A 57671-nucleotide genomic window follows, 5' to 3' on the forward strand; every position below is an offset into this window, starting at 1 on the left:
TGTCCATAGGCTTCATCCTTTATATTGGATTTGGACAGGGACCACCTGTACCATCCATTATAAAGGATTTTTTATGGACTTTTTTCAATTCGGAATTTTCGAATTAAATTAATGCAACGCTAGTGATACATTATTTATTATAAAGAAATAAATGGTATAATTTCCATATCATTTTAAAAACTTAGTTTGCATTTTGTTTTTATACTTTACTTATTTGTTCATTCATCATATACGGCCAATTTAGAAAGGAGTATATGTGAAAGTAGAGAGTTTTAGGAGCTTGCTCCATTTTCAAACAAGCAATAAATAGGTTGAAAATTGAGTCTATATATTATGTAATACCCAATTTTCCACATTGTTTTTTACAAAAACAACAAATATCGATGAGGAATTTTCTATAATTTTACTATACTTATTGAAGTAGGATTAAAAAGTCTATTAAAATGGAGGTACATTCTAGTAAATAGTAGGTGAATTGAATGCAAAAAGCAAAGATGGGGATTAGATGGTTAACAGTGTTGTTGGTAATTTTGGGATTTAGTGTTATGTTGTTGCCGGGACAAACAAAAGCAGCATCTGTTCAATCAAGCGTAGAAAAGCTAGAGCGTGACGTAAAGCAGTTGGAGAAAACAATCCATGCCACTACACTAGACAAACCTTACAATCTCTACAATCAGACAAAAAAGAGCTATAGTCAAGCGCAAAAAGAAGTTGCTCAATTGAAGGATGGATCGGTAAAGCGACATTACATTCAACGAATTGATTCTGCTTATCGTACGATTCAGAAAGCTGCATATTATATTAGTGCAATTGAAGGTGGAGAAAGGTTAATAGTGCTGAAATTGCGCATTGACCATGCGCTTTCTTCCGGAGATGTGTATACAGTTTATAGCTCTTATCCTCCTTTTATGAATCAGTTGAAAAAGACAGAAACTCTCGTTCAAAAAGTTAGTGATCCAACAGTTCAAAAAAAAATGATGGAAACGTTCCTGCGGTCTGCTGAAATAACCAAACAGCGAGTTTTTTTTCCAATCAATATTATGTTTGCTTTTGATCGCATCATTGAAGCATATGACCAAGACGACATTGAAAAGGCGGAACGTCTACTGGCTTTATGTGAGAAATGGCTGTCGAATGTAAAGGATGTTAATGTAAAAAAGGAATTGAGTTATTATTTGGAAGATCTTAAAGCACCTAAAGTTCTTGATGTGCAATAAAAACCTTGTGGAAGAAGGGGAACGATAATGCGAAAAAGCGTGAGGAATTTTTTAATTCTTTTTATTTTTTTATTTCCTTTAGCTATATCAGCATGGAATGTCTCAGCCAATACCAATTCTGCTCTCGATCAGGTTCGCCAATATATTCGGGAATATTATGTAGATCAAGTGAGCGAAGAAATTTTGAAGGAACCGACTCCGCAAGAAATTGTGCAGCATTTGGATCAATATTCAGCCTACATGACAGCAGAAGAATATCAGCAATTTCTTGATTCGGTTAATATGGAGTTTGTTGGGATAGGAATTGAGATAGGAGAGGATCCAGGAGGAATCAAGGTTCTCTCTGTTTTGAAAGATGGACCAGCAGCCAAGGCGGGTCTACTTGCGGGAGATGTGATAACAGAAGTGGACGGTCAGTCAGTATCGGGGCACGTGCAAGAACAAGCGACCATATTACTTACTGGACAAGAGGGAACAACGGTGCAGCTCAAGGTGTTTCGTCTGTCAACGAATGAAGAACTGACTTTAAATGTGACACGTGAAAAAATTGATTGGCCAAACGTGGAGTTTGCTAAATTAGCGGGAAATATTGGGTATATCCGTCTTTATAGTTTTGATAATGAATCAGTAAAAGATATGGAACAAGCCATTCGTTGCCTTTCTGGAGTAAAGGGCTGGATTTTTGATTTACGTGACAATCCAGGAGGATATGTCGATGCTGCCCAGCAAATTCTTGGTTTTTTCCCGAATGTAAGTAAAGCGTTTCAACTACGTGACCGTTCGAATCAGCCAAAATTGTATGCATCGATTCCGCAGTCTATTAAAATGAAAGGGCCTATTAGTGTGTTGGTAAATTCTTTAAGTGCCAGTGCTTCAGAAATGCTGGCAGCGGCAGTTAAAGACCAGAGGGCAGCTACATTATATGGTCAGCAAACATTTGGAAAAGGGTCGATGCAGCAAATTTTTGAATTATCGGATGGAAGTGTATTGAAATTAACGGTTGCCCGTTTTTTCTCACCGAGCGGAACAAGAATTCATGATGTTGGGGTCAAGCCGAATGTGGTGACCGCTGTCAATAAGGAGCTGGCTGCAGCACATCATGATTTGATTGTTAAACAGTTAGATGCATATCAATCATTGGGTAAATTACGGAATGTTCCGATTAATAAAATGTTTACTATTAAATTTTCACGTCATCTGTCAATCAGTGATATTAGTAAGCTTGGAATCAAATTGTATGAGCTTGGAGGACAAGAAATCCCTGTGACAGTAAAAGTAAACAAGGGAACGGAGCTTATGATTAAGCCCAATCGTTTGCTAACAAAAGGAAGTTCTTATATATTGGTTGTGCCACCAACCGTTAAAAGTAAAGAAGGAATTGCGATGAAGAAAGGTCTTTTTTTAGAATTTAGTGTGGCTAAATAGAACAACAGATGATGAAAGAAGCTGGTCAGCTTGTTCGTTTATTCAAAACGAAATGAAACAAAGGAATTTCTCCAAGAGAGACGTTCCTTTGTTTCGAACTGTTATTAAGAATGATAAGGGTATATTCTCCACTTGCTTAAATCCATATCTTCTTTCAGCAAACGACTGGATGGAAAAATAAAAGTCCAAGGCTTACTTGTATTTGCTTTTATTTCAAAATGCTCAAAATAAAAAGATCCTTTACATATGATCTCTCCAGAGGCATCTTCAACAGCAAGAGGAATTTGCGCAAGTTGAATGTTATGGTCACTACCGTTACGGATTAGTAATGTGACGACTAAATCCCGCTGTTCACTAATTTTAGCTTCTAATCCTGTGAAATTAATTTCTCTAGAAGAAAGAGGGGGCATAGTTTCGAGAATTTTTTGCAAATGTTCCCGTTGCTGCTTCGACAGCGCTTGTTCCCAGCTTTCTGCTAAATCAAGTCGATGTTCTTGTGGTTTTGATCTTTGCTTGAGCTCAAAAGCGATCTTCCATCCTTTTTCTGGAATATTATCAACTAACTTGTCTTCCGATGAAAAAAGAAATCGCCATGGTCTAGCTGCCATTGGTGGTAATTCTCCAAAATGTTCCATTTCAAATGTTCGCTTGGCAATGGCTTGATTATCTTTATCTAAAAGTAACAACGTAATCTGTTCAAAGCGAACAGGATTTGGTAGCGTGCTTCGCAAAAAAGCGACAACCACAAATCCCTCGTTGTAGTTTATCAATTTCATCCCTGAAATGGAAATTTGATTAGGTTTTAGAACTGGAAGCTGTTGGTGATGAAACAGATATACATATTTTTCTTGTGGTGATAAATCCCAATCTGGATGAAAGGACAAAGTTGTTCTCATTTCATTTGATATGTGCTCTTCATTTTTTTTGGGTAGCGATGAAGAATGAAGAGATATAGAATGCTCACCGATTGTTTTTTTTCTAAAAATCATCTGAACATCTCCTCCTTAATTAATGACCATCTAATTCAAACTGGTTTTTGATAGAATTCATAGAGTGAATCGCAATATGTGCTTGAATATCTTGCTGGAGGCGAACAAATTCATGAAATGCTTCGATTTCGAACAGTCGGTAAGGATCTTCCTGACCGTATCCGCGCAAATGAATACCGTCTTTAATATTTGTGATTGTATCGAGATGGCGAATCCAATTTGAATCAATCCCTTGAATCATAAGCTGACGCAATTGTGAAAGGAACTCAGTATCTTCTTTGAGTGCCATTAAGTTCGTTTGTAATCTCTCATATTCTTCTAGCACTATGTTTTTAATCTGTTCTTTTTCTAAATCCTTAAAGTCATCTATCGTTTTATTGAAGTGTAAAAAGACAAGCGATAGCTCGTTATAAAGGCCTTTAATGTTCCATTCTTCATAAAAGACATCAGGCAAACAATATTTTTCAATCGTTTGGATTAAATAATTCTTAATATAATGAAACAATTCGCTCATGATTTCTTCCTGTTCACAAGCTAAAATGCGATCGCGCATTTGATAAATAATTTTACTTTGCCGATCAATCACCGTATCAAGTTTTAACAAGTGGGCTCGTGCTGAATGATGAGCGTGCTCCACTGTTTCTTGAACTTTTCTGACAAATTTAATCGGATCAGGTGAGATGATAAGTCCCTCCTCATTTGTTTTTATTTTGCTCATCCACTTTTCCAATTCCTCTTTATCATATGATTTAAACAGTTCATCTTCTAATGAAATGATGAATTGGGAAGAACCTGGATCGCCTTGGCGCCCTGCACGGCCACGAAGCTGCATATCGATGCGGTTGCTTTCATGTCGTTCGGTTCCGATAATATGTAATCCGCCAATTTCGGCTACTCCTTCTCCCAATAAAATATCAGTTCCCCGTCCAGCCATATTGGTCGCGAGCATCACTTGTCCTTTTTGGCCGGCAAGAGCAATAATACGTGCTTCATCCTCTTCTGTTTTCGCGTTTAAAATTTGATGATTCACTCCGTGTCTCGTTAAATATTGTGATAAGCGTTCAGATTGGGCGATTGATGTTGTGCCAATTAAGACCGGTCGGCCCATATCATGCATTTTTTTAACTTCTCTAACAATTTTGTTGGCCTTAGCTTCATATGTGCGATAAACAAGATCTTCCATATCGACACGACGACGAGGCCTATTTGTTGGAATGGAAATGACATGAAGACGATAGGTGTCCCAAAATTCGTCTTTAGAAGGAGTTGCACTTCCTGTCATACCGCAAAGTGTTTCGTACATCCGAAAATAATTTTGAACCGTAATCGTTGCTTGAACATCGTTTTCTTCAGTGATTTCGACGCCTTCTTTTGCTTCGATGGCTTGATGCAATCCATCGCTAAATGTGCGCCCTTCCATAATTCGTCCAGTAAACTGGTCGACAAGAAGTACTTTTCCGTCTTTAACTATATAGTCAACATCACGTTTCATGATGGCAAAAGCGCGTAATGACTGCATGATATTATGCAAAAGCGCTTGATGCTCAGCATCGTATAAATTTCCAATGCCAAAGGCTTGTTCAATTTTCAGAGCGCCTGTCTCTGTCAAGAAAATTTGCTTTACTTCTGGATATAATTCATAATCTTCTTCGACTTTGAAATGTTTAATAATTTGGGCTGTAATTTTAAATAATTCGGCTCCAGTGCTTGATTTGTTCGCAATAATGAGAGGCGTTCGTGCTTCGTCAATTAAAATGCTATCAATTTCATCTACAATCGCATAATAAAGCTGGCGCTGTACTTTGTTACGACTATCATATACCATATTGTCACGAAGATAATCGAAGCCAAATTCTGTTCCAGTTCCATATGTGATATCCGCCTTATACGCCTCTTTTTTTTGCTGTGTGGACATCTCTGAAATGTTTAATCCTACTGTTAGTCCCAGAAAGTTAAAGACTTTTCCCATTTGTTCGTAGTCTCGACGCGCTAAGTATTCATTGGCGGTGATAATATGCGCTCCTTTTCCCTCAAGAGAACGCAAATAGCTCGGTAGTGTGGCAACTAGTGTTTTTCCTTCTCCTGTTTGCATTTCGGCAATGTTTCCTTCGTACAAAACAAAGCCGCCCATCAACTGCACATCATAATGACGCAAGCCTAGTACGCGTTTGGAAGCTTCCCGTACCACTGCGAACGCTTCAATTTTTAAATCATCAAGCGTTTTTCCTTGATTGAGTCGCTGCTTAAAATCGTCCGTTTTTGCTCTTAATTGCTCGTCAGTTAAAGAAGAGATTGTTGGTTCTAGCTCATTTACTTGCTGAACGAGCTTTTGAAGCTTTTTTATATCACGAGCGCTTTCGTTAAATAATTCTTTCACTTTTATGAACATGTTTCTCTCTCCTACCTAAATTCATTCCTAAGACGCATTATAACATACTATGACAAAAATCAGCTGCTTCAGATGATATAAGGAAAAAAATACAAAATTCTATGATCTCATCCAAACTTACCTAATGTTTTGTTAAAAAAAAGATTGATTTACGTGACTGATGTGGTAACATAAAAATGATGTGTAACTATTAATCCTGTGCTAAAGGTGATTCATTTATGAATATGCAAGCAGTTCTGGCGTTTTTTGCCTCGTTTTTAACCGTTATTGCAGTAACGCCTCTTGTGATAAAATTTGCGATTAAAATCGGTGCTATTGATAAGCCAAATGAGCGAAAAGTTCATAAGCGGGTAATGCCTCGTCTCGGGGGATTAGCGATTTTTATTGGCGTCATTGTTGGCTATTTTGTTGGTGGAATTTATAATGAACAAGTAACAGGCATCACAGTAGGTGCTATTCTTATTGTGCTTATTGGCATGTTAGATGATTTGTATGAACTGTCCCCAAAAATGAAACTTTTGGGTCAGCTTGTTGTAGCAGGATTAGTTGTCGCTTCAGGATTGAAAGTGGAGTTGTTGAATATCCCATTTATAGGAAAATTTGATGTTGGGCTCTGGAGTTATCCTATTACTGTTTTTTGGATTGTCGGGATTACAAACGCAATTAATTTAATTGATGGTTTGGACGGTTTGTCTGCGGGTATTTCTGCAATTGGAATAGCTACTATTGCGGTGTTGGCAGGCATGGCGGACAAGGTGCTTATTTTGACGCTATCCCTTATTATATTAGGCAGTATTATCGGATTTTTATTCTATAATTTCCATCCGGCGAAAATTTTTATGGGAGATACGGGTGCCTTGTTTTTAGGATATGCTATTTCAGTGTTGTCGCTTCTGGGACTATATAAGAGTGTCACTTTATTTAGTTTTGTGGTACCTGTGATTATTCTTGGTGTACCGATTTTTGATACTACATTTGCTATTATTCGCCGGATTGTCAACAAAAAGCCTATCTCTGCTCCAGATAAATCACACTTGCACCACCGCTTATTAGCGCTTGGATTTTCTCATCGCAATACGGTGTTATTAATTTATTGTTTTGGTATTATGTTTGGGGGAAGTGCGATTTTATTTTCGTCCTCAACCCTATGGCAGTCAATTTTAATTTTGTTTGGGCTGCTTATTTTGGGTGAGGTTTTGGCAGAGCTAATTGGGCTTGTTAATGAGCAATATAAGCCTTTCATGACATTGATCCGCAAATTAATTCGCAGCGGCAGAAAAGTATATAGCGATCATCAGTAGATGTGTGAAGTGGGGAAGTTGGCCGTTTGTGTCTGTTGAAGGTGCAAACGGTTTTTTCAGGTCATGTGAATAAAGAGATATACGAATTTTGTCAAAAAAGATCACAATATAAACGGAAAAATGTGATAAACTAAAACGTGTTATATGATTGCACACCAAACATTTTAGTGGAGGAATTTCATATGAAAGTACCAATGTTGGATTTAAGCGAGCAATATCAGCGTTTAAAACCAGAAATGTTAAAAGTATTAGATGAAGTCATGAGCTCGTCGCGTTTTATTTTGGGAGATCATGTAAAAAAATTAGAAAGTGATATCGCTGCTTATAGCAATGTCAAACACGGAATTGGTTGTGGAAACGGTAGCGATGCCATACATATAGCGTTACAAGCAGCAGGTGTCGGGCCTGGGGATGAAGTGATTACAACAGCATTTACTTTTTTTGCAACAGGAGGAGCCATTGTTCGTGCAGGAGCAACACCAGTATTTATCGATATTGATCCTGTAACGTTCAACCTTGACCCATCTAAAATTGAAGAAGCAATTACTGAAAAAACGAAGGCGATCCTTCCTGTTCATTTATATGGTCAAATGGTAGATATGGATCCGATTGTTGAGATCGCGAAAGAACATGGACTGGTAATTATTGAAGATGCCGCACAGGCAATTGGAGCGAAATATAAAGATAAAAATGTCGGTGAATTGGGGACGGCAGCAACATATAGTTTTTTCCCTACAAAGAATTTAGGAGCATATGGAGACGGAGGAATGATTGTCACCAATGATGATGATATCGCTGAAAGATGCCGTGTCATTCGTGTTCATGGCAGTAAGCCGAAATATTATCACCATATATTAGGATACAATAGTCGTCTTGATGAGATGCAAGCGGCGATTTTAAACGTCAAATTTCCTCATTTAAGTGAGTGGTCTAAATTAAGACGAGAAAGGGCAGCTATATATACACATTTATTGCAAGAAATGCTTGGTGATATCGTAATTACACCAGTCGAAGCTGAAGGACGATATCATGTGTTTCATCAATATACGATTCGAGTACCGGAGCGTAATGAGTTACAGGCATTTCTACAAGAGAATGGAGTGGCAACGATGGTGTACTATCCACTTCCATTGCATTTACAGCCTGTATTTAAAGAGCTTGGATATAAAGAAGGCGACCTTCCTGAAGCGGAAAAAGCAGTAAAAGAAGCCGTATCACTACCGATGTTCCCAGAACTGAAAATGGAGCAGCAGGAGTATGTGGTGAGCAAAATCGCTGAGTTTTATAAGAAACGATGAGTGTATGTTAGCCAATTTTATTTAAAAATCTATAATCATATGGTAAGCACAAGCTTTGTATAGCATACCCTGTCGTCGGCATTTAAATGCAGGGAGATTGCAGGAAACGAGCCGATAATAGAACTGTATGAACGGATTTTTAAATTGGTTAACCAGTATGCCTGATAAGAAATAGTAAAAATAGAAAACGTCGCCGCTTTTGTGCAGGGGGCGTTTTCTTACTGAATGTATATGATTTGGTAATTAGGCGTGATTAGATTATGATAAGGATGGTGGGCTTTTTGACAAACGACAAACAAAGATTTGTTTTGTATGAGTACTTGTTATACTTTTGGAACAAGAAACTATTTTTCTGTATTATTCCACCGATTATAGCGTTGACAGCACTTTTAAGTGTGCATTTGATCTTAAATGATGCAAAATATACGGGTAAAGCCTTGGTGTTTACAGGGAGAGTGAATTTGAAAGATTTAACAAATCCGGATAATATTATAGCAAAATTCCCTAATATAAAGAGTAATGTCGATATTGATGTAACAGAGGAGAAATATGTGAAAATTACAGTCAAAGGTAATGATAAAACAAAGGTACAAAACGATCTTCATTATATCGTTGCACATTATAACCAACAGCTGCAAGATCATTCTCAAAATCGGTTAGATGTGACAATGGAACAGATGAAAGAATACAACGACCTTATTAAAAAGATTCGATCAGTAATCGAAGATACCGATGAAAAGATCGGAACAACAGTTACTGACACAAATGTAATAAACAGCCAGAGTGAGCTGCTTGTTACATTAACAGATTTGACAAAAAAAGTAAATAATATGAAAAGTGATTTAATTTTCTATGAAAAGCCTTCTGTTTTGTCGGAAACGGTTGCTCTATCTAAGAGTTATGTAAAAGAAGCAGTCGCGAGTGGGCTTGTACTCGGAATATTTCTGACTTTTATGCTGCTTACTTTAATGAAGTATGTGTCTGATGCTAGGAGGTACTATCAATGATTAAATTTGCGATTGTTGGTATGGGACACATCGCCAAAAAGCATATTGAAGCGATTGAAAATGCCGAAGGAGCTGTGTTGGCTGCTGTGTGTGATACAAATCCAGAACGTCTAACCGGATTTCCAGGCACAGTGAAAACATATACGGATTTAGCAACTATGCTAAGGGAGAATGAAGACATTGAGGTGGTCAATATATGCGTGCCTTCAGGTTTACATGCAGTGTTGACGCAAGTAGTTGCAGAGCATAAGCGGCATATTATCGTCGAAAAGCCGATGGCATTAAAAGTAGAGGATGCTGAAAAAATGATCAGAACAGCTAAGGAGAATGGCGTAAAGCTAGCTGTTGTTCATCCCAACCGCTTTCGTCCGGCAATTCAAAAATTAAAAGAAAAAATGGAGCAAGGTGCTTTTGGAAAGCTGAGTCATGCCAATGCGACTGTGCGCTGGAATCGTAATCAAGCCTATTATGATCAAGCTGCTTGGCGCGGCACTAAAGAATTTGATGGCGGTGTATTGATGAATCAAGCGATCCATGATTTAGATTTAATGCTTTGGTTTATGGGGCCGGTAGAGGCTGTGCAAGCGATGGCAGCTACAAGATTAAGAAAGATTGAAACAGAGGATGTCGCAGTCGCGGTAGTTCAATTTAAAAATGGGGCGCTTGGTGTGATTGAGGCAGCGACGACCATTTATCCAAAAAATCTAGAAGAATCGATTGCGATTTTTGGAGAAAAGGCATCGGTGAAAATCAGTGGCCGAACGGCTAACTTTATTGAGACATGGGACATGGAAGGAGTAACTGAAGAAGAAAAAGAAAAATTGATTGAAGAAATCAAGCATGATCCATTCGGAAAACCAGGTCATCAATGCATTATCGAAGACATGGTGCAGGCGATTCAGGAAGATCGGGAACCGATTGTGACAGGAGAAGATGGACTTGCGCCAGTGAAGCTTATTTCAGCTATTTTAGAATCAGCTGAAACAGGAAAAAGAATTACACTATCGTAACGAAAGGAAAGATTCGTGATGAATTATTATGAACAGTTGTTAAGAAAAATTGAAAATAAAGAAGCAGTTATTGGTGTAGTGGGATTAGGATACGTCGGCTTACCTCTTGCAGTTGAAAAAGCAAAAGCTGGTTTTAAAGTGATCGGATTTGATATTCAACAAAGTCGGGTTGATCAAGTGAATAATGGAATCAACTATATTGGTGATGTGGTAGATGAGGACTTACATGATATGATCAAACTCGGATATTTACAAGCAACGACTGACTATGCGCGCATTGCTGAAGTGGACGCTGTAGCTATTGCTGTTCCGACACCGCTTGATGAGCATCATCAGCCAGATACGTCCTATGTAGAAAGTTCAGCTAATGAAATTGCTAAATATGCCCATGAAGGGATGTTGGTTGTTCTTGAATCGACAACATACCCTGGTACAACAGAAGAAATTGTGAAACCAGCGCTTGAGGAAAAAGGATTAGTGGTCGGAGAAACTGTATTTGTTGCTTATTCTCCTGAACGGGTAGATCCAGGGAATAAAGTGTTTAAAACAAAAAATACACCAAAAGTAGTTGGTGGAGTGACTCAAAAATGCACGAAAGTTGCCGCGTCTCTTTATCGTTCGGTGCTTGAAGGAGATGTGTACGAGGTATCCAGTCCAGCTGTTGCGGAAATGGAGAAAATTTTTGAAAATACGTTCCGTCATATTAATATTGCTCTTGTTAATGAAATGGCGATTTTGTGTGAACGTATGGGAATTGATGTGTGGGAAGTGATTGAAGCGGCTAAGACGAAGCCATATGGTTTTATGGCGTTTTATCCAGGTCCGGGCTTGGGCGGACATTGCATCCCTATTGATCCATTCTATTTAACATGGAAAGCTCGTGAATATAATTATCATACCCGTTTAATTGAGCTTGCTGGAGAGATTAATAATGCGATGCCAGAGTATGTCATTCATCGTACAATGCACATTTTAAATGAGGAAGGCAAAGCGTTACGTGGTTCAAAAGTGGCGGTATTGGGAGTGGCTTATAAAAAAGATATTGATGATGTGCGAGAATCCCCAGTGCTAAAAATTGTGGAACTGCTTGAGCAAAATGGAGCAGAGTTTAAAGTGGTGGATCCTTATGTACCATCTTTTCGCTCTTGCAATCGTGTGATAGAAACGGTAGCATTAACACCAGAGCTGCTTCAGGAATCAGATATTGTGTTAATTACAACTGACCATTCAAATTTTGATTATGAAATGATTGCACAAAATAGTTCGGTTATTTTTGATACACGTAACGCACTTAAAAATGTTGACAAGCCAAATAAATATGTGAAATTATAATCCAATTATTTTATGAAGAGGGGGACCAAAATGAATATGATCCATCCTTCCGTTGTACTGGATAAAACGGTAGAAGTCGGTTATTTTACGGTAATTGAAAAGGATGTAAAGATTGGTAAAAATGTAAAAATTGGAAATAGAGTAACGATTCACGAAGGCACAGTTATCGGCGAAGGAACGACAATTGATGATGGAGCGGTGCTTGGGAAACCACCAAAACCTGGAAAAACGAGTACAGTGAAACTAACAAGTGAGCTTCCAGCGCTTACAATTGGCGAAAATTGTACGATTGGGGCCAACGCGGTAATTTACCGCGGAGCGACGATTGGAGCGAATACGTTAATAGCAGACCTTGCAAGCGTACGGGAAAATGTGAAAATCGGCGAGTATGTCATTGTTGGACGCGGAGTGTGCGTTGAGAATTACGTAGAAATCGGAGATCGTACGAAAATTCAATCCAACTCTTATATCACTGCATATTCGACGCTAGAGGATCATGTTTTCATTGCTCCTTGTGTCACAACGACCAACGACAATTATATGGGCCGAACTGAAGAACGTTTTTCAAAAATTAAAGGGGCCATAATTAAGCGAGGTGCCCGTGTTGGTGGAGCATCGATCATTTTGCCTGGCATTACTGTTGCAGAAGAAACATTCGTTGCAGCAGGTGCACTTGTTACAAAAGACACGGAGCCGAAAACAGTTGTTAAAGGTCTTCCGGCAAAATTCAGCAAAATGGTTGATGAGCGGGAGTTGTTATAGTTGTTATCACAAATTAAGCGTTTAGGAGCGGATTCGCTCCTTTACGCATTCATGAACGTAGGGACAAAACTGATTGCTTTTGTGATGTTGCCGGTATATACGGACTTTTTATCGAGGACACAATACGGAATTGTCGATATTTTAGATCGGTGGACATCAATGCTGACGTTTCTTGTGATTTTTGGGACAGATTCGGCACTATCGTTTTATTATTACGAGACAAAGGATGAAAAAAAGCGGCTGTCGTATGTACAAAACGTCATGTATTTTCGGTTGTTTGTTGTCGCTGTTTTATTTTTGTTTGTAGTAGTAGCGGGGCCTTGGATTTCTGAGAGATTATTACGAAGCCCACATTATGTGGATTTATTGTATGTGAATTTGTTTACATTGCTCCTTGACACGATTTTTGTCGTTGCAACGACGGTGATGCGATTTGAATTTCAAACGAAAAAAGTCGTGTTGTTCACCGTTTTTAAAATGTTGCTTGTGGCAGTGCTTTCGTATGTTGGTTTAAAGTTTTTCTCACAAACTCCGGCTGGGATGTTTATGGGAAGGTTGATTAGCAGCGTTGTTATCTTCGTGCTCATGCTTCGCCTGACATGGAAATATTTAAAGTTTCGTATTGAATGGCCGGTTTTAAAAGAGCTGCTAGCATATGCGGCACCTTTAGCGCCTACATCGATCGCGTTTTGGGTTATCGCTAATTCAAGCACATTTTTTATTCAACATTTCGCCTCGCTTGCGGCTGTCGGGGTATTTGGAGTAGCGCTCCGTCTAGCGATGATGATTACCCTTGTCACAAGTGGCGTGCAAATGGCGTGGCGGCCGTATTCGATGTCTGTGAAAGATAAAAAGGATAGCCCATATATATTTGCGAAAATTTATATGGCGCTATTGCTTTTAGGTCTCGTCGGCGTTATGGTAATAGCGACAATTAGCCCATGGGTAATGAAGACGTTTTTTAAACCTGAGTATTATGAAGCGTACCAATATATTGCCTTTTTGTCGTGTGTCACATTTTTAAACTTCTATTATTTAATTATTTCCGTCGGTCTGTTCTTTAAAAAAGAAACCGGCTATATTACCCGTATATTTGCGATTGCAGCGCTTCTAAACATCGGCCTAAACTTGGTTCTTGTACCGTGCTTAGCTAGCTGGGGGGCGGTTATCGCGAATATGGTAACATACGTATTTGCTGTAATATTCATTTTCCAAAAGAGCCAACAAGTATACTATGTGCCAGTGTCATTTGCGAAAATGGCCTTTTTATTTGTTAGCATGGTAATTAGCACATCCGCTATTATCTATGTTCAAGAAAAGCAAATGAGCGTCTTATTTATTTTGTTAAGCTGGGCCTATTTTATTATTATGGCGCTTGTAAGCCGTGTCGATCGCGAGTTTCGCCGTCAGACGGCCTTGGGGGATTTGTGAAAGAATGGAAATGTTAAAGGTATAGTGATGTTAAAGGAGGATTCAAAATGAAAATTGTGACCGTTTTGGGAGCAAGACCGCAGTTTATTAAAGCCGCACCAGTGTCGCGCGTATTGCGAGAAAAACATACGGAAATTATTATTCATACAGGACAACATTATGATGCGAATATGTCAGATATCTTTTTTGAAGAATTAAATATTCCCAAACCGGATTATTATCTTGGAGTTGGCTCTGGCAGTCACGGAAAGCAAACAGGGGAAATGATGATTAAAATTGAAGAAATTGTATTGAAGGAACAACCAGACTATGTACTTGTATATGGCGATACGAATTCTACGCTGGCTGGAGCACTTGTAGCTGCCAAACTGCATATTCCGGTCATCCATGTGGAAGCAGGGTTGCGTAGTTTTAATAAAAAAATGCCAGAAGAAATTAATCGTATTATGACAGATCATGTATCGGAATTTTTGTTATGTCCAACGGATACCGCAGTAAAAAACTTGAAAAACGAGAACATTACACATAATGTCATTAACATTGGTGATGTGATGTATGATGCGGTTTTATATAATCAAGAACTAGCAACACAAAAATCAACCATTTTATCTGAACTTGGTCTAGTGGAGAAAACATATCATTTGATTACAATACATCGTGCGGAAAACACGGATGATATTCAAAAGATGCAAAATATTTTAGCGGCTTTTTCACAAATTGAGGATATGAAAATATGGCCGATTCATCCGCGTACGAAACATAAGCTTGAAACGTATGGGCTAGACATCAATGCTATTCCTAATTTGAAGGTAGTGGATCCTGTAGGCTATCTTGACATGCTGATGCTGGAAAGTCATGCGAAAAAGATTATTACAGATTCAGGCGGTGTGCAAAAAGAGGCGTATTTTATGAAAGTGCCATGTGTGACTGTGCGAGAGCAGACAGAGTGGGTAGAAACACTTGAGACAGAAGCAAATATTCTAGTTGGGACGGATGTAGAAAAAATCGTTACGGCAGTTAAGAAAGAGGTTTGTCCTGTATACGAAGACGTATTTGGAGACGGAAAAGCAGCTGAAAAAATCGTTGAGGCGATTGAGCGAACATAAAAGGGTGCATTCTTATGCTATATATATCTATTTGGCTGGTTATATTATTTTTGTCAACAGCATTGTTTCGTTATGTATCGGGGAGTTTGTCAATCGTAAAGCCGAATCTAGTATCTATCATCTACTATTATTCGTTGCTTGTTTCAAGCTTTGTCGGTTCGCTACTCATTGCGTTAGGAGTCGATCATTATTACATGACAGCTAAGCTGTTTAGGCCAGACGAGTATCGGGTCATTGGCTTTGTTGTTGTTTGTTTTGTGATGGTATTTTTGCCATTATCAATGCTTTTAGTGTCAAAATTATGTGGTTTTGAGGCACGAACAGAATTTTCTCGGTATTTGGAGAGGCCTGTTCAGCCTGTCACGAGCCGGTCAAATGAATTTTTTTATTGTTTTTCCGCTTTATCAGGATTCAGCATATTAGCGATTTTATATACAATTTGGAAAACTCCGCATGTTCCTATTTTCGCCCTGATAACAGGGCATGAGGAGATGAGTTTAGCGGAACTAAGGATTCAAGCTTCTCTGCATTTTAAAGGAAATATATTATTCCGTAATATTTTTGCGCTTTCGCTAACTCCTCTTCTGTCGTTAATGGCGTACATTTTTTCGGTGCTAACAAATGAGTTTAGGTGGAAAATATTGTTTTTTTTGTTGTTTATAGGAGCCTTGTTTGTCAATTTATATGATCTAGCTAAATCACCAATCTTTTTTTATCTGATTATGTTTTTGCTTGTGCGTATTTATATTGGAGAAACAAAACTCTCTGCTTTTAAAGTGATGGTCTATGGATTGGTTGGCGGTATTGTTCTTGTGGGCATGTATATTGTTATTCAAGGAGTGAATGATGTCGAATCATTTTTGGCTTATAACAAAGGACCAATTGGTCGCATCATTTTCGCACAAATTGCTCCAACATTTTTACACTTGAATTTATTTGGTGAAGTGCTGCCATTTTTATATGGAAGAAGTTTGCCATCTATTTTGACTGGTTTATTCGATATAGATAATGTTCGTTCGGCACGAATGGTAATGGCCCATGTATTTCCGGAACGAATTGAAGATGGAACAGGTGGCGTGCTCAATACGCTCTTTGTCGCTGAAGCATATGCGAATTTTGGATATTTAGGAATTATCATCGGCACACTTTATGTTGGGATTGTGATTCAACTGCTGTATATTTGCTTTCTTCGGTTGCCAAAAAATCCTATCTTTATAAGCCTGCTTGTGTATTTTTCAGTGAATATACCGCGCACGATTGTTGGGGGATTTACGGATTTTCTATTTAATCCAATCTGGATCTTGCTTGCAGTGCTATTTGGTGGAATGGTATTATTTTTGCGAGTGAAGGCGGATATATGGGTATTTTTAAAAGGCAGCCTATTAAAAAAATTCAATATTCGATGAGGGATCAAGATGAAAAAGGTGCTTGTTTATTACCCGTTTCCTTTAGCGGAGCAGGCGAATAGCGGTTCCAAGTTAAGGCCTCATGAAATGTATAAAGCATTTTGTAAATGGGGAGTAGAACAAGAGATTGAGGTAATTCTGATTGCTGGTACCTCAGTGGAGCGAGCTAAGCAATTCCAGCGACTAGTTAGCAACGGGACATTGAACGATATTTGGTTCTGCTATATGGAAAATCAAACAATTCCGTTATGGCTAACTGATCCGGGACATCGACCAAAAAAACCGTTCATTGATCGCACAATATTGCGTTATTTACAGAAGCGCAATATTCCTATTGGGGTGTTTTATCGCGATGTTTATTGGAAGTTCGATGAGCTATACCCGTTAAAAGGGTGGAGAAAGAAGCTGATGCAGATGATTTACCGCTGGGAGGAACGTTTTTATGAAACATATTGTGATGTTATTTTTTTACCAAGTATTGAGATGGAAAAATACGTGGAGATTGATCGTCCAATGATTGATCTTCCTCCTGGTGGGAAACAAAGGGTGATCCACAGAGAAGAAAATAAAGAATTGCCAGTCAAAGGATTGTATGTTGGTGGTATTAATAATGAAGATTATGGATTGTTTTTGCTTCTCGATGCATTGGAGATTGTCAATCAAAATGACTCCTTTATCCAGTTGACAGTCGTGTGCAGAAAAAATGAATTTGACGCGCTTTCTCATGAAAAAAAGGAGAGAATCAACCGTTTAGGCGTCGAAGTACGGCATATAAGTGGTGAAGAGTTAGACCGTTTATATGAGAAGATGGATTTTGCATTTATTCCAAGACTGCGCAGTGAATATAATGATTTTTCTGTACCTGTAAAGCTTGTGGAGTATTTGTCGAATATGCTTCCTGTGGTAGCTACTGATTGTTTAGCCCAGAAACGTTTTGTTGAAGAGGGAGGATACGGAGTGATTTGCGAGGATCACCCACAATCAGTGGCGGAGGCGATTCGTATAATGATTGATCAAAAAGAGCGATATCGCCAACAAATTACAGAAACATTTATGAAAAAACATTCTTGGGTTTCCAGAGTAGAAAAAGTGCAAAGAACATTAACGAGGGATGTAAAATGAAGGTTGCGTTATTAGCCCCGAGTAAGTCAATTCATACGCATAAATGGGCAAGTTTTTATCAACAAAGAGGAATCGATGTCAAAGTTATCACATTTAAAGATCATTATTCGATGGAGCATGCGAAGGAAGTCGAAACATGGGTATTACCAAAGTGGTTTCCCGGGAAATTGTCCTATATTTCGAGTGTATTCGCTTTAAAAAGATTGCTTTTAGAATTTCAACCTGATATTTTGCATGCTCATTATGTGTCGAGTTATGGACTTGTTGGTGCGCTGACAAATACTCATCCATTTTATGTTTCTGTATGGGGGAGAGATATTTATCAGTTCCCGGTACAAAATCGCTTGAATCGAGGGATAGTAGAATTTACGTTACAAAAGGCAGATGTCATTTGTTCAACAAGCCATGTCATGGCGGCAGAGACGAAAAAATATACAGATAAACATGTGGAAGTAACACCGTTTGGCGTTGATCTTACGATTTTTAAACCATTGGAGAAACAAAAAAAGGAAACTATTACGATTGGAACAGTTAAATCACTTTCCGATAAATATGGAATCGCGGATTTAATTAAGGCATTTGCCATTGTTTATAAAGAGTATCCACATACAAATTTGTTGATTGTTGGTGATGGCCCACAACGTCAAGAGTATGAACAATTGGCAGAAACGCTTGGCATTCGACATGTAACAACATTTACGGGGCGTATCCCTAATACAGAGGTTCCTGCATATATTAACGACATGGATATTTTCGCAGTTCCTTCTACAGAAGATAGCGAAAGTTTTGGTGTAGCAGCTGTGGAAGCGATGGCTTGTGGTGTACCAGTTATTGTATCAAATGTCGGAGGACTTCCAGAAGTGGTAAAAAGAGATGTGACAGGCTTGATTGTACCTAAAGAAAATCCAAGTGCTTTGGCTGAAGCGTTCCGATATCTTCTTCAAGATACGGCTTTGCGCAGCAAAATGGGTAAAAATGGAGTAAATCATGTTAAACAGCATTATGATTGGGTTGATAATGCTAATAATATGTTAAACCTATATAAAAAAACATTGAAAGGGGTGTAAGTGATGATAAAAAAAGCTGTTATCCCCGCAGCGGGACTAGGCACCCGTTTTTTGCCGGCAACAAAAGCGCAACCAAAAGAAATGTTACCAATCGTAGATAAGCCGACGATTCAGTATATTATTGAAGAAGCAGTGCATTCTGGCATTGAAGATATTATTATTGTAACAGGAAGAAATAAGCGTGCTATTGAGGATCATTTTGATAAATCAGTAGAACTTGAGATGTTGTTGGAACGGACTGGGAAACATGATATGTTACAAATTGTAGAGTCAATTTCTAACTTAGTGGATATTCATTACGTCCGTCAGAAAGAGCCTTTGGGACTTGGACATGCAGTTTTATGTGCGAAAAAATTTATCGGAAATGAGCCATTTGCTGTGTTGCTAGGGGATGATATTATTGATAGCCCTGTTCCTGCTCTCCAACAAATGATTGAGCAATATAAACAAGTTCATTCAAGTGTGCTTGGGGTAAAAGATGTACCTCGTTCCGATGTAAATAAGTATGGAATTGTAGATTATGAAGGACAAGACAATGAGCTGTATATGGTTAAGGGATTAGTAGAGAAGCCAGAGATTGATAATGCACCATCCACACAGGCAATTATTGGTAGATATATTTTGACTCCAGCGATTTTTGAAATGCTTGAACAGGTGCATCCAGATAAAAAAGGAGAAATTCAATTAACTGATGCTATTGATCGATTACTGAAGAAAGAGCGCATTTACTCTTATGTGATTAAAGGAGAGCGCTATGATGTGGGAGACAAATTTGGATTCTTGAAAGCTTCTATTGATTTTGCTTTAAAGCGCCCAGATTTAAATTATAAATTAGAATCCTATTTACGGGAAAAACTGCAACAATGATGAGAATTATCTATTTGTGCCAACACTTTCCACCTGAAACGGGTGCGCCGCAAATTCGCGTGTATGAAGTAAGTAAGGAATTGCTCAAACGCGGTCATCAAGTGGAAGTATTAACAGCATTCCCACATCATCCCAAAGGCGTGATCCCTGAGGAATATCGCGGTATGTTCTATATGTTTGAGTATTGGGATGACATTCCTGTTCATAGAACATGGATTTATCCTTCGCCTAAAGGGAGTTTTTGGAAGAGGGTGGCTTCGTATTTTTCCTTTACGTTCAGCGCTTTTTATTCTTTATGGAAATCAAAGCCGACTGATGTTATTATTTGTAATTCACCACCTTTGTTTTTGGGAATTACTGGGTATTTGGGTGCAAAGCTGAAAGGAGCGAAATTTGTCTTTAATGTTGCAGATATTTGGCCAGAATCGGCAGTGGAGCTAGGAATTTTAAAAAATAAGACATTTATCAGAATGGCTACATGGTTAGAACACTTTTTATATAGAAAATCATGGAAAATTGCAGCGGCAACAGAAGGAATTAGAGATTATATGATTCAACATGGGAAGAAGGCGAAAGATGTATTTTTATTGCCAAATGGTGTGAACACTGATGTATTTCAGCCTCTTCCTAAAAATGAGGCATTAATAAAAGAGATTGGCATAGAAGGAAAAACAGTATTTACCTATGCTGGAACAATGGGATATGCTCAAGGATTAGATTCCATTTTGCAGGCTGCTGCTCTTTTAAAGGATAAATATCCCCACGTCCATTTTCTATTTGTAGGGGATGGACAAGAACGCGAAAAATTAATAAAAATGAAGGCAGAGCTACAACTTCAGAATGTCACATTTTATGGTTCGGTGCCAGTGTCAAAGATGCCGGAGATTTTTTCTATCTCTGATTATAGTATTGTTTCGTTACGTAATATTGATTTGTTTAAAGGCGCACGTCCATCAAAAATTTTTCCAGCAATTGCGACAGGAACGCCAGTGTTGTATTGTGGTAATGGAGAAAGCGCTGAGATTTTATTAACGCACAATTGCGGGAGGATTGCCCCGCCAGAGAATCCAGAGGGGATTGCAGAAGAAATTAGAAAATTACTTTCTATTTCTCAAGAAGAATATCAAATAATGTCTAAAAATGGAAGGAGACTAGCGGTAGAAGAGTATTCTTGGAAGCGTATTGTTGATGATTTGCTAGACCATCTTTCAAAATAAGACAGAGTCTGGACACTTGCTCCAGACTCTGTTTTATTATTATTTAGAGACAGTCGTCCCTTTGAAGTAATGCTGCAAAATTTGTGTTGCAGTCCAGCCACGCTCAGCCAATGACTTTGCTCCGTATTGGCTCATTCCAATTCGGTGTCCCCATCCTTTTCCATTAACAACAATCGAAGAAACACCTCCAGTACCTGTCGGAGGAAGAGAAGTAATACCAGTTGATGTTTGGACACGAATATTTTCAGGATTAGAAATGATTAGACTTCCAGAGTTTGTTTGAACACGCTGACCATTTATTTGGGCGATAGCCGTTTTGTTGCTAGTGGTTTGTACATATAGTCCCCCACTATTCTTATTGACTGTAATGGCAAACCAGTTGGAAAGTAACTTATTATAATAACGGGAGTCGTTTAATGGGAACAAACTGCGAATAGTGCTCTCATTTCCGCTTATCGTTTTTGTTCCTGATGAGGTAACGATAGTAACTCCCCCTACTTCCCCATTAGCTCCCTTCTTTTGAATGGATATGTCATAAAGTATTGTGGAACTGTCAGTAAATCCGAAAGATTTTAAAATTGTATTTGGCGAAAAGGTAAAGGACCATGTACTATATGGCGATGATTCATATGGATCATCTACAGTAGAAAGATAAGGGTACAGACTTTGATTTGAATTCCAAACATCACCAACATTGGCCGTTTTCCCGCCGCTTGTGGAATGGAAAAAGGCTTGAATGACTTTTCCATTATACTTTACATACAAACCTTGAGTTTCGGTCACTGCTGCGTTCGTGCGGGCATCTTCACTGCTATATCCGCTGTATACTTGGCTGTTAGGATTGGTAGTGAGCGTACTTTTTGTTGCCTCCGCATAGCTTCTTGCAGCGATAGCCTGAGCTTTCAGTGCTTCTTTTGGCCAAGATGCAGGCATTTCATTTGGGACTACGCCCTTTAAATAATCCTCCATATCTACAATATTGATGACTTGAAGGCTATTATTTTTGATAGTAATGTCTGCGCTGCCCCGATACAGAGTATTATTGATTTTTAGTAGGGATAAAGCATAGACTCCTTGCGTTTCTTGAATGGTAAATCCAAGCGTAGAAGAGTCGAGCGTTGATCCATTAGTGATAGTGACCCCATTTAATGTATATTTTACGGTAAGCGTTGTATTGTTGCTCAGTGGTGTAATCGTGCCTTTTTGTTTGTTGAATAATTGGTAGTTTCCATTTATTGTTATGGATACAGAACTTCCTTGATATAAAAGAACATTGACAGGATTAGGATATGAAACAACACTTAAAGCCTTAGGTGAGCTAGGCAAAAAAAAGAATAACATTAAACTGGCAGCGATCAGAGAAAACATATATTTCATTTGATTACTTCACCTCGCCTAAATAACCAGCCATCCAACCTCTTTTTCCATTGCTTAATTGAACGTTATACCATACTTCACCTTGGCTGTTAGTAAAAGATTGAATGTAGAGGAGAGATGTTCCTTTTCCAACAGTTTCAATAATTGGATAGGATGTACTTGCCCCTTTCCTAATATTTGTTTGTGCTGAGGTGACGACTGTTTTTTGCGTATTGCCTGTTGTGCTATTAGGAGATGTCGATACATCGCCAGAATAGACCCAGCCTTTTACAGTGGAACTAAGCTGAACGTTATACCATAATCCTTGTGAAGAAGAGAAAGAAGTAATTACTTTTAATGAATCCCCTTTGTTTTTATAGCTAACCACTTTATAGGAAGTGCTTGCTCCACTACGAATAGCCACATTATTTTGGATCACGTAAACGGTTGATGGCAAGGACGGGGATTGGTTAGCAAGCTGTTGCTTTAAGTTATCAATTTCTTTCTGTTGGGCAGCAATCGTTGCCTGTAGGCTTGTAATTTGTGATTTAATCGGGTTTAATTGGGCTGTTACCCAGTCTACGCTAGCCAAGATGACTTCTTCAGACGCCTTCATAATAGAAGGAGTGAAACAAATAGAACCTATCGTTATTCCGATAGCTAGTCCCATAGACACTACCCATTTTTTTGTTTTCACTGTTAAAGCCTCCTCGTATTTTTTGTGTAAAGAGAAGTTGCTTCAAAGTATGGTGATTTGAAGCAACTCTTTTATCTTTAAAATTTAAAAATTATTAAAATATTCTTCCAGCCCCTGACGAATACCGGCTGCTGCTTTTTGACGGAATGCTTTAGTTTTTAGTAAGGCCTCTTCTTTTGGATTGGATACAAATGCTAATTCTACTAGAATACTAGGCAATTCATTTTTACGATTGACATAGAATTCTTGCTCTTTATATCCACGATTTGAAGTCCCTAATTGTGATACTATATATTTTTGAACATATTGAGCTAATTTCACACTTTTGGGACCATTGAAGTTGGTAGATACATTATAATAAGTTGTTGTTCCAGATGATGTACTAGAATAAGAGTCAGCATGGATGCTAATAAACGCATCGTAGTCAGAACTGTTAGCGATTGTTGTTCGTTCAGCTAACTCCAAGAATACATCTGTACTTCTTGTTAGCTTAACAATAGCTCCATACTTTTCTAATTCAGCTTTCAGGAGCAAGGCTGTATCTAAATTAATATCTTTTTCCTTTAAGCCAGTTGGGCCAATTGCGCCTGTATCATGTCCGCCATGTCCAGCATCAATGATAATTTTTTTTCCTTTTAATCCAGTTTCGAGAATTTTTATAGAAATGCGATCACCATAATTACGAATCGTGAATGTATATCCTGGTGAAAATGTTAGGATGAGCGAAGAGTCAACTTGTTCAATGGATTTTATCCCCTCGATCTTGAATGTGGGAATGTCAGAATGAGAAAACCCTCCGGTAATTTTTAAACGATTATCTGATAGAATTGAGTAGGATACGCTGAAATTATTAGTTTTGCTCCATTCTATATAGCGGTCTGTTCCACTGGTTTTGAGTTTAGGCTGAATTAGGCTATTGGTAGCTACTGTAGAGGTTTTACCTTGTGGTACCCACCCGCGTATACCAGAGGAAGTTTCCACATAAATCCATCCATTATAACTATATAAATATAGTAGTCGCTCGTTTGCACCTAGATTTCTTACCACTGCGTAAGATTCTGATGCGCCGCGGCGAAGCGGAACACTTGATGTGGCTGCATATACATATTTTGGTGTGCTTATTTCAAATTCTGGCATCCATCCGATTTTTCCTGTTGAGGAAGTAACTTTGATCCAGTTAAAGGACGTATCATTCACTGTTTGCATCATAGTAACCTGAATGTTTTTTGGTATCTTCTCGATAATTTGTGCTTTGAAAGATGGTGATTCATAAACAACAGCTCCATTTGTAACCACTGCCTTCTTTTGAGAAGATGGTATCGTATTAGATGATGTACTGGTGCTTTTCACTTGAACCACTGTTTCATGCACCCAGCCAACTTGATTATTTGAAAGAACGACTTTATACCATTTGGCACCTTGCGAATCTGTTGAAATGTCAACACCTGTTAAAGAAACACCATTTTTTAACTGTGTTAACACTTTAGCGTTGGTGGATGGGCTTTGTCGGACATTTGCAACAGATACGCTAATGGACAACTGGTATGTTTTTGTCTGCTGTTGGCTGTCAAGGCCATTAGGAGCTGCAACGACCACTGCGTTTTTTAGCGTTTCTTCAGGTACCCATCCTTTGATTTTTTCGGTATCGATACGATACCATAAGTGCTTAGTAGTAGTCACAAACAAATCGATTACAGCGATGGTTTGCCCTTTACTGATAGTGGCCACTGTTTGATATGTATCGCTTGCTCCACGTCTGACCAAGGCTGTTTGGCCAACAGAATAATAGGTTGGGAGCTTTTCTGGCAGATGATCGGAGACATATAACTGGTTAGTACGTATCCATCCTTTTTTTCCAGATATATCAACACGATAATATGTTTCGTTGAGAGAATTTGTGTATTCGTCAATGATTTGAACTATCTCACCATTTCTTAATGTTTGTACCACCTCATATGATGAAGAGGCCCCTTTGCGTAGAGCGACCCCATTTTCAAGAGCAACGGCTAATTTTCCTATGTTTGTTTTTTGAAGAGTAAGCTGTTTTGCCCAAATCCATCCGGTAAAGTTATCAAATTGGACTCGGTACCATAGCTCTCCAGCTGCATTTGTAAATTCATCTATGACTAGTACCTGTTTTCCTAAAGGAACAGAAGTCACAATCGGGTAGGACGTAGTTGCACCTTTACGTAATGTGGCTGTTTCACTTGTTATCATTAGATTTCCAACATTTGTTTCTTTTTGAGCAGTGAGTTGTTCTGCTAAAATCCATCCAGTAAAGTTATCAAATTGGACTCTATACCACAATTCTCCAGACGCATTTGTAAATTCATCTATGACTAGTACCTGTTTTCCTGAAGGAACGGAAGTCACGATTGGATAGGATGTAGTTGCGCCTTTACGCAATGTAGCTGCTTCGTCTGTTATCATCTGTACAGGATATTGCTTAGACGATGAGTCGTCAGCAGAAGCAAAGGTTGGCCATATACAACAAGTTGCAACAATCGTAGAAGTAATCCATTTTTTCACGCTATCCCTCCAAACTCTATAATTTTCTGAAGCTATTATTTATAGTAACCGATTTTTGTCGAAATTTCCAATCGGAATAAAGTGCTAAACGTGCTATCTGAAATCATTTATTAGTTTTTTAATGAATGAAAAATAAATTTCTTCACTACTATTTTCCCTTGATTTCTTCATTTTTCTATTTTTTACGACGGATAATAGTAAAAAAGACCCTAGTTCTTAGGGCCTTTTTAAATAGCTAGTTGGAAGATTTAGTTGAATCCATTTCGACATTATTTTGTGTGTATGAAGTATCCTTATCATTTTCTAATGCTTGTTTGAGCGTTTCGTTGATTTCAGCAACAGATTGTTCATCTGGAATATAATAGTAAATATTATCGATATAGTTGTCGTATCCTTTTAGCTGTAGATTCTCAATTGGAACATCTTTCATTTTCTGATATAGATAAATGAATGAAAGTAGATCCGAAGGAGGAATATTTGTCCGGACATTGTCCCCTAAATGATTGATAACATCATCAAGCTTTGATAGGGAGCTAATGGATGATCCCTTTTCGATAATGGCTTTAATGACTTGTCTCTGCCGTTCGTTTCTTCCTAAATCTCCTTTTGGATCTGATTTTCGCATTCTTACATATGCTAACGCTTGGTTTCCGTTTAGCTCCATTCTGCCTTTATGAAATGTGTACTTTTTCAAAGAGCCAGTAAGCTGCGCACTAAATGTAAACGGTACATCAACTGTAACACCACCTAGTGAATCGACAATTTGCTCAAAACCCTCGAAATTTGTTGTGATATAGTAATCAATCGGAACATCAATTAGTTCGTTAACTGCAGCGATTGTTGATTCGATGCCACCATAACTATAAGAATGGGTTATTTTATCCTTCTTTCCTTCTTCTGTTATATAAACTCGTGTATCACGTGGAATGCTTAACATGTATATTTTCTTCGAAACAGGATTTATAGTTAAAAGCATAATCACATCGGAGCGGCCTTTTTCATCATGATACTGATTTTCCACACCTACAAGTAAAATGGTCATGGGATCTTTTTTTATTTGAATTTTTTCAGTTCGTTTTTTGGATAATTTAGAAAAATCCAATGCTTGGTAAATTTTTTCGCTTGCTTTTTTTGTTTCAAAGTATATATGGTAGGCAAAGGCACTTCCTGAACCAATTAGCAAAAAAAGAATGACGAAGATGAGAAAGCGAAACTTTTTTCTTTTTTTCTTTTTTCTTTTTTTTATTTTTAAAGACTTTCTATTTGTTCTTGAATCATTCATAGGAACCCTCTTTTCAACTAAAGAATAAAATGATTAATCGATACTCTACGATTAACTAGTATGTGTCTCATAAGTGAATAGTTAAAATTCGATTGTTTTTTCCAAATATGTTACTTCTCCTTCTCTTATTTCCGACTTTGCATTGGTTAAATCGGTGAGCCATTCGCAAAACGGCTGCTTGTTGTTTTCTTCGACAAATACCTCGATTTCGACATGATCTAGATAGTGAATGGCTTTCACATCATAAATGGAGGAGCGAAGGGCATTCTCCACTTTACCAAGCCAATTGTAATCGATCGCAACATGCATAATGCGCATGAGGCGGCGTTCAACAATTTCCGCTGCTTTCAGCCCTTCGGATACCGCTTTGCTGTAAGCGCGGACGAGACCGCCGGCTCCAAGCTTAATGCCGCCAAAATAGCGAGTCACAACGACAACGGTGTCCTTTAGTCCTTTTTTTCTAAGCACTTCGAGCATCGGAACCCCAGCCGTGCCGCTCGGTTCACCGTCATCATTCGCTTTTTGGATGTGGTCATGCTCGCCGATTAAATAAGCAGAGCAGTTATGCGTCGCATCCCAATGCTTTTTTTTGATTGTTTGAATGAACTGAGTCGCTTCCTCTTCCGTTGTTGCCCGATTGGCATAACAAATGAATCGCGATTTTTCGATCACGATTTCACTTTCTCCATATCCTTTTACGGTATAATATTTATGCAGCAATGATGAAACACCTCGCGATCATGCGGCACGCTGTTGCATATGTTTTTATTACCAATTTAATTTTTGGCGATAAGTTGCGTGAAACATGCTATACTTAAAAAAACAAGTATATGCCGTCGCCTACCGGTCGGGAACAGGTAGCGAAAAAGCATCTTTTTCTATTATAAATCGACAGCTTTTTTCCTTCAAATAAAACTTTTCGTTAGAAAAATTTGTATGATCTCTTGATACTTTTTTGTATAAGCACGGAGGATTTCGTATGTCTTTGCCAAAAAAATTAAATGCGAAGGAATTAGATAAAATTGTCGAAAAAATGGTAAAAACGGTTCATCATAGCAAAGATGAAATTTTTCAGATCGGCGAACGGTCCCGCCATGAGTATGAGCATTTGATCAAGGAGCTAGAGGAAACAAAAACGCAAGTCAGCCTGATTATCGATGAAGCAGATCGGCTGGAGGTGCAGGCGCGTCTGGCCAGACAGCGCTTATCAGAGGTGAACCGCCATTTTTCACGCTATTCCGAAATGGAAATCCGCGAGGCTTATGAAATCGCGCACGAGCTGCAAATGAAGCTGACGATGATTCGCGAGCAAGAAAGGCAGCTGCGGCTGCGGCGCGATGAATTGGAACGGCGTTTAGCCGCACTAAAAGAAACCATTGAACGCGCCGATCATTTAATTGGACAAATCACCGTTGTCCTGAATTATTTGAACAGCGACTTTCGCCAAGTGGGCGAGTTTATAGAAGGGGCCAAACAAAAACAGGAGTTCGGTTTAAGGATTATCGAAGCTCAAGAAGAGGAACGCCGCCGCTTATCGCGGGAGATTCACGACGGTCCTGCCCAAATGCTCGCCCATGTGATGATGCGCTCGGATTTAATGGAACGGATTATTCGACAACGCAGTGTCGATGAAGCGGTTCAAGAATTGCGGGATTTTAAAAAAATGGTACGTTCTGCACTTTACGAAGTGAGAAGAATTATTTATGATTTAAGGCCAATGGCGCTTGATGATCTGGGCTTAATACCTACCCTCCGTAAATATTTGCAAAATGTTGAGGAGTATAACCAGCAAACGAAAATTTCTTTTGTACATATTGGGGAGGAAAAACGATTGCCTGCCCATTTTGAGGTGGCGATTTTTCGCCTTGTCCAAGAATCGGTGCAAAACGCACTGAAGCATGCGGAGGCATCTGAGATTCAAGTGAAGGTAGAAATGAAGCAGCAGTATCTTTTCCTAATGATTAAAGATAATGGAAAAGGATTTGATGTGAAGAAAAAGAAGGAAAATTCCTTTGGATTGATTGGGATGAAGGAACGAGTAGAATTATTGGAAGGAACGATGAATATCCGTTCACAAATGGGTGTGGGAACAACCGTGTTTATTCAAATTCCGCTGTTAGAAACGACACAAACAAGAAGGGAGAGGATCGATCAATGAAAACACGCATCGTTATTATTGATGACCATCAATTATTTCGCGAAGGAGTCAAGCGGATTTTAGAATTCGAAGGACAATTTGAGGTAGTAGCGGAGGGAGCGGATGGCAGTGATGCGCTCGAGTTGGTGCAAAAGCATCAGCCGGATATCGTGATTATGGATATTAACATGCCGAATACGAATGGAGTGGAAGCGACGCGGCAGCTGGTGGAAACGTACCCTGACACAAAGGTGGTGGTCCTTTCCATTCACGATGATGAAAATTATGTGATGCATGCGCTGAAAACAGGCGCGACAGGCTATTTATTAAAGGATATGGATGCGGATACATTGATAGAAGCGGTCAAGGTCGTAGCAGAAGGCGGATCTTATTTACATCCGCGCGTGACGCATAATTTAATTCAAGAATACCGCCGCCTCGCCGCAGGAACGAGCCAGAAGGTCGAAAAAACATCGCGCGAGGTATGTCTGCCGCTGCATTTGTTAACGCGCCGGGAGTGTGAGGTGCTGCAGCTTCTTGCGGACGGCAAAAGCAACCGCGGCATTGGCGAGGCGTTGTTTATAAGTGAAAAAACGGTGAAAAATCATGTCAGCAATATTCTTCAAAAACTAAATGTAAATGACCGTACACAAGCGGTTGTTGTGGCGATCAAAAACGGATGGGTGGAGGTCCGCTGAGCGCCAAGGCTGTCGAGAATTCGGCAGCCTTTTTTTGTAATGAAATCCATCTTTTTTTCCGCTACAATGGAGGTAAGGAAGACGGGCTGATCATCCACATGCAGACCGTTTCCATTCGCTCATGCCGATGGGGACAAACTGAAAGAACAGGCTAGTCAAATGAGAAAGGTCCTGCATGAGCGAATTGGTGCAGCGTATCCGCTGTGACGATGGATCAGCAAAGGCCATAATCAAAATAAGGAAGGTATGAATGATGAGGACAGCGATTGTCACGGATAGTACGGCATATATTCCGAAAGACGTGCGCGAAGCATTGCACATTTATATGATTCCATTAAGCGTTTCCTTTGGCAATGAAGCCTATCGGGAAGAAGTGGATATTCATGCGGAGCCATTTTTCGAAGAAGTGAGGCAGCATAAACATTTGCCGACAACATCGCAGCCGTCGATCGGCGCATTTGTTGAGCTGTTTGAAACGCTGGCCAAGCAATATGACGCGGTGGTAAGCATTCATTTATCAAGCGGCATAAGCGGTACGTATCAAGGGGCGTTAACGGCAGCAGGCATGGTAGAAGGCCTTCAGGTGTACGCGTATGACTCGGAGATCAGCTGCATGGCACAAGGCTTTTATGCGATGGAGGCCGCTGAAATGGCGCTGGCGGGCAAGCATCCCCAAGAGATTATTGCCCGCCTGGACGAAATCAAAACCTCGTTGCGCGCGTATTTTATGGTGGATGACTTAATCCATTTGCAGCGCGGCGGACGGCTGAGCAGTGCCCAAGCGTTTATCGGCAGCCTTTTACAGGTGAAACCGCTGCTTCATTTTCAAAACAAAGTCATTGTGCCGTTTGAAAAAATCCGTACGCGCAAAAAAGCGATCAAGCGGATCGAGGAGCTGCTCGCCGAGGATGCCAAGCTCGGAGTGCCCCTGAAAGCGGCGATTATCCATGCGAACCGCTTGGAGGAAGCGGAGGCGTGGAAGCAGGAGCTGGCGCAAACCTATCCGAATGTGGAATTTTTGATCAGCTATTTCGGCCCGGTCATTGGGACGCATCTGGGCGAAGGCGCGCTCGGGCTCACTTGGTATCGCCCATAAAGAGCTTCATCATCATGGAACGGGACATCAAGTCCCTTATCTAAACGGATGGGACCGTCCACATGCCAATCGCCAAGCCATCGATCGGCGGCATCAGCGGGAAACCGAAAAAGCATCAATGCTGCCGAAGCAAGCAGTACGGACCGCTTCAGAATGTTGATAAACGCTTTCATCTTGCATCATCGGCTCATGAACGTTTGAGTTCGGTTCGCGTTTTCACTCGGCTGCGTTCCTGATCTGCTAAGCGTTTTGATGCAACCGACGCAATCCATAAAGGCTGTTAAAATGGTTGAAGCCAAAGTCTACTGTGGGCTTTGTCTTCAACCGAAAACCGTCAGTTCCGCTTTTTTCTTTAGGCAACGATTCGCCAAAATGAATCATGGAGGGATAAGATGCGTTTTGTGTTTGAACAGGGCAAATGGCTTCCAGAAGCGCTGGCAAAGGAAAAGCATAAAGACCGCCGGCCGATTAGCCGTCTGCCCGATCTCCCTTCTTGCGAGAAAAACCCCGAATTTCCCTTTTCTCCTACTCTTCTTGCCTTTCTTGAAGGCAGACAGCTTCTCATAGATGATCTCCCTTTTTCACTGGAACAGATTCAGGCCCATTATGAAAATGGTTATTTGCGTTATCAAAAAGGCATTACTCAAACCGAGCGCGGCGGTTATCGCTGTGAACGATGCGGAAATGAGCGCGCCCATCTTTTTGCCTCCTTTCACTGCGCCCGCTGTGAAGAGAGCTGTACGTATTGCCGGCAATGCTTGATGATGGGAAGGGTGAGCGAATGTACTCCGCTTGTCGTTTCTTGTGTGAGCCCAAAGCGAATCGCTTATGACCGTCCGCTTGTTTGGAGTGGCAAACTTTCCCATGCCCAGCAAGCGGCGGCGGAAGCGGTCAAACAAGCCATAGACCGCCATGATGAATTAACGGTCTGGGCTGTTTGTGGGGCGGGGAAGACAGAAGTGCTTTTTCCCGGCATCGCCCATGCCCTAGAGCGCGGCAGACGCGTCTGCATCGCTACCCCCAGAATGGATGTCGTATTAGAACTGGCTCCGCGCTTCAAGCAGGCGTTTCCAACGGTTCCCATCATTGCTTTATATGGCGGAAGCGAGGATCGTTTCAAACAGGCCCCTCTTGTCATGGCGACCACGCATCAGCTGCTTCGTTTTTATCGCGCGTTTGATGTCATGATCATCGACGAAGTCGATGCTTTTCCTTACTCTGTGGAGCCGATGCTGCAATATGCAGCTGCCAAAGCCCGCTGTGAACCGTCCGCTTTGATTTATTTAACAGCGACTCCCCATCCAGCATGGCAACGGGAAATTCAAAAGAACAAGCGAATGGCGGCGACGATTCCGGCGCGCTATCACGGCTATCCTCTCCCGGTCCCTGCTTTTGAATGGTGCGGACATTGGCGAAAGCAAGTGCAAAAAGGAAAGCTTCCCCGCAATGTGCTGGCCTGGGCAAATGAGAGAATCCAAGGAGGGAGACCAGCCCTGCTATTTGTTCCGCATATTGCCCTGCTGCAGCAGGTTGTGCAAATACTTAAGCAGCTGGATGCGCGGATCGAGGGGGTCCACGCCGAGGATAGCGCCCGTAAGGAAAAAGTGCACGCTTTTCGTCAAGGAGCGATTCCGCTTCTCGTCACGACGACGATTTTAGAACGCGGCGTGACGATTCCTCGCCTCGATGTGGCGGTATTAGGAGCAGAGGATGACCTATTTACAGAGGGCGCGCTTGTCCAAATTGCCGGAAGGGTGGGACGAAGCGCCCAGCATCCAAACGGAGACGTCCGCTTTTTTCATTACGGAAAAACAAAAGCGATGATCGCCGCGAAACGGCAGATCGTTCGCATGAACCGTCTGGCTCAAGAAAGGGGGTTATTAAAGAGTCCATGAGCGAACATTGTTTGTTGTGCCATCGGCGTTATGCGCAGCGAATGAGTTGGAGACATTTGTTGATGTTGAAACAGACAGATGTGCTTTGCTATGAATGCCGCCGCTCTTTTGCCCTTATTGCTGGCGATCTATGCGAATGCTGCGGCCGGCCGTTTGACCGCGTTGACGAATCGTATCGGCAAGGGGAATTATGTGCCGATTGTGTCCGCTGGAAGCGTGACAACGCATGGCGCGGTGTGTTAACGAAAAATCGATCTGTATACGTGTACGATGCTTTTATGAAAGAGGTGATTGCCCGCTGGAAGTTTCGTGGGGACTATGCGCTCGTTGAAGCGTTTCGCACTGATATGTGCCGTGAATTTTTCTGCCACTTTCCGCGCGATTCACTCCTCGTCCCGATCCCGCTAAGTTCCGCACGTTTATACGAAAGAGGCTTTAATCAGGCAAAAGCGCTTGCCGAATTGCTCGGCTGTCCGATTTTAGACGCATTAGAACGATTCGATTCCGCAAAGCAGTCAAAAAAATCAAGGCATGAGCGGCTTGAAACGGATCGTGTTTTTCACTTGCGTTCGGATGTATTGCTGCCCGCCGATGCTTCATTTGTGCTGATCGATGATATTTATACGACAGGAACGACGGTCCGCCATGCGGCTCGAATGCTGCGGGAAGCCGGCGCTGCCGCCGTTTCCTCTTTTACCCTCGCGAGGTCGTAATTTGATTGGATTGGCTCATAAACATTCATCGTGATTTGCCGATATAAAAAGTAGCAAAAACATGAGTGTTGATGATTCGCTTTTGTATAAAAATCCTATTGCTTTGATAAGTACAATAAATGGATTGCAGCGTTGATGCACAAGACCGCTGCTCTTTCATGGTTGGCGTTTTGTGCACGAAGAGGCGCGTTTTTATGGAATAAGACTGTTCATCAACATGCTTGAGCATAGATCAGAGAGCGGAGTGTGAAAACCATGCAAATTTATCATGATTGGATGGTGCAGACATCCATCGCTTCCCAGGATGGAACGGCCCCGCTCAAAGAAGGGGATACCGTTTTTGTGGCCATCAAGGAAAAAGTCAGCGCAAATGAGGCGATTGTGACGATCAGAGGACAGGATCGCTATGTCCGCTTTCAAGGGGACATCCCGGACAAGGAAAAGCTCGTTGTCCAAATCACGGGAATGGATCGTGATGTTCTTGAAGTTAAAGCGGTTTCGCCCTCGGCAGCCGCTCAAGCGATGGCCGGAAATTCGTTGGCTCCAATCGAACAGCTGCTAAGAAAGCAGGGCTTGTCTCTGACCCAGGCAGAGCGGGCGGCTCTTAAAAGCTTCTTGGAAAAAACAAAAGGAACGATGGCTGAAAAGCTGGAAACGATTCAAGCTCTCGCCAGCAAAAAGCTTCCGTTGACGTCCCTCCATATGCAAGCGGTTCATGAAGCGCTGCACGGAGAGCCGCTAGGTGATCTGTTGATGGAGCTCATGGAGGAGACGATGGAGTCACCAGCAGTGAAAGAGACAAGCCCGGAGCCTCCAAGTGACCAGAAAAACGGAACGGCTGCCGAAAACACATCAAGCTGGATCGGAAATGAAACCGATTCAGGCACCAATATGGAAACGGTTCAATGGACGTACGGCCATGAGGAATGGTTTAGCGGAATCACGCCGCAAGCAAAGGAGTTTGTCGTGCGAACCGTCACGGAAAAAATGGCGCAAGCAACGGGCGAGTTTCAAAGCTGGCAGCGGGAGATCGGCCAAAAGCTGGAGCAAGCAGCGTCCATATTGACCGCCCGTTCGACTCAGGTCCGTTCGCAAGCAAGGATGTCGATCGAAGCGGCTGTTTATACGCTTGATCGCATGATTTTACACGGAGAATGCATGATGTTTGCCGATATGGGAACGGAAAAACAGCTTCTTCAGGCAAGCGCAAAGCTGGCAGAAGCGAAGCAATTGATTTCAGCTGGAAAATGGAGCGATGCCGCATCCGTCGTGCACGAGGTAAGGCAGACGGTCTCCTTTCTCCATTTTCAACCAGCGGATGTCAAGATTCAGCGCTTTGTCTCAGAGATGCAGGCCTCTCCACCTGCTTCCGTGTCTAATCAGCCGCTCGCTGGGCAAATAGGACGGATGCTTCCGGCAACAGCGGATGACTTTTCCGCACGAGGGATATTTGAGCAGTTGCGCTTATTGGGGATGCATCATGAAAAAGAAATCGCGCAGGCCGTGATGACCCAAACCGGACCGCTGCCAAGCAAAAATATGAAGTCCCTGCTCCTCAGCGCCGGAGAGGGGGGGTACGGCACAGCTTCGCAGGCAGAGCGGGCGGTCTTAAATCTGACAGGCCAGCAGCTATTGAGCCGGTTTGAGGCAAAAAGCCACACGCAAACTATGGTATATCAGCTCCCACTGATGATGCGAGATCAAATGGAAACCGTTCACGTCTATTTGAATTCGCGCAATGAGGACGGAAAGTTAGATTGGCAAAATTGCAGCTTATATTTTTTATTGGATACGGAACAATACGGAAAAATCGGATTGCTGCTGCAAGCTGCGGAACGCAACTTAGCGATTACGGTCAAGACCGATCATGAGCAAGTGGAAAGCGCGCTCAAGCCGCTCATGGAAGCCGCTAAGGAGCATTTAAATGAAATCGGCTACCATGTAACGAAAATGACCTTTGCGAAAATGACGGAGTCAGCGGTTTCTTCCTCTTTACAAACTCCGTCCGCAAGTGAGAAACTTCAAGAGAAAGGTTATGATATAACGGTATGAAGCATCCATATGAAACATATGCTTCGGCATTAAGCCGCTACGAAGAAGAAGCAGAGCGTCTATTGGAAACTCTTGAGCCAAGCGGAAAAATGGGAAAAGAAATGATCGAGCACGCTGAAAAGCAAGGTATTCCCATTCAAAAAGATGCCACTCTTGTCGAGCATTTAGCCGACCCGCAGCAGCGTGTTCCTTCCCAGCTTTATGCGGTGATCGGAGAAATTTTGCGCGTCATAAAGAACATAGAACAGAAATAGAGGCGATGTATGGTGGAAGTCCAAAAAGTGACAAAGCCGAATATGATCAAGACAACTCAGCCAAAGGAAACGGTTCCTTCTGCCTCCGTATCCTTTGCTGAGGTGATGGCCAAAAAGCAGGATGATTTAGTGTATGAGCGATTCCAGCAGCTTGTCCAGCAAATTGCCGACCAAGGAAAAGTATTGGCTGAATCGCATTCAGTTGAGGATTTGCGGAAATACAAAAAGCTAGTCAAAACCTTATTGGACGATGCAGTCAAGCATGGCTTGCAGCTGTCCGAACAGCGCAGCTTCAGCTGGAATGGGCGCCAGCGCTTATATAAGCTCGTGAAAGAGGTGGATCAAAAGCTACTCGACTTAACGAATCAAGTATTGCAAAATGAAAAGGATGGGATGGGGATTTTACGCGCCATTGGCGAAATTCAAGGGCTAATTATCAATGTTTACACGTAAATGAGCGAAGGATTGGGGGATGGCGACAGTGAATCTAGAAAATTGCCCGAATTGCGGCCGATTATTTGTCAAAAATCAGTTTCGTGATATTTGCGACCTATGCTATCGAGAGGAAGAAAAAGAGTTTACGAAGGTGTATAACTATATGCGAAAGCGGGAAAACCGCATGGCGACACTGTCGGAGGTAGTGGAAGCAACCGGTGTGTCCGAACGCCTGATTATTAAATTTATTAAATCGGGACGGCTCCAGCTCGCCAACTTTCCGAATTTAGGCTACCCTTGCAGCCGCTGCGGCACGATCATTCGCGAAGGCAAGCTTTGTGTTTCGTGTAAACAAGACCTCAGCCAGCAAGTGGAGCAGCTGCAAAAAGAAGAAACAAAAAAGAAAGAGAGCAGCCGGCCGACGACCGTATATTATACAAAAAAAGACGATCCAAAAGACTTCTAAATCTAGCCGCTTTTATCTAGAGAAAATCCTGTTAAGCGGACGGAGCCGATTTGGTAGCTTCAAAGCGACAGGGGCGGTTTGGTTATTGTTCAAGTCGCCCTGTAAGAGCATGAAGTTTTTTGTCTCTTCTTTGTTTGGCGGATAAGGAACTTCTCAGGCCATCTATTAAAACATCGAGAATCGTTGCCGATAATATAAGTAAGAAGCAACGAATCGGACGAAGAAAAGGAGGGTTGTCCGTGCGCATCAACCAGAACAATATCTCGTCACCGGGAGTTCATTCCTATAGACATTATGCGAACCAAGAGATTCAGAACGGTAAGACTGGCAAAAAGCGGGATCAAGTCGAGATTTCCGCAGAAGCGAAGGAATTACAGCAGCATCCCCAATGGCAGATCGAACGGGAAAATAAGGTGCGTCAGTTGAAAGAACAGGTACAGTCCGGCACCTATAAAATCGATGCCCATGCGGTGGCTAAAAGCATCTATGACTACTATGCCCGATCATGAGGCACAGAGCCCAACAACGAACGGAAAGCGGAGTTTCAGGAGAGGAGGGGTTTCATGTCTGCCGCGCCGCTGATTCATTTATTAGAAGAGTATGTGGAGTTGCATAAGCATTTGCTGCATTCAGCCCACAAAAAAACGGACGTGTTAAAAAAAGGAGATATGGAAGCCCTAAAGACGATCATCCAGGATGAACAGAAACATATTTTTTTGATCAGCCAATTGGAAAAAAAGAGAAGCGATGTGATTGCCGCGCTTTTTCCTCGCTCCAGCACAGCGGAAGAGCCGCCGACATTGGCCGCTTGCATCGAGAGGGCCGCTGAACCGGAGCGGAGCGAGCTAAAGAAACGGCAGGAAGAGCTATCAAAGGCCGTTCGAGAGCTGAAGGAAGCGAATGAGCTCAACCAGCAGCTCGTCCAGCAATCGCTGCAATTTGTTCATATGACCTTGGATTTGCTTTTGCCGCAAACGCCCGAAATCAACTACCAGAATCCCCATTCTGCTGCTTCGGGATACGAAAGCGGACGTTCGTTGTTTGACTCAAAAGCATAAGCGGATCAGATTTCGCGTTTCTCAAGCGCTTGGCTGATTCGAATCTCAAGTATAGCCCCCGCAAAGCTTCGGAGCGGGGCTTCAAGGAGTGGAGAAAAGACAATGGGTTCAACCTTTCAAGGATTGGAAATCGCCAAACGCGGCATGTCGACGCAGCAAATGGCGTTATACGTCACAGGAAATAATATTGCCAATGCCAACACGCCAGGCTATTCGCGCCAACGCGTCAATTTTACCGAAACGGAGCCGTATCCTCCAGCCTCGATGAACCGCCCGCAAATTCCCGGACAGATGGGGACCGGAGTCGAAGCCGGCTCGATCCAGCGCGTGCGGGAGAAGTTTTTAGATCTGCAGTACAGAGACGAGGCAACGAAATTGGGATATTGGAGCACCCGTTCTGATGCCATTGCGAAGATGGAAGATATTATGAACGAGCCAAGTGATTTTGGGCTAGGAAAAGTAATGTCCCAGTTTTGGCAGTCATTGCAGGATTTAAGCACAAATCCCGAAAATGAGGGCGCTCGTGCTGCTGTTCGTCAAAGAGGAGTAGCGGTGGCAGAATCTTTTCGGTATCTTTCGAATTCCCTTTCGAAAATCTGCACGGATTTAGGACAAGAAATTAAAACAGGATTGCTTGAAGTGAACTCCATTTTAAAACAAATTAGTGAATTAAATGACCAAATTAAAGCAATTGAACCAAACGGTTATTTACCGAATGATCTTTATGACAAACGTGATGCTCTTGTGGATGAATTATCAAAATTCATCAATGTAAAGGTGGATACAGTTCCTTCAGGTGGCAATTCTCTTGATATTGCTGAAGGAATTTATGAAATTTCTATGGTGAATGGTGATGGATCTTTAATGAAAATTGTCACACAAAACGGATTTTCCTCTTTCTCAGTGGATCCTGCTGTTTCAGGCGATCCCACCAATCCCGACGGATATATTTCACATATCCAAATTACTGATGAACAGGGAAATACCTCCTCTCTCTTGCCTGATCAAATAGCATCTGGACGAATGAAGGCGTTAATTGAGATGTATGGCTATGGCACAGGCCCCGACAATATAAAAGGGTACTATCCGGATATGCTGGCGGATTTAGATAAAATGGCTTATTCGTTTGTTACTATGTTTAATTCACAGCATCAAGCTGGGTTTGATTTAGAGGGAGCTGCTGGAGAAGATTTCTTTAAAACGTCAATCGGATCTCCTCCAGAGAAAGGGGCAGCGGCTACTATTGAAGTATCTGCTAGCATTATGGCGAATTTATCAAAAATTGCTGCTTCTTCTAAATCTGGAGAAACCGGTAACGGAAGCAATGCTCTTTACTTAGCAATGATTAAGGACATCCAAATTGCAAGCGGAAGTGCTACCCTTCCAAGCGGAGATACGATTAGTGTTCCGATTAACGGGGGAACCGTACAAACGTTTTATCAAGGGCTTATTGGAAAGCTTGGTGTAGATGGTCAGCAAGCGAAACGCATGGAGACCAATGCGGAAACGCTAGTTTTGTCGGTTGAGAATAATCGGCAGTCGGTAAGCTCAGTATCTCTTGATGAAGAAATGACGAATATGATTAAGTTCCAACACGCTTATAATGCAGCAGCCCGGCAAATCACGGTCATTGATGAGATGCTTGATAAAATCATCAACGGAATGGGCATTGTAGGAAGGTAGGTGGTTTATAATGAGAGTGACGCAGTCAATGCTTGCCAATAATATGCTTCGCAATTTATCAAACAGTTATGAAAAGCTTGGAATATATCAAGAACAGCTGACAACGGGAAAAAAGATTACACGTCCATCTGATGATCCTGTGGTTGCGATGAAAGGAATTGCTTACCGTGAAGGCTTAGAGCGTGTACAACAATATCAGCGCAATATTGGCGAGGTTAATAACTGGATTGATAGTGCTGACGATGCCCTTGATCAGGTGGGCCTTGCTTTGCAGCGTGTGCAGGAGCTGATTGTTCAAGCGTCTACCGACACGGCAACTCCTTCAGATCGCCAGAAAATTGCCGATGAAATCGAACAAATTCAAAAACATATTGTGGATGTGGCTAATACGAAGATAGGAGATAAATATATTTTTAATGGCGCTGATACAAAAAATCCGTTGTTTACTTCTTATCCTGAAAGCACTGGAACAGCATTGGGATTAAATCCTAATGCTAATACAAGTGATGTAGAAATCGAGGTATTTGACGGAATTAAGCTTGATGTCAATATTAATGGTAAGGATTTATTTGCTGGTGCAACAGGACAGGACGGGCTTGTTGGCCTATTGCAAAAAATAAAAATCGATTTAAGGGACGGAAGTAAAACAGGAGACGATATCGATAACTATTTAGGAGATATTCAAAAGCAACAAGATGTATTATTATCTGCGCGTTCGGAGCTGGGGGCCAAACAAAATCGAGTAGAAATGATGGAGAATCGCTTATCTTCGCAAGAAGTGATTATGACAAAAGTCATGTCTGATAATGAAGATATTGATTACGAAAAAACGATTACGAATCTTATTTCACAGGAAAGTGTGCATCGTGTTGCGTTAAGTGTGGGTGCGCGTATTATTCAGCCGACTTTAGTTGATTTCCTGCGTTCATAATAAATAAAAAAGGTGAGAGCATGGATTTTCCGCAAATACAAATTCAAACGACTAAAGCCATTCTTGGGTTAAACATTCAAAGGCCTATTCAACAAATAGAGCAGCCTAAAGCTGATCTGAATATTAAGCAGCCACCGGCAACGGTTTTGATAGATTCAAAGCCTGCCCGATTAACAATTGATCAATCGAAAGCTTGGAGCGATATGGGGCTCATTGGTCCGTTAGCTTCTTCAAGAGAATTTGCTCAGGAAGGGCGACAGGCAGTGTTAGAAGGCATTTCTCGGCGTGCGCAGGAAGGGGATCGGTTGATGAAAATTGAAGATAAAGAAAATGTCATTGCGGAAATGGAAAAAGAAAAAGGAATAAGGCTTTATAGCGGTCTTACTATAAAATTTATTCCTTCTGTGCATAGCGTCAAAATCGATTATCAACCGAGCGAAGTAAATATTGAAGTCGATACAAATAAACCGATTATCAGCGTGAACATGAATCGGCCGATTCATGAATATACACCTGGTAAAGTATCAGGTTATATGATTCAGTATCCGTCCATTAAAATCGATGTTAAATATTGAGAAGCGGTACCGTTGCGGTGTACCGCTTTTTTTGTGAAAGGGAAGAAAGGGGTATAGTATGAAAATTGTATCGAAATTTCTAGGAGAAGTGGAAATCAATGATGACCAAATCATTCATTTTCCTAACGGATTACCGGGGTTTGAAACAGAAAAACAATTTGCTGTTTTGCCACTAGAGGATCAATCTGCTTTTGCCATTTTGCAATCCGTTGGTCACAGCCATGTGGGATTTGTTATTGCCTACCCTTTTGCTTTTTATGCTAACTATACTTTTGAATTGACTGAGGATGATATTTCCAAGCTGAAACTGGATTCTCCAGACGACTGTGTAACGTATGTCATCATGACATTAAGAGAACCTTTTATTGATTCGACTCTGAATCTCAAAGCGCCCATAGTCATTAATATAAAAGAAAAAATCGGCAAACAACTGATTCTTCATGATAGCGATTATCCGATCCGTTTCCCGATTTCAACTGTACATGGGAAGGAGGAAGTATAATTGCTGGTGCTTACGCGAAAAAAAAATGAATCGATTATGATTGGGGATTCCATTGAAATTAAAGTGCTTTCAGTAGAAGGGGAACAAGTGAAGCTCGGGATTATTGCCCCCAAGCATGTTGATATACATCGCAAAGAAATCTATTTATCTATTCAAGAAGAAAACAGGCAGGCTGTCGACATTTCAACAAAATTATTGCAGCAATTAAAAAGTAACAAAAAAAGCTAAAAAGCATTAAACATTTCGCGAATGGTACCGATATAAAAAATGGAGAGCAGGGAGATCCTGTCTTCCAATTCTACAAGGATGTAGAAAAATATCAATTCAAGGAGGAATTTCGAAAATGAGAATTCAACACAACATCTCTGCGTTAAACACGCACCGTCAATTAGCGTTCAACAACACTCAAGCTGCGAAAAACCTTGAGAAGCTTTCTTCTGGCTTCCGCATTAACCGCGCTGGCGACGATGCAGCAGGTCTTGCCATCTCTGAAAAAATGCGCGGCCAAATCCGCGGTTTAGAAATGGCATCTAAAAACGCGCAAGACTCTATTTCTTTAATTCAAACAGCTGAAGGCGCATTAACGGAAACTCATGCTATCCTTCAACGTATGCGCGAGCTTGCTGTACAAGCATCTAACGACACAAACGTAACGGCTGATCGTGAAGCAATTCAAAGTGAGATTGATCAACTTGTTTCTGAACTTGATCGTATAGCTGGTAATACTGAATTTAACACGCAAAAACTTTTAAATGGATCTTTTAGCGGAAAAGTGTTCCAAATTGGTGCAAACAGCGGCCAAACTATTACTTTATCAATTAGTAATATGGACTCTTCTTCTTTAAGTGTGAACAGTCTTTCAGTAAGCACAGCTTCAGGTGCGCAAGATGCGATCACTAAAATTAACACAGCTATTGAAACTGTATCAAAAGAGCGTTCTAAACTTGGTGCGGTGCAAAACCGTTTAGAACACACAATTAACAACCTTGGCGCCACTTCTGAAAACTTAACAGCTGCTGAATCACGTATCCGTGACGTTGACATGGCGAAAGAAATGATGGAGTTCACGAAGAACAACATCTTAATGCAAGCTGCGCAATCAATGTTGGCTCAATCCAACCAAATGCCGCAAGGAGTATTGCAGCTATTACGGTAATTTGGATTGGAAGGGCGTCTAGCCTGGAAACGGGCTAGATGATGACTGGGTGAATTGCTGGGAAGCCCTAAAGCCTTCCTTGCCACAACGAAGCTGGAAACGGCAGGCGTGAAGGTGCAAAAAAAGGAAGGATGCAACAATGGGTAATCAGCAGCCAAGCTCCTGTCTCGAAAGAGTGGAGAAGGTTCAACGACTAGGGCGTACCACCTAACGCCATTGGCTATGGTGATGAGGTCCGTAGGGGAGGCGGATGCCGAACCGAAGTGCCCGGCCCCTCACTAGCGATTAGCTGGCGGGTGAAGAGATAGTCTACACAACGGTCGAAAGACGTTGAGGCATGGCAAGCCAACCAACAACCACAAGGAGTATTGCAATTGCTCCGATAATTTGCAAACAGCGATGGGCCTTAGAATTGTTTCTAAGGCCTTTTTAATATTTATATATCGTACCTTTGTATTTCTCTCCATTTATAGACAATGGACCAGTAACTTCTTTGCAGGGCGCTGGCAATTTCTTTAATGCTCATCCCGTTCTGTTTCATCTGTTTGATTAGTTTTATTTCTTCAGAGGAGTAGGGTTTGTAGCGTTCGGAGCTGCTAACTACAATGTCAAAGTTCGGATATTTATGCTTCCATTTCATACTTTCTAATTTTAGCCGCTCATTCCAATTGGTTTTGTAATGCATGGATGGACAAGTGTTTGTTACGTTGAAAATAATATCTAAGAATAGAAATGTATCTTTTACGCACGTTGTTTTTAAAATCATACCTTTTCCATCTTTACGTTGGCTTAGCTGGAAAGCGATATGGAAGTGTTTAAGAATATGCCGCTGCAATTGTTGCAGTTCATTGTGTGAATAACATTGCAAATACAAGTAAATGTGAGGGGTAAGATAAATGCGTTTTTTTCGCTTGTTTACCCGAGAAGAAATACAAAGCGAACCATCATCCATATATAATACGGCAAGAAAATGAGGTAAAGTACAGTACGAAAGTAAGGAAAGCGGTATCTGTTTTGTACCATCCTCCCGATAAAAATGCGGGTACAGAGATGTAAATAGTGGCATAGAACGGGAACGGACGCATTGGCTTTTAGGAGTAATATAAAGAAATTCATTGAAAAACGATATTTTCCATTTTCGATATTCTTCTTGCTGGATTCCAAAATGTTCACGATAGCTATGATTTTTTCTTCGGCTGTTCCGATAAATTTTGGTGATTTCTCCATCTCCCATAATGCTTGCGACTAATATGTTTTGTTGTATAGGCGTTAATTGTAGGAAATCTTTCATTGAGATCTTCCCTTCCAACGAGCGTGTTTTTATGTATTATAACATATGTTCGCCTCTCTATTTCCATCGTTTATCTTTATAAATTTATAGCAGTAAGTGGAGACGCGGTGGTCATATAGGAGCAGAAGTTGCATCTTGTATCATCATTCGCATTCAAATGTGTAAAATCATATGATCATGAAGTCGTTTAGAGTTTTTATTCAATATAGGTATCATTTTCGACAAATAATAATTTTTATACTATTGGTTGATGTATGGGGCGCCTCTATAATTAACAACACGGGCTTAGGTTTACAAGAGAAAGTTGGATGTGGCTATAGCGGTTCACATGGATGAAAATCGTTTGGAGTAAAAGCGGCTCTTATATTATCGAAAGAATGTCAATAGGCGTCAGTTAAATTCTAGCGATTGGGCGATGATGTATTAACAAAAGGGGATAAATGGCCGATATTATAATTGAGGTGCTAATTTATGAACAATGGGATGAAAGAGTATTCAATTATAGAGGAAATCGCCAAGAGCGGGCATCGCATTCATAGGATAAACAATTATTATTTGCACAGCAAATATGACCCGATACGCGAAGCTGCCCGATTTGCCGACCAGCATTACAAAAAGCATCATTTGCATATTTTATTTGGTATTGGGTCGGGGCATATTGCAAAAGCTTTAAGTGAAAAAATGAGTGAAGATGAGTTTTTAATCGTGATTGAACCATTAGATCAACTGATGGAAGAACAAATGAATAGTGAGTTAAAGCAGACAGCGATGATAGGGCTAAAACATGTAGATAACTTTCAACAGTTGTGTGACACGCTTTTAATGGAGCGGTTTAACTATCGAGTACAAGTTATTTGTTCGCCTAATTATGATAGACTGTTTCCAAATGAGTATAAAAAAGTATTAAGCATAATCAAAGATTTAATATACGTACAAAAAGTAAACGAAAACACTATTAGAAAATTTTCGAAGGAATGGCAGAGAAATTTTATTTTAAATTTATTTTATGCTTTTGATGACATTCCTTTGAAAGAGTTAAAAGGATATTTCAATGCTCCAGTGGTAGTGGCTTCTGGTGGTCCGTCATTAACCAAACAAATCTTGTTGCTGAAAAAAGTAAGGAATCACGTACTTTTAATTTCGTCAGGCTCTACTATCAATACGCTTCTTAAACATAATATTGAACCTGATTTTGTTGTAACAATAGATGGCCACATAAATAACTATAAACACTTTGAATCGATAGAATTTAAAAAAACGAAAATAATTTATTCTTTATCACATCATGAGAAAATTTTGGAGAAATTAAATCAGAGATCGTTCTTTTTTGTTTCAAGCGTTCATCAAACTTTAGAACTCTACGCAAAAAAATTATTAAATCAAGAAGTATCAGGTATTTTAGGAGGAGCTTCTGTAGCTGCTTTTGCGTTAAGTATAGCTTATATGATTTCTTCGGGACCTGTTGCTCTTATTGGTCAAGATTTGGCTTATACAGATAACAAAACACATGCGGAACATAATAAAAACTTCAGAAAAATTGATGAAGCTTATATTAAAGAAAGAGGAGTGTTTTATACAGAAGGATATGATGGTGGCCAAGTATTAACTGATTATGCTTTCTTCACAATGAAACACAATTTCGAAAAATTACTTCAAACTTTCCCACAGCCTGAAAGGATCTATAATTCAACAGAAGGCGGAGTTAAACTGGACGGATATCAACAAATTTCATTTCAAGAGTTTTGCGACAGATATGTAGATACAAGCAAAAATGTACCTATATTTGATATGGATTCATATCCGCATAAAGATATTCCAGAATGGCAAGAGTTTTTAATGAGAATTGAAGATGAAATAAAACTACATGATAAGGTAAAATGTCTTGTTGACGAGGCAGTCCTGTTGTTAAAAAGAAATGTTTTTGATACAGTGTTTGATGCTAAAATTTTAAAGAAGCTAGATAAAATTGATGAACAGTTAAAACCGATTTTTGCAGAGGGAATGATGTCATTAATTGCTCAACCTATTATTTTAGATACATTTAATAATTACCTTCCGGGAGAGAATGAGACGAAGAAAGAAGTATATCAACGAGTTTATACTCGTTCTCTGGATTTATATTCGCGTTTAAAGGAAGCAGCAACAGATTCAAAATTTCATCTAATATGTTTGAAAGAAAAGGTAAAAAATAAAATTATTTCAATGAATAAAGAGGGATAATGATGATAGATGTTATTTATGAAACACAGGCTAGTTTCTATGAATATATCGAACGAGTAGTAATCGGAACTCAGAACATTGCTGATTATTTACGAGAAGATAGAATTGGGGAAGCAATGCAATTAATTATGCAATTTAGTGAAGGGTTGAGTTGGCTAACTCAAGTGATTATACTAATGCGTGAGCATCATTACTATATTGATATCCACCCGAGTAAAATTAACCAATTTTTAATTGAAATTAATGAAGGTTTGGAAAGACAAGATTATGTTATTGTTGCGGACATGTTTGAATACGAGATTCAACCATTTTTTGAAGAAGCAAGGGAAAAGTGTTTCGCAAAAGTAGGGGAATAGGAAATTGAAACTATATCTAAAAAATGTTCAAGCCGTAAAGGATAAAGTATTGAAGCAGCAGCTTTTGAAAAATAGGTTTAATTATAGTAAAGATATTGAAATAGAGACATCTAAAAAAGGTCCTTTAACCTTAAAGAAAAATAATCACTATTTATATAGTCGATACGATCCAATAAAAGATGTATCGAAGTTTATTGATTCTCAAATTGATCCTTTGGCGAACATATATTGTCTATTTGGTTTCGGTCTTGGATATCATGTCGAACAACTAATGGCTAAAGAGCCAAATAAAAAAATTATTGTAATTGATAGGGATATATCAACGCTTCAAATTGCGATGCAACATATCGATTTAACCAGTATTTTAAGCAATGAAAATGTAAGAATAGTTATTATTTCCAATTCGATAAAAATTCAGGAGTTTATGAGAAGTCTCGAGTTGGATGGTTCAAATATTAAATGGATTATTCCACAATCTTGGATTAGCACGATATCAAACAGCAGTTTGAAGGAAATACTCGAAGATATAAAAATTAAAGAAATGTCGTTCTTAAGAATGAAAAATATTATGAAAGAGAATTTTCAAAATAATATTCAGCTGTTTGATTCGCATATTGGTTCACTTTTAGGTCAATTTGAGGGCAAAAAAGCTGCATTAGTCGCGGCTGGACCATCATTAGATGATAATATTGATGTTCTAAAGCAATTGAAAAATAAATACTTTTTACTTTGTGTTGGTGCTGCCTATAAAACCTTATTGCATCATAATATTGAACCTGATGCGATTGTGATGTCCGATCCGCATGATTTAGTGTTTGAACAAGTCAAGGGTGTAAGCAGCCAAATTCCATTAATTTTCCTTGCTACCGTTAATAAAGAAGTGGTCAGATATTGGTCAGGAACTAAAATTATTTTGTTTCAAGAAGGGTATCCTCCTTCAGAACAATTTGCCAAAGAACATCAGATTCCATTGATTCAGACAGGTGGTTCAGTTGCAACAACTGGATTAGATGTATTAATTAAAATGGGATTTGCGGAAATTGTCTTTTTTGGACAAGATTTGGCCTATAAAGGGAATCAATCTCACTCTATTTATTCAACTTCTAATAAAACGATTTCATTTAATCAGCTAACATTTACAGTTGAAACAAACAGTCATGAAAGGGTAGCTACATCAAGAAGTTGGTTGATTTTTCGAAAATGGATCGAACAGAAAATACAACAAACTCCGAAAGTTCAATTTAAAAATACATCATATAACGGAGCGCTGATAAAAGGTGCTCCTTATGTGGCCGGGGAACATATAGCTAATAGTGCTAAAAACATGGAGGATATAAACTTTTTAGATTTGATATCAAAATTTATTAAATAGGAATGATGCAGCAATGAAAATTTTAGTTACTGGTGCTGATGGATTTATTGGCTCTCATTTAACAGAAGAACTTGTCCGCCAAGGATATGATGTAAAAGCTTTTGTTTATTACAATTCTTTTAATTCATGGGGATGGTTAGATACCTCTCCGGAAAGTATAAAAAAAGAATTAGAAGTATTTGCTGGGGATATTCGCGATCCGCATGGTGTAAAAGAAGCGATGAAAGGATGCGATGTTGTCTTACATTTAGCGTCTTTAATTGCGATTCCTTATTCTTATCATTCACCTGATACATATATCGATACGAATATTAAGGGGACATTAAACGTTCTTCAAGCAGCACGGGAATTAGATATTCAAAAAGTTGTTCATACATCCACAAGTGAAGTGTATGGGACAGCACAATACGTACCGATTGATGAAAATCATCCGCTTCAAGGCCAGTCTCCATACTCTGCTTCTAAAATCGGAGCGGACCAAATGGCAATCGCTTTTTATCGTTCGTTTGAAACGCCTGTTGCGATTATTCGGCCTTTTAACACATATGGCCCAAGACAGTCAGCTCGTGCAGTCATTCCGACGATTATTACACAACTCGCATCTGGTAAGCGGAAAATCAAACTTGGTTCGCTTCATCCAACACGTGATTTTAATTATGTAAAAGATACAGTAAATGGTTTTATTTCTGTTATGAAGCATGATCAGTCAATCGGTGAAGTGATTAATATCGGTAGCAACTTTGAAGTGCCGATTGGTGAAACAGCACAGCTTATTGCTGAAATCATGGGTGTCGATATTGAAATTGAAACAGATGATGCTCGGATTCGCCCGGAAAAAAGTGAAGTAGAAAGATTGTGGGCGGACAATTCGAAGGCCAAAACTTTACTGGGCTGGGAGCCTAAATATGGTGGAAAAGAAGGATTTAAAAGAGGCTTAAAAGAAACAATTGAATGGTTTACAGACGAAAGAAACTTATCTCAATATAAGGCAGATGTGTATAACATATGAGCGATGTTTTATTAGAACTAGCTAAAAAAATTAAAAACATATGTCCAGAGAAAGATTTTATACCGCTACATGAACCAATATTTACAGGAAATGAAAAAAAGTATGTAGCTGACTGCATTGAGACAGGATGGGTATCTTCTATAGGGAAATATGTAGATGAATTTGAACGATTATTAGCGGAGTTTATCGGTGTAAAAAGAGCGGTTGCTGTTGTGAACGGAACCGCAGCGCTTCATATTGCTTTAAAGATTGTTGGGGTTCAGCCTAATGATGAAGTGTTAATTCCTTCGTTAACCTTTGTGGCAACTGGGAATGCAGTTGTTTATTGTGGGGCTATTCCACATTTTGTGGATGTCTCAAAAACAACATTAGGTATTGATCCATTTAAGCTTGAAGACTATTTGAGAGATATAGCGATAGTAAAAAATAATGTTTGTGTAAATAAACAAACTGGTAAAATCATTCGAGCGATTGTTCCGATGCATACATTTGGCCATCCTGTTGATTTAGATCCATTGTTAGATATATGTGAGCGATGGAATTTAATCATGGTTGAAGATGCCGCGGAATCGCTAGGTTCCTATTATAAAGGAATTCATACAGGAAATTTCGGAAAAGTTTCTGCCATGAGTTTTAATGGCAACAAAATTATTACAACCGGCGGTGGAGGAGCAATTTTGACGAATGATGAGAAACTGGCAGATTATGCGAAGCATCTTACTACTACTGCCAAACTCCCTCATCGCTGGAAATATGAACATGATGAAATAGGCTATAATTATCGTATGCCAAATATAAATGCAGCATTAGGATGTGCACAACTAGAACATTTAGAAGATTTTATTGAAAAGAAACGCCGACTTGTTGATATGTATGAGCAACTCGTAGAAGGTTATCATGGAATTAAATTATTTAAAGAGCCTGAGTTTGCAAAAAGCAATTACTGGCTGCAAACATTAATTTTTGATGAAAAAATTTATAACATAGATGAAGTTTTGGAAACGTTAAATAATTATAGCGTGATGTCAAGGCCTGTATGGAAGCCGTTACATCTGCTGACACATTTTCAAAACTGTCCAAAAGCTGATTTATCGATTACAGAACAATTACAGTATCAAATTGTAAATGTTCCTAGTAGTCCATACTTAGGAGAAGATGCAGATGAATAAAAGAAAAATATGTGTTGTAACAGGTACAAGAGCAGAATACGGTCTTTTATATTGGTTAATGAAAGAAATACAGTTGGACCCTGATTTAGAACTGCAAATTATTGCGACAGGCATGCATTTATCTCCAGAGTTTGGATTGACCTATAAGCAAATTGAGGAAGACGGTTTTGTGATTAATGAAAAGGTCGAAATGCTGCTATCTAGCGATACAGCGGTAGGAATTGTCAAATCCCTGGGGTTGGGGACAATTGGATTTGCAGATTCTCTAAATCGATTAAAACCTGATATTTTAGTCCTATTAGGGGACCGGTTTGAAATATTAGCAGCGGCTCAAGTGGCGATGATTGCCAGAATACCAATTGCCCATATTCATGGTGGGGAAGTAACTTATGGCGCGTATGATGACGCCATTCGACATGCGGTAACGAAAATGAGTTATCTTCACTTTGTAACGACTGAAGAACATAGGAAACGAGTTATTCGATTAGGAGAGCATCCGAATCGAGTCTATAACGTGGGAGCACCGGGAATTGAAAACATTATGAAATTGCAATTGCTGTCAAAAAAGCAATTAGAAGAGTCACTGGAAATTTATTTAGAAGAGCCTATTTTTTTAATAACCTACCATCCAACAACATTAAGTACCAATCCAATTGAAGGTATTGAAGAACTTTTAGAGGCGCTAAATAATTTTAACAATGCGACTATGATTTTTACAAAAGCCAATGCAGATGACAATGGGAGAAGGATAAACAATTTGATTGGCTTGTATGTGAGTAAAAAGCCAAATAAAAGAAAAATTTTTGATTCACTGGGGCAGTTACGCTATTTAAGTTTACTTAAATATGCTAGTGTTGTGATTGGAAACTCTTCTAGTGGTCTTATAGAAGCGCCTTATTTGAAAACTCCTACAGTCAACATTGGTAGTAGGCAAAAAGGAAGAATTAGACCAGACTCTGTTTTTGATTGTAATCCAGATGTTAAAGAAATAACAGAGACAATAATTAAGGCGTTAAATTATGAATTTAAAAGAGATAGTGAATATGAAATTTTTGGAAAAGGCGAAACTTCTCAACGAATATTAGAAGTTTTAAAAAATATAAATATCAAATCAGTGGCAAAAGAATTTTATGATGGAGAGATCCTATGAAACAAACATTTATTATCGCTGAAGCCGGAGTTAATCATAACGGTTCGTTAGACTTGGCCTTTCAACTGGTGGATGCCGCAGTAGAAGCCGGTGCTGATGCGGTTAAGTTTCAAACCTTTAAAACCGAACATTTAGTGACAAAATCGGCGCAACAGGCAGAATATCAAAAAAAGAATATGGGAAAATCCGCATCACAATATGAAATGCTGAAAAAGTTAGAGTTGAGTTATGCAGACTTTAAAAAGCTAAAGCAATATTGTGATGAAAAAGATATTACGTTTTTATCTACACCTTTTGATTTAGAAAGTGTAGATTTTTTAATTCAGGAATTAGGGTTGAATGCTATAAAAATACCATCTGGCGAAATTACAAATGCTCCTTATTTACATAAAATTGCATTGCATGGTGTCGATGTGATTTTATCGACAGGAATGGCTACAAAGGAAGAAATTCATCATGCACTAACGTTTTTAGCTTACGGCTTTGCGAATAAAACGGATGTTTCATTCGATAAAGTAAAACGTTTTTATCAAACAGATGAAGCCAAAATGTTGCTGCAAGAAAAAGTAAGCATTTTACATTGCACAACTGAATATCCGACACCATACGAAGATGTGCATTTGAATGCAATGGATGATATGAAAGAAGAATTTCATCTTTCTATTGGATTATCGGATCATACGGAAGGAATTGTCGTTCCGATTGCCGCAGTTGCAAAAGGGGCGAAAATCATTGAAAAACACTTCACGTTGGATAAGGCATTGCCAGGTCCAGATCATAAAGCTTCATTAGAGCCAAATGAATTAAAGGAAATGATTCAATCGATTCGAATCATTGAAAAAGCCCTTGGTGAGAAGCAAAAAAGACCGACGAAAACAGAGTTGAAAAATAAAGAAGTAGCAAGAAAAAGCTTAGTTGTGGCTAAAGCGATTAAAAAAGGAGAAGTATTTACCTTTGATAATCTAACGGTAAAGCGGCCTGGAACAGGAATCGAACCATACTATTATTGGGATTATATCGGACAAAAAGCAGGACAAGATTATGAAGAAGATGAGGTTATAAAGTAATGTGCTCCAAACCAGTGATTATTATTGGAAATGGTGGGCATGCGCGAGTATTGATTGACATTCTATTAATGCAAAAACGAGAGATAATAGGTTATACGGCACCTACAGAAGAAAATAATCGATACAATGTCACTTATTTAGGTAAAGACGAAGAAATATTAAAATATGATCCGCGAGAAATTGAACTGGTTAATGCTCTCGGTTCTGTGTCTGATACGAGGCATCGAGCAAATATTTTCAACATTTTTAAATCAAAAGGTTATACGTTTTCTACCATCATTCATCCTTCAGCGATTATTTCAGATACGGTTATATTAGGTGAAGGTGTGCAAGTTATGGCAGGTGCTGTTATTCAACCATTTGCTGAAATTGACGATAATACGATTGTAAACACCTCAACTAGTATAGACCACGACTGCTGTATAGGTAAACATTGTCATATTGCGCCGGGATGTGTTTTATCCGGTGGAGTTTTTGTTGGAGAGGGAACTCATATAGGTACAGGAACAAAAATTATTCAAAATGTTATAGTCGGAAAAAATGTGTTAGTAGGTGCAGGCTCCTTGGTCTTAAGAAGTGTTGGCGATAATAAGAAAGTTTATGGTAGTCCTGCTAAGGAAGTGAGCAAATGAGAAACTGGAAAGAATTATTAGTATCTCCTTCAACATCTATTATCGAAACGATGAAAAATATAGACCAAAACGCTGCTCAAATTGCTTTAGTAGTGGATGATGATTTTCGGCTTTTAGGTACAGTGACAGATGGGGATATAAGAAGGGGAATTTTAAGAGGTATTTCACTTGATGACCAAGTATCGAAAGTCATGAATAAAAATCCGATTACAATGAAAAAGGGAGCATCGAAGCAGGCAATTAAAAGGGTGTTCCAAGAAAAAAAACTACGTCAGCTTCCTATTTTGAATAAAAATAATCAAGTAGTAGACGTTATTTTCTCAGATGTATTATTTGATTCAGCTTCTTTTGATAATTGGATTGTTTTAATGGCAGGGGGATTAGGCACCCGTCTTCGTCCTTTGACAGAACACATACCCAAACCGATGTTAACAGTTGGCACCAAACCGATTTTGCAAACGATATTAGAAAGTTTTATTGAACATGGGTTTCATCAGTTTTACTTTTCCGTCAATTATAAGCGTGAAATAATAAAGGAATATTTTGGTGATGGATTGGGATGGGGGATAAATATCCAATACCTTGATGAAGATCGAAGGCTGGGTACTGCCGGTGCACTTTCTCTTTTTACTGAGAAGCCAACAAAGCCTATTATTGTTATGAATGGAGATATTTTAACCAAAGTAAACTTTCAGCAACTTCTCCAATTTCATGAAGAAAATGGTTCTGTAGCAACGATGTGTGTAAGAGAGTATCAGCATCAAGTACCTTATGGAGTAGTACGCACAGAAGGAACAATGCTTTGTTCGATTGAAGAAAAACCAATTGAACGTTATTTTGTTAATGCAGGGATATATGTACTAAATCCAGAAGTGTTGGAATTAATTCCTGAAAATAAGTACTTTGATATGCCATCTTTATTTGAATCAATAATAAAACTTCAGAAGAAAACAAATGTATTTCCTATTCGGGAATATTGGTTGGATATCGGGCAAATACCAGATTTTGAAAAAGCTAACTTAGAATTCTTGGAGGTTTTTGGATGATTAATAATAAAAAAGTTTTGGCTGTTGTTCCTGCAAGGGGAGGTTCAAAAGGAATTCCTAGGAAAAATATTAAACCACTTAGAGGAAAACCGTTAATTGCTTGGACAATAGAAGAAGCAAAGAAATCCCGTTTTTTAGATAAAATTATTGTTTCTACCGAGGACGAAGAAGTTGCAATGATCGCCAAGGATTGGGGAGCTGAAGTTCCTTTTTTAAGGCCTGTAGAATTGGCTCAGGATGAAACACCCGGGATCGCTCCTGTACTACATGCACTAGATTATTTTGTTGATTATGAATATGTCGTTGTCTTGCAACCAACTTCACCTTTAAGAAAAGCAGAAGATATTGATAAAGCTATTATTTTATGTGAGCAAAGCAAAAGTAAATTTTGTGTGTCTGTTACCGAAAGTGACATTATACCAGAATGGATGTTCTTTATCGATAATCAAGGTAAATTAGTACCTTTAAATAGTGATTATGCCGGAATTCCTTATCAAAGGCAAAATGCTAAAAAAACCTATATTCTCAATGGAGCTGTGTATGTTGGAAAGAGAAGCGCACTAATAGATAGTGGTTCGTTCTTAACTAATAATACAATTCCCTATATTATGCCTATTAGTAGATCCGTTGATATAGATGATATAATTGATTTCCAATGGTGTGAGTATATTTTAAAAGATCAAGATAGGTAGTTTGTTATTTATTACACAAATGTGATTGTCAAAATACAGTGAAAATTTAAAGTTATCTATTGATAAATGTAACTTGTGGATTCAACTTTTGTGTAAGTCTATTAGAAAGACTACTGTTATTTTTTTAATAATAAAATTTGGTATAGCTTACTTTGAATTTATTACAAAACTATCCAATATAGGAGCCGTTAATTGTTTGTGAATAATAAAGGTTAATGTTACTTTATTCACCAATTATTTTTAGTCAGTTAAAGTAATTCGTTATGTTAATTTGCCACTCTGAATCTATGCAGACTAGTAATATCATAGCTTGATAATCAAAAATGCACCAAATGGAGAATAAGAGTATTTGTTTAACAGAGTATTTATGCCATGTTACTTGATATAGATCCTTCATAGCCAATGATTCTATGTGAAAGGACAATTCATATCATTTTTCAGACAAGAGAGCCTACCGTGACCGTTACTCTATATTAAGTTATCATGATGCAGAAAAAAGATGTATACGCTTAATGGTTAAGCTATACATTCGATTCCTCTAACAATTCAAGGTATTTTAAGCATATAGAATATTATGAACGTAAATGAAATAAAGAAAAGGCACGAGCTATATAAAATCAAGATTGATTTGTCAATATATAAATTGCTTCAACAACTACTTGGTCTTATTGAAATATCTTACTTATATAGATTTTTATATATCGAACTCATGCCTACATAACCTAATTTTTTAATTTTTTTGACTGCCCAGTTGTTTAGGGCAGTCTTTTTTATTTGTTAATATAATAGCTTTAATATCTCCTCCGTATTACGATTGACATGAGAAATGAGCAAATAATCACCTTGCTGCCGGATGGATCCGCTTATGTAGTTCATCATTTCACGAGCAACATTAGTGTCTCTGAGCAGAGATTCCGATGTAGTTAGGTTCACTTCTTTTAACATGGCATTGTTTAAATGATGTTCAATGGCTTCATAGTCGGAACCGATATTAGTTAAATGGAAAGTTAAGTTTTTCAATGCTTTGTCCACTTTGGTAATAAGCTGTTCAGCATCCGCTCTTGTTAGTAAATTAGCTCCATTAATTCCAAGACTTTCTGTATCCATCTTCACCATGTCGACTGAGATGATTTGTCCCGGGTTTGCTCCAACTTGTAGAATGAGTGGCCGATTTTCGCCAAGGATTTTTTGGGTATTAAATTCAAGTTTGCTAGCCGTATCATCGATTGCTTGCAACAACTGCTCTAATTCCTGCTGGCTTGCATTATGGTCATCTGCATTTAGCGTATCACTAGCATTTTGTACAGCCAGTTCCCGAATTCTTTGCAAAAGATGGCTAACATTCATCAATCCTTCTTCGGCAGATTTTAGAACGGAAAGCCCATCTTGCATATTTCGTTGTGATTGTGATAATCCCCTAATTTGTGCCCTTAGTGTTTCGGAAATGCTTAATCCTGCAGCGTTATCGCTCGATTGCTGAATACCTAATCCGGAGGCCAGTTTGTCTAAAGTTTTAGAAAGGCTTGTGATATTGCTTTGATAACGATGAATGGAAAAAGCAATCATGGAATGATTTTGTATTTGCATATACTCACCTCCCCCCTTTACTTGTACATTTTTTATATCGACATTTTTTTAACAAAACTAAATACATCTCTTTAAAGATTCTTAATGTCACCGATATAAAAAGTAAAGAAAGTGATCTAGGAGGAAATAGGAATGAAAATCATAAATTCATCGTCAGTCAGAGACATTTCGATATTAAAGTCTTCTAATGAAAGCGAGTCTTTGACGATGGAAAAAGTGATGATAGAACCAGCAGGACAGGACGAGGATACGAGAATATCAAAAGAAAGGTTAGAAGAAATTGCAGGAAAACTAAATGAATTTTTAGGAGATCACAATCGTTCTATTAAATTTGTTTTGCATGATGAACTTAAGGAATATTATGTGCAAATCATTAATTCTGAAACGAAAGAAGTTGTCAAAGAAATTCCTCCTAAGAAATTGCTCGATGCTTTTTATACGATGAAGAAGTTTTTGGGAATGGTTATTGATGAGAAAATTTAAAAGGAGACGATAGAAATGTCAACCATGAGAATTGGCGGATTAGCCAGCGGCATGGATATTGATCAGCTTGTAGGAGATTTAATGAAAGCGGAAAGAATCCCCCTTGATAAATTATATCAGCAAAAACAAACCTTCGAATGGCAACGTGATGCCTATCGTGATGTGAATAAAAAGTTAGCTGACTTCGATACGTATTTATTTAATAACTTTGGTTTGGTAAGTAGCGTTTATCAAAAAAGTACCACATCTTCTAATGAACAGGCGGTAGCTGTAAAAGCGTCAGGTTCAGCCTATGATGCAACGAATACGATAAGCGTCTCTAGACTTGCTAAAGCTGCTTCAGGTGTGTCCCAAGCAGTTGCAGGTGCGAAATCTAATACAACTCTAGGGGAAAAAGGTCTAACTGCTGATACTACGATTACGATTGCTGCCCTCCAAGCTGATGGAACGTATAGAGAAGAAGCGGTCACGTTTAAGCCGACTGATACATTTGCAGATGTAGCTAAAAAACTAAATCAGTCTGGGTTAAATATTAATGCTATTTTTGACGATGGCTCAGGAAAATTGGGCATCTCTACTCGAACAACAGGAACCGTTGATACGACCACTATCGATAAAGCGGAAGTTTATGTAAAATCAGCCACTGGAGATGATATTTTCTCCACTATTTTTGGATTTGGTACAGGCAACGATCAAGATGGCAACCCTGATGTTACGGCACTAGCGAATGGCGGTCAAAATGCTAAGTTTACTCTAAATGGATTAGAAATGGAAAGGCAAACAAACACGTTTACCATCAATGGAATCCAATATACATTGAAATCAGAGACGACGACACCGGTTATTATTACATCACAAACAGATGTTGATGGAATGATCGCAAAGATAGAGGATTTTGTAAATAAATATAATGAACTGATTAGTTCCCTAAACGATAAAATCCGTGAAAAGCGTTACCAGGATTATCCGCCGCTTACAGACGAACAGAAAAAGGATATGACCGAAAAACAAATTGAGTTATGGGAAGAAAAATCAAAGAGCGGATTACTGCGTAATGATTCGATTATTTCTAATGGATTATCGCAAATGAGACGTGATTTGTATAGCAAGGTTGATGGTATTGGCACGAATGTGAT

Annotated in this window: 53 protein-coding genes (1 of these 53 running past the window's edge); 44 read left to right on the forward strand and 9 right to left on the reverse strand. The window is 39.5% G+C overall.

Translation table 11 applies throughout. The features are described from left to right. Positions 1 to 479: 479 nt before the first annotated feature. Positions 480 to 1217 carry a hypothetical protein gene (locus tag AT864_RS13000; RefSeq protein WP_066149476.1) on the forward strand — a complete coding sequence of 246 codons (738 nt, stop codon included), beginning with the start codon at positions 480 to 482 and terminating at the stop codon, positions 1215 to 1217. Between the two features lie 27 nt (positions 1218 to 1244). Continuing rightward, the gene (locus AT864_RS13005; protein WP_066149479.1) at positions 1245 to 2642 is read left to right on the forward strand and encodes a S41 family peptidase; all 1398 of its coding nucleotides are present in this window, start codon (positions 1245 to 1247) and stop codon (positions 2640 to 2642) included. A gap of 104 nt (positions 2643 to 2746) precedes the next feature. Here the strand turns inward: AT864_RS13005 and AT864_RS13010 are convergent, their stop codons facing one another. Continuing rightward, a complete protein-coding gene (locus AT864_RS13010) occupies positions 2747 to 3631 on the reverse strand; it encodes an accessory Sec system S-layer assembly protein (RefSeq protein WP_066149482.1) in 885 nt (294 codons plus the stop codon). Positions 3632 to 3650: 19 nt separating this feature from the next. After that, positions 3651 to 6020, reverse strand: coding sequence for an accessory Sec system translocase SecA2 (gene secA2 / locus AT864_RS13015; RefSeq protein WP_066149485.1), 2370 nt, complete (start codon positions 6018 to 6020; stop codon positions 3651 to 3653). Between the two features lie 218 nt (positions 6021 to 6238). On the opposite strand from secA2, the gene AT864_RS13020 reads away from it, so the two are divergent. The 13 genes from AT864_RS13020 (at position 6239) to AT864_RS13080 (ending at position 20946) form a co-directional block, all read left to right on the forward strand. Beyond that, a complete protein-coding gene (locus AT864_RS13020; RefSeq protein ID WP_066149488.1) occupies positions 6239 to 7321 on the forward strand; it encodes a glycosyltransferase family 4 protein in 1083 nt (360 codons plus the stop codon). A gap of 182 nt (positions 7322 to 7503) precedes the next feature. Next, complete coding sequence (locus AT864_RS13025) at positions 7504 to 8619, forward strand: DegT/DnrJ/EryC1/StrS aminotransferase family protein (protein WP_066149491.1); 1116 nt, start codon at positions 7504 to 7506, stop codon at positions 8617 to 8619. A gap of 281 nt (positions 8620 to 8900) precedes the next feature. Further along, complete coding sequence (locus tag AT864_RS13030; RefSeq protein WP_156450542.1) at positions 8901 to 9626, forward strand: lipopolysaccharide biosynthesis protein; 726 nt, start codon at positions 8901 to 8903, stop codon at positions 9624 to 9626. Next, a complete protein-coding gene (locus AT864_RS13035; RefSeq protein WP_066149497.1) occupies positions 9623 to 10636 on the forward strand; it encodes a Gfo/Idh/MocA family protein in 1014 nt (337 codons plus the stop codon). The genes AT864_RS13030 and AT864_RS13035 overlap by 4 nt, the downstream gene beginning before the upstream one ends. 18 nt (positions 10637 to 10654) lie before the next feature. Next, positions 10655 to 11968, forward strand: a complete 1314-nt coding sequence (locus tag AT864_RS13040; RefSeq protein WP_066149500.1) for a nucleotide sugar dehydrogenase — start codon at positions 10655 to 10657, stop codon at positions 11966 to 11968. Positions 11969 to 11998: 30 nt separating this feature from the next. After that, complete coding sequence (locus AT864_RS13045) at positions 11999 to 12730, forward strand: acyltransferase (protein ID WP_066149503.1); 732 nt, start codon at positions 11999 to 12001, stop codon at positions 12728 to 12730. After that, positions 12731 to 14161 carry a lipopolysaccharide biosynthesis protein gene (locus tag AT864_RS13050; RefSeq protein WP_066149506.1) on the forward strand — a complete coding sequence of 477 codons (1431 nt, stop codon included), beginning with the start codon at positions 12731 to 12733 and terminating at the stop codon, positions 14159 to 14161. Positions 14162 to 14208: 47 nt separating this feature from the next. Then, on the forward strand, positions 14209 to 15267 hold the full coding sequence (gene wecB, locus AT864_RS13055; RefSeq protein ID WP_066149507.1) for a non-hydrolyzing UDP-N-acetylglucosamine 2-epimerase: 1059 nt from the start codon (positions 14209 to 14211) through the stop codon (positions 15265 to 15267). A gap of 14 nt (positions 15268 to 15281) precedes the next feature. Further along, on the forward strand, positions 15282 to 16673 hold the full coding sequence (locus AT864_RS13060; RefSeq protein ID WP_066149510.1) for an O-antigen polymerase: 1392 nt from the start codon (positions 15282 to 15284) through the stop codon (positions 16671 to 16673). Positions 16674 to 16682: 9 nt separating this feature from the next. Then, the gene (locus tag AT864_RS13065) at positions 16683 to 17795 is read left to right on the forward strand and encodes a glycosyltransferase (RefSeq protein WP_066149513.1); all 1113 of its coding nucleotides are present in this window, start codon (positions 16683 to 16685) and stop codon (positions 17793 to 17795) included. Beyond that, positions 17792 to 18862 carry a glycosyltransferase gene (locus AT864_RS13070; protein WP_066149517.1) on the forward strand — a complete coding sequence of 357 codons (1071 nt, stop codon included), beginning with the start codon at positions 17792 to 17794 and terminating at the stop codon, positions 18860 to 18862. The genes AT864_RS13065 and AT864_RS13070 overlap by 4 nt, the downstream gene beginning before the upstream one ends. A 3-nt stretch (positions 18863 to 18865) precedes the next feature. Further along, positions 18866 to 19729 (forward strand): UTP--glucose-1-phosphate uridylyltransferase GalU, encoded by an 864-nt coding sequence (galU, locus tag AT864_RS13075; RefSeq protein ID WP_066149520.1) that lies wholly within the window; start codon positions 18866 to 18868, stop codon positions 19727 to 19729. Beyond that, on the forward strand, positions 19729 to 20946 hold the full coding sequence (locus tag AT864_RS13080; RefSeq protein ID WP_066149748.1) for a glycosyltransferase family 4 protein: 1218 nt from the start codon (positions 19729 to 19731) through the stop codon (positions 20944 to 20946). The genes galU and AT864_RS13080 overlap by 1 nt, the downstream gene beginning before the upstream one ends. A 39-nt stretch (positions 20947 to 20985) precedes the next feature. Here the strand turns inward: AT864_RS13080 and AT864_RS13085 are convergent, their stop codons facing one another. The 5 genes from AT864_RS13085 to AT864_RS13105 all read right to left on the reverse strand — a co-directional run bounded on the left by AT864_RS13085 (position 20986) and on the right by AT864_RS13105 (position 27530). Continuing rightward, positions 20986 to 22323, reverse strand: coding sequence for a SpoIID/LytB domain-containing protein (locus tag AT864_RS13085; protein ID WP_066149523.1), 1338 nt, complete (start codon positions 22321 to 22323; stop codon positions 20986 to 20988). Between the two features lie 4 nt (positions 22324 to 22327). Further along, complete coding sequence (locus AT864_RS13090; protein WP_066149751.1) at positions 22328 to 22972, reverse strand: SH3 domain-containing protein; 645 nt, start codon at positions 22970 to 22972, stop codon at positions 22328 to 22330. 111 nt (positions 22973 to 23083) lie between these two features. Next, the gene (locus tag AT864_RS13095) at positions 23084 to 25528 is read right to left on the reverse strand and encodes an SH3 domain-containing protein (RefSeq protein ID WP_066149527.1); all 2445 of its coding nucleotides are present in this window, start codon (positions 25526 to 25528) and stop codon (positions 23084 to 23086) included. Between the two features lie 235 nt (positions 25529 to 25763). Continuing rightward, complete coding sequence (locus tag AT864_RS13100) at positions 25764 to 26810, reverse strand: LCP family protein (protein WP_066149530.1); 1047 nt, start codon at positions 26808 to 26810, stop codon at positions 25764 to 25766. Positions 26811 to 26891: 81 nt separating this feature from the next. Further along, positions 26892 to 27530, reverse strand: coding sequence for a YigZ family protein (locus AT864_RS13105; RefSeq protein ID WP_066149533.1), 639 nt, complete (start codon positions 27528 to 27530; stop codon positions 26892 to 26894). A gap of 259 nt (positions 27531 to 27789) precedes the next feature. On the opposite strand from AT864_RS13105, the gene AT864_RS13110 reads away from it, so the two are divergent. The 17 genes from AT864_RS13110 (at position 27790) to AT864_RS13190 (ending at position 42461) form a co-directional block, all read left to right on the forward strand. Further along, entirely contained in the window at positions 27790 to 28968 is a 1179-nt protein-coding gene (locus AT864_RS13110; RefSeq protein ID WP_066149535.1) for a sensor histidine kinase, read from the forward strand. Next, positions 28965 to 29645 carry a response regulator transcription factor gene (locus AT864_RS13115; protein ID WP_044746297.1) on the forward strand — a complete coding sequence of 227 codons (681 nt, stop codon included), beginning with the start codon at positions 28965 to 28967 and terminating at the stop codon, positions 29643 to 29645. The genes AT864_RS13110 and AT864_RS13115 overlap by 4 nt, the downstream gene beginning before the upstream one ends. 253 nt (positions 29646 to 29898) lie before the next feature. Further along, entirely contained in the window at positions 29899 to 30741 is an 843-nt protein-coding gene (locus AT864_RS13120) for a DegV family protein (RefSeq protein ID WP_044746304.1), read from the forward strand. A gap of 392 nt (positions 30742 to 31133) precedes the next feature. Further along, positions 31134 to 32636, forward strand: coding sequence for a DEAD/DEAH box helicase (locus AT864_RS13125; protein ID WP_066149538.1), 1503 nt, complete (start codon positions 31134 to 31136; stop codon positions 32634 to 32636). 62 nt (positions 32637 to 32698) lie between these two features. Continuing rightward, on the forward strand, positions 32699 to 33349 hold the full coding sequence (locus AT864_RS13130; protein ID WP_231734657.1) for a ComF family protein: 651 nt from the start codon (positions 32699 to 32701) through the stop codon (positions 33347 to 33349). 255 nt (positions 33350 to 33604) lie between these two features. Beyond that, positions 33605 to 35401, forward strand: coding sequence for a hypothetical protein (locus AT864_RS13135; RefSeq protein ID WP_066149544.1), 1797 nt, complete (start codon positions 33605 to 33607; stop codon positions 35399 to 35401). After that, positions 35398 to 35655 (forward strand): flagellar biosynthesis protein FlhB, encoded by a 258-nt coding sequence (locus AT864_RS13140; RefSeq protein ID WP_044746293.1) that lies wholly within the window; start codon positions 35398 to 35400, stop codon positions 35653 to 35655. The genes AT864_RS13135 and AT864_RS13140 overlap by 4 nt, the downstream gene beginning before the upstream one ends. A gap of 12 nt (positions 35656 to 35667) precedes the next feature. Next, on the forward strand, positions 35668 to 36108 hold the full coding sequence (locus AT864_RS13145; RefSeq protein ID WP_044746303.1) for a YaaR family protein: 441 nt from the start codon (positions 35668 to 35670) through the stop codon (positions 36106 to 36108). A 28-nt stretch (positions 36109 to 36136) separates the two neighbouring features. Continuing rightward, entirely contained in the window at positions 36137 to 36556 is a 420-nt protein-coding gene (locus AT864_RS13150; RefSeq protein WP_066149547.1) for a TIGR03826 family flagellar region protein, read from the forward strand. Between the two features lie 239 nt (positions 36557 to 36795). After that, entirely contained in the window at positions 36796 to 37065 is a 270-nt protein-coding gene (flgM, locus tag AT864_RS13155) for a flagellar biosynthesis anti-sigma factor FlgM (protein ID WP_044746292.1), read from the forward strand. Between the two features lie 54 nt (positions 37066 to 37119). Beyond that, on the forward strand, positions 37120 to 37614 hold the full coding sequence (locus AT864_RS13160; RefSeq protein ID WP_066149550.1) for a flagellar protein FlgN: 495 nt from the start codon (positions 37120 to 37122) through the stop codon (positions 37612 to 37614). Between the two features lie 102 nt (positions 37615 to 37716). Further along, the gene (gene flgK, locus AT864_RS13165) at positions 37717 to 39297 is read left to right on the forward strand and encodes a flagellar hook-associated protein FlgK (protein ID WP_066149553.1); all 1581 of its coding nucleotides are present in this window, start codon (positions 37717 to 37719) and stop codon (positions 39295 to 39297) included. A 10-nt stretch (positions 39298 to 39307) separates the two neighbouring features. Further along, complete coding sequence (gene flgL / locus AT864_RS13170; RefSeq protein WP_066149556.1) at positions 39308 to 40228, forward strand: flagellar hook-associated protein FlgL; 921 nt, start codon at positions 39308 to 39310, stop codon at positions 40226 to 40228. Between the two features lie 20 nt (positions 40229 to 40248). Beyond that, positions 40249 to 40803: a DUF6470 family protein gene (locus tag AT864_RS13175; protein WP_066149559.1), complete on the forward strand. Its 555-nt coding sequence runs from the start codon at positions 40249 to 40251 to the stop codon at positions 40801 to 40803. Between the two features lie 58 nt (positions 40804 to 40861). After that, positions 40862 to 41305 carry a flagellar assembly protein FliW gene (gene fliW / locus AT864_RS13180; protein WP_066149562.1) on the forward strand — a complete coding sequence of 148 codons (444 nt, stop codon included), beginning with the start codon at positions 40862 to 40864 and terminating at the stop codon, positions 41303 to 41305. After that, entirely contained in the window at positions 41306 to 41533 is a 228-nt protein-coding gene (csrA, locus tag AT864_RS13185) for a carbon storage regulator CsrA (protein ID WP_066149565.1), read from the forward strand. It abuts the gene before it with no gap. Between the two features lie 115 nt (positions 41534 to 41648). Continuing rightward, complete coding sequence (locus tag AT864_RS13190) at positions 41649 to 42461, forward strand: flagellin (protein WP_044746285.1); 813 nt, start codon at positions 41649 to 41651, stop codon at positions 42459 to 42461. 436 nt (positions 42462 to 42897) lie between these two features. On the opposite strand, the gene AT864_RS13195 is transcribed toward AT864_RS13190, so the two are convergent. Beyond that, positions 42898 to 43752, reverse strand: a complete 855-nt coding sequence (locus AT864_RS13195; RefSeq protein WP_066149567.1) for a DNA endonuclease — start codon at positions 43750 to 43752, stop codon at positions 42898 to 42900. Positions 43753 to 44223: 471 nt separating this feature from the next. On the opposite strand from AT864_RS13195, the gene AT864_RS13200 reads away from it, so the two are divergent. Genes AT864_RS13200 through AT864_RS13245 form a run of 10 tightly spaced genes read left to right on the forward strand, consistent with a single transcriptional unit; the run spans position 44224 to position 54465 of the window. Beyond that, positions 44224 to 45972: a motility associated factor glycosyltransferase family protein gene (locus tag AT864_RS13200; protein ID WP_156450543.1), complete on the forward strand. Its 1749-nt coding sequence runs from the start codon at positions 44224 to 44226 to the stop codon at positions 45970 to 45972. 2 nt (positions 45973 to 45974) lie between these two features. After that, complete coding sequence (locus AT864_RS13205; protein WP_066149570.1) at positions 45975 to 46328, forward strand: hypothetical protein; 354 nt, start codon at positions 45975 to 45977, stop codon at positions 46326 to 46328. A 4-nt stretch (positions 46329 to 46332) separates the two neighbouring features. Then, complete coding sequence (locus AT864_RS13210; RefSeq protein WP_066149573.1) at positions 46333 to 47700, forward strand: motility associated factor glycosyltransferase family protein; 1368 nt, start codon at positions 46333 to 46335, stop codon at positions 47698 to 47700. Positions 47701 to 47713: 13 nt separating this feature from the next. Then, complete coding sequence (locus AT864_RS13215) at positions 47714 to 48709, forward strand: NAD-dependent 4,6-dehydratase LegB (protein WP_066149576.1); 996 nt, start codon at positions 47714 to 47716, stop codon at positions 48707 to 48709. Further along, positions 48706 to 49878, forward strand: coding sequence for a LegC family aminotransferase (locus AT864_RS13220; RefSeq protein ID WP_066149579.1), 1173 nt, complete (start codon positions 48706 to 48708; stop codon positions 49876 to 49878). The genes AT864_RS13215 and AT864_RS13220 overlap by 4 nt, the downstream gene beginning before the upstream one ends. Beyond that, complete coding sequence (neuC, locus tag AT864_RS13225; protein WP_044746278.1) at positions 49871 to 51028, forward strand: UDP-N-acetylglucosamine 2-epimerase; 1158 nt, start codon at positions 49871 to 49873, stop codon at positions 51026 to 51028. The genes AT864_RS13220 and neuC overlap by 8 nt, the downstream gene beginning before the upstream one ends. Then, the gene (neuB, locus tag AT864_RS13230) at positions 51025 to 52095 is read left to right on the forward strand and encodes an N-acetylneuraminate synthase (protein WP_066149580.1); all 1071 of its coding nucleotides are present in this window, start codon (positions 51025 to 51027) and stop codon (positions 52093 to 52095) included. Before neuC ends, neuB begins: the two co-directional genes overlap by 4 nt. Next, positions 52095 to 52727 carry an acetyltransferase gene (locus AT864_RS13235; RefSeq protein WP_066149583.1) on the forward strand — a complete coding sequence of 211 codons (633 nt, stop codon included), beginning with the start codon at positions 52095 to 52097 and terminating at the stop codon, positions 52725 to 52727. Before neuB ends, AT864_RS13235 begins: the two co-directional genes overlap by 1 nt. Further along, the gene (locus tag AT864_RS13240; RefSeq protein ID WP_066149586.1) at positions 52724 to 53773 is read left to right on the forward strand and encodes a nucleotidyltransferase family protein; all 1050 of its coding nucleotides are present in this window, start codon (positions 52724 to 52726) and stop codon (positions 53771 to 53773) included. Before AT864_RS13235 ends, AT864_RS13240 begins: the two co-directional genes overlap by 4 nt. Beyond that, entirely contained in the window at positions 53770 to 54465 is a 696-nt protein-coding gene (locus tag AT864_RS13245) for a cytidylyltransferase domain-containing protein (RefSeq protein ID WP_044746274.1), read from the forward strand. Before AT864_RS13240 ends, AT864_RS13245 begins: the two co-directional genes overlap by 4 nt. Before the next feature lie 777 nt (positions 54466 to 55242). Here AT864_RS13245 and AT864_RS13250 read toward each other — a convergent pair. Beyond that, positions 55243 to 56052, reverse strand: coding sequence for a flagellin (locus AT864_RS13250; protein ID WP_044746273.1), 810 nt, complete (start codon positions 56050 to 56052; stop codon positions 55243 to 55245). Positions 56053 to 56184: 132 nt separating this feature from the next. On the opposite strand from AT864_RS13250, the gene flaG reads away from it, so the two are divergent. Both flaG and AT864_RS13260 read left to right on the forward strand, forming a co-directional pair. Next, positions 56185 to 56535: a flagellar protein FlaG gene (gene flaG / locus AT864_RS13255; protein WP_044746272.1), complete on the forward strand. Its 351-nt coding sequence runs from the start codon at positions 56185 to 56187 to the stop codon at positions 56533 to 56535. A 15-nt stretch (positions 56536 to 56550) separates the two neighbouring features. Further along, positions 56551 to 57671: the 5' portion of a flagellar hook-associated protein 2 gene (locus tag AT864_RS13260; protein WP_066149588.1), read on the forward strand. The gene runs 445 nt beyond the window's last position; only the first 1121 of its 1566 coding nucleotides appear in the window; it begins with the start codon at positions 56551 to 56553; its stop codon lies beyond the right edge, outside the window.

Origin of the sequence: Anoxybacillus sp. P3H1B (assembly GCF_001560855.1) — a bacterium.
GTDB lineage: Bacteria > Bacillota > Bacilli > Bacillales > Anoxybacillaceae > Anoxybacteroides > Anoxybacteroides rupiense.

What these genes read in the sequence shown, in the direction of transcription:
- AT864_RS13000 (WP_066149476.1), top strand. Translation starts at nt 480, where the DNA reads ATGCAAAAAGCAAAGATGGGGATTAGATGGTTAACAGTGTTGTTGGTA.
- AT864_RS13005 (WP_066149479.1), top strand. Translation starts at nt 1,245, where the DNA reads ATGCGAAAAAGCGTGAGGAATTTTTTAATTCTTTTTATTTTTTTATTT.
- AT864_RS13010 (WP_066149482.1), bottom strand. Translation starts at nt 3,631, where the DNA reads ATGATTTTTAGAAAAAAAACAATCGGTGAGCATTCTATATCTCTTCAT.
- secA2 (WP_066149485.1), bottom strand. Translation starts at nt 6,020, where the DNA reads ATGTTCATAAAAGTGAAAGAATTATTTAACGAAAGCGCTCGTGATATA.
- AT864_RS13020 (WP_066149488.1), top strand. Translation starts at nt 6,239, where the DNA reads ATGAATATGCAAGCAGTTCTGGCGTTTTTTGCCTCGTTTTTAACCGTT.
- AT864_RS13025 (WP_066149491.1), top strand. Translation starts at nt 7,504, where the DNA reads ATGAAAGTACCAATGTTGGATTTAAGCGAGCAATATCAGCGTTTAAAA.
- AT864_RS13035 (WP_066149497.1), top strand. Translation starts at nt 9,623, where the DNA reads ATGATTAAATTTGCGATTGTTGGTATGGGACACATCGCCAAAAAGCAT.
- AT864_RS13040 (WP_066149500.1), top strand. Translation starts at nt 10,655, where the DNA reads ATGAATTATTATGAACAGTTGTTAAGAAAAATTGAAAATAAAGAAGCA.
- AT864_RS13045 (WP_066149503.1), top strand. Translation starts at nt 11,999, where the DNA reads ATGAATATGATCCATCCTTCCGTTGTACTGGATAAAACGGTAGAAGTC.
- wecB (WP_066149507.1), top strand. Translation starts at nt 14,209, where the DNA reads ATGAAAATTGTGACCGTTTTGGGAGCAAGACCGCAGTTTATTAAAGCC.
- AT864_RS13060 (WP_066149510.1), top strand. Translation starts at nt 15,282, where the DNA reads ATGCTATATATATCTATTTGGCTGGTTATATTATTTTTGTCAACAGCA.
- AT864_RS13065 (WP_066149513.1), top strand. Translation starts at nt 16,683, where the DNA reads ATGAAAAAGGTGCTTGTTTATTACCCGTTTCCTTTAGCGGAGCAGGCG.
- AT864_RS13070 (WP_066149517.1), top strand. Translation starts at nt 17,792, where the DNA reads ATGAAGGTTGCGTTATTAGCCCCGAGTAAGTCAATTCATACGCATAAA.
- galU (WP_066149520.1), top strand. Translation starts at nt 18,866, where the DNA reads ATGATAAAAAAAGCTGTTATCCCCGCAGCGGGACTAGGCACCCGTTTT.
- AT864_RS13080 (WP_066149748.1), top strand. Translation starts at nt 19,729, where the DNA reads ATGAGAATTATCTATTTGTGCCAACACTTTCCACCTGAAACGGGTGCG.
- AT864_RS13085 (WP_066149523.1), bottom strand. Translation starts at nt 22,323, where the DNA reads ATGAAATATATGTTTTCTCTGATCGCTGCCAGTTTAATGTTATTCTTT.
- AT864_RS13090 (WP_066149751.1), bottom strand. Translation starts at nt 22,972, where the DNA reads ATGGGACTAGCTATCGGAATAACGATAGGTTCTATTTGTTTCACTCCT.
- AT864_RS13100 (WP_066149530.1), bottom strand. Translation starts at nt 26,810, where the DNA reads ATGAATGATTCAAGAACAAATAGAAAGTCTTTAAAAATAAAAAAAAGA.
- AT864_RS13110 (WP_066149535.1), top strand. Translation starts at nt 27,790, where the DNA reads ATGTCTTTGCCAAAAAAATTAAATGCGAAGGAATTAGATAAAATTGTC.
- AT864_RS13115 (WP_044746297.1), top strand. Translation starts at nt 28,965, where the DNA reads ATGAAAACACGCATCGTTATTATTGATGACCATCAATTATTTCGCGAA.
- AT864_RS13120 (WP_044746304.1), top strand. Translation starts at nt 29,899, where the DNA reads ATGAGGACAGCGATTGTCACGGATAGTACGGCATATATTCCGAAAGAC.
- AT864_RS13125 (WP_066149538.1), top strand. Translation starts at nt 31,134, where the DNA reads ATGCGTTTTGTGTTTGAACAGGGCAAATGGCTTCCAGAAGCGCTGGCA.
- AT864_RS13130 (WP_231734657.1), top strand. Translation starts at nt 32,699, where the DNA reads ATGTTGAAACAGACAGATGTGCTTTGCTATGAATGCCGCCGCTCTTTT.
- AT864_RS13135 (WP_066149544.1), top strand. Translation starts at nt 33,605, where the DNA reads ATGCAAATTTATCATGATTGGATGGTGCAGACATCCATCGCTTCCCAG.
- AT864_RS13140 (WP_044746293.1), top strand. Translation starts at nt 35,398, where the DNA reads ATGAAGCATCCATATGAAACATATGCTTCGGCATTAAGCCGCTACGAA.
- AT864_RS13160 (WP_066149550.1), top strand. Translation starts at nt 37,120, where the DNA reads ATGTCTGCCGCGCCGCTGATTCATTTATTAGAAGAGTATGTGGAGTTG.
- flgK (WP_066149553.1), top strand. Translation starts at nt 37,717, where the DNA reads ATGGGTTCAACCTTTCAAGGATTGGAAATCGCCAAACGCGGCATGTCG.
- flgL (WP_066149556.1), top strand. Translation starts at nt 39,308, where the DNA reads ATGAGAGTGACGCAGTCAATGCTTGCCAATAATATGCTTCGCAATTTA.
- AT864_RS13175 (WP_066149559.1), top strand. Translation starts at nt 40,249, where the DNA reads ATGGATTTTCCGCAAATACAAATTCAAACGACTAAAGCCATTCTTGGG.
- fliW (WP_066149562.1), top strand. Translation starts at nt 40,862, where the DNA reads ATGAAAATTGTATCGAAATTTCTAGGAGAAGTGGAAATCAATGATGAC.
- AT864_RS13190 (WP_044746285.1), top strand. Translation starts at nt 41,649, where the DNA reads ATGAGAATTCAACACAACATCTCTGCGTTAAACACGCACCGTCAATTA.
- AT864_RS13195 (WP_066149567.1), bottom strand. Translation starts at nt 43,752, where the DNA reads ATGAAAGATTTCCTACAATTAACGCCTATACAACAAAACATATTAGTC.
- AT864_RS13200 (WP_156450543.1), top strand. Translation starts at nt 44,224, where the DNA reads ATGAACAATGGGATGAAAGAGTATTCAATTATAGAGGAAATCGCCAAG.
- AT864_RS13205 (WP_066149570.1), top strand. Translation starts at nt 45,975, where the DNA reads ATGATAGATGTTATTTATGAAACACAGGCTAGTTTCTATGAATATATC.
- AT864_RS13215 (WP_066149576.1), top strand. Translation starts at nt 47,714, where the DNA reads ATGAAAATTTTAGTTACTGGTGCTGATGGATTTATTGGCTCTCATTTA.
- AT864_RS13220 (WP_066149579.1), top strand. Translation starts at nt 48,706, where the DNA reads ATGAGCGATGTTTTATTAGAACTAGCTAAAAAAATTAAAAACATATGT.
- neuC (WP_044746278.1), top strand. Translation starts at nt 49,871, where the DNA reads ATGAATAAAAGAAAAATATGTGTTGTAACAGGTACAAGAGCAGAATAC.
- neuB (WP_066149580.1), top strand. Translation starts at nt 51,025, where the DNA reads ATGAAACAAACATTTATTATCGCTGAAGCCGGAGTTAATCATAACGGT.
- AT864_RS13235 (WP_066149583.1), top strand. Translation starts at nt 52,095, where the DNA reads ATGTGCTCCAAACCAGTGATTATTATTGGAAATGGTGGGCATGCGCGA.
- AT864_RS13240 (WP_066149586.1), top strand. Translation starts at nt 52,724, where the DNA reads ATGAGAAACTGGAAAGAATTATTAGTATCTCCTTCAACATCTATTATC.
- AT864_RS13245 (WP_044746274.1), top strand. Translation starts at nt 53,770, where the DNA reads ATGATTAATAATAAAAAAGTTTTGGCTGTTGTTCCTGCAAGGGGAGGT.
- AT864_RS13250 (WP_044746273.1), bottom strand. Translation starts at nt 56,052, where the DNA reads ATGCAAATACAAAATCATTCCATGATTGCTTTTTCCATTCATCGTTAT.
- flaG (WP_044746272.1), top strand. Translation starts at nt 56,185, where the DNA reads ATGAAAATCATAAATTCATCGTCAGTCAGAGACATTTCGATATTAAAG.